Source organism: Methylobacterium sp. Leaf456, from assembly GCF_001425465.1.
Lineage (GTDB): Bacteria > Pseudomonadota > Alphaproteobacteria > Rhizobiales > Beijerinckiaceae > Methylobacterium.
Genome location: NZ_LMQV01000002.1, coordinates 392,081 through 447,829, shown reverse-complemented (window position 1 = coordinate 447,829; position 55,749 = coordinate 392,081). Strand labels below are relative to the sequence as shown.

General features: G+C 69.2%; 53 protein-coding genes and 1 tRNA gene (2 of these 54 only partly in view). 16 read left to right on the top strand and 38 right to left on the bottom strand.

Annotated elements, in window-relative coordinates; translation table 11 throughout:
- Positions 1 to 538, bottom strand: partial view of an SDR family NAD(P)-dependent oxidoreductase gene (locus ASG52_RS04195; RefSeq protein WP_056239384.1) — the 5' portion only. The gene continues 197 nt to the left of window position 1, outside the view; 538 of the gene's 735 nt are visible here — the first part of the coding sequence; the start codon lies at positions 536 to 538; its stop codon lies beyond the left edge, outside the window.
- 135 nt (positions 539 to 673) lie between these two features.
- On the opposite strand from ASG52_RS04195, the gene ASG52_RS04190 reads away from it, so the two are divergent.
- Together ASG52_RS04190 and ASG52_RS25915 are read left to right on the top strand one after the other, a co-directional pair.
- Positions 674 to 1,540 carry a formyltransferase family protein gene (locus ASG52_RS04190; RefSeq protein ID WP_056239383.1) on the top strand — a complete coding sequence of 289 codons (867 nt, stop codon included), beginning with the start codon at positions 674 to 676 and terminating at the stop codon, positions 1,538 to 1,540.
- 16 nt (positions 1,541 to 1,556) lie between these two features.
- Entirely contained in the window at positions 1,557 to 1,724 is a 168-nt protein-coding gene (locus ASG52_RS25915; RefSeq protein WP_200945564.1) for a DUF2256 domain-containing protein, read from the top strand.
- 39 nt (positions 1,725 to 1,763) lie between these two features.
- Here the strand turns inward: ASG52_RS25915 and infA are convergent, their stop codons facing one another.
- Together infA and ASG52_RS04180 are read right to left on the bottom strand one after the other, a co-directional pair.
- Positions 1,764 to 2,045 carry a translation initiation factor IF-1 gene (gene infA / locus ASG52_RS04185; protein WP_056239380.1) on the bottom strand — a complete coding sequence of 94 codons (282 nt, stop codon included), beginning with the start codon at positions 2,043 to 2,045 and terminating at the stop codon, positions 1,764 to 1,766.
- 320 nt (positions 2,046 to 2,365) lie between these two features.
- Positions 2,366 to 3,475 carry a branched-chain amino acid ABC transporter substrate-binding protein gene (locus ASG52_RS04180; protein WP_056239543.1) on the bottom strand — a complete coding sequence of 370 codons (1,110 nt, stop codon included), beginning with the start codon at positions 3,473 to 3,475 and terminating at the stop codon, positions 2,366 to 2,368.
- A 189-nt stretch (positions 3,476 to 3,664) separates the two neighbouring features.
- On the opposite strand from ASG52_RS04180, the gene ASG52_RS04175 reads away from it, so the two are divergent.
- The 4 genes from ASG52_RS04175 to ASG52_RS04160 are packed head-to-tail and all read left to right on the top strand — an operon-like array spanning position 3,665 to position 6,299.
- On the top strand, positions 3,665 to 3,988 hold the full coding sequence (locus ASG52_RS04175) for an XdhC family protein (RefSeq protein WP_056239377.1): 324 nt from the start codon (positions 3,665 to 3,667) through the stop codon (positions 3,986 to 3,988).
- A gap of 8 nt (positions 3,989 to 3,996) precedes the next feature.
- A complete protein-coding gene (locus ASG52_RS04170; protein WP_056239374.1) occupies positions 3,997 to 4,701 on the top strand; it encodes an XdhC family protein in 705 nt (234 codons plus the stop codon).
- A 4-nt stretch (positions 4,702 to 4,705) separates the two neighbouring features.
- On the top strand, positions 4,706 to 5,713 hold the full coding sequence (locus tag ASG52_RS04165; RefSeq protein WP_056239372.1) for a molybdopterin-binding protein: 1,008 nt from the start codon (positions 4,706 to 4,708) through the stop codon (positions 5,711 to 5,713).
- On the top strand, positions 5,706 to 6,299 hold the full coding sequence (locus ASG52_RS04160; protein ID WP_056239370.1) for a nucleotidyltransferase family protein: 594 nt from the start codon (positions 5,706 to 5,708) through the stop codon (positions 6,297 to 6,299). Before ASG52_RS04165 ends, ASG52_RS04160 begins: the two co-directional genes overlap by 8 nt.
- A gap of 3 nt (positions 6,300 to 6,302) precedes the next feature.
- Here ASG52_RS04160 and ASG52_RS04155 read toward each other — a convergent pair whose 3' ends face one another.
- The 6 genes from ASG52_RS04155 to recO form a co-directional block, all read right to left on the bottom strand.
- Positions 6,303 to 6,851 carry a TadE/TadG family type IV pilus assembly protein gene (locus ASG52_RS04155; RefSeq protein WP_056239367.1) on the bottom strand — a complete coding sequence of 183 codons (549 nt, stop codon included), beginning with the start codon at positions 6,849 to 6,851 and terminating at the stop codon, positions 6,303 to 6,305.
- 1 nt (position 6,852) lies between these two features.
- Complete coding sequence (locus ASG52_RS04150) at positions 6,853 to 7,323, bottom strand: TadE/TadG family type IV pilus assembly protein (protein ID WP_056239366.1); 471 nt, start codon at positions 7,321 to 7,323, stop codon at positions 6,853 to 6,855.
- Positions 7,324 to 7,326: 3 nt separating this feature from the next.
- Positions 7,327 to 8,421: a TadE/TadG family type IV pilus assembly protein gene (locus ASG52_RS04145; RefSeq protein WP_056239363.1), complete on the bottom strand. Its 1,095-nt coding sequence runs from the start codon at positions 8,419 to 8,421 to the stop codon at positions 7,327 to 7,329.
- A gap of 140 nt (positions 8,422 to 8,561) precedes the next feature.
- Entirely contained in the window at positions 8,562 to 9,593 is a 1,032-nt protein-coding gene (locus ASG52_RS04140; RefSeq protein WP_156383771.1) for a glycoside hydrolase family 19 protein, read from the bottom strand.
- Between the two features lie 396 nt (positions 9,594 to 9,989).
- Entirely contained in the window at positions 9,990 to 12,236 is a 2,247-nt protein-coding gene (parC, locus tag ASG52_RS04135; RefSeq protein WP_056239358.1) for a DNA topoisomerase IV subunit A, read from the bottom strand.
- Positions 12,237 to 12,387: 151 nt separating this feature from the next.
- A complete protein-coding gene (recO, locus tag ASG52_RS04130) occupies positions 12,388 to 13,128 on the bottom strand; it encodes a DNA repair protein RecO (RefSeq protein ID WP_056239355.1) in 741 nt (246 codons plus the stop codon).
- A 240-nt stretch (positions 13,129 to 13,368) separates the two neighbouring features.
- Here recO and ASG52_RS04125 point away from each other — a divergent pair, with 240 nt between their 5' ends.
- The gene (locus ASG52_RS04125) at positions 13,369 to 13,755 is read left to right on the top strand and encodes a hypothetical protein (protein WP_056239352.1); all 387 of its coding nucleotides are present in this window, start codon (positions 13,369 to 13,371) and stop codon (positions 13,753 to 13,755) included.
- Positions 13,756 to 13,950: 195 nt separating this feature from the next.
- A complete protein-coding gene (locus ASG52_RS04120) occupies positions 13,951 to 14,655 on the top strand; it encodes a gamma-glutamylcyclotransferase (RefSeq protein ID WP_056239540.1) in 705 nt (234 codons plus the stop codon).
- A 4-nt stretch (positions 14,656 to 14,659) separates the two neighbouring features.
- Here ASG52_RS04120 and ASG52_RS04115 read toward each other — a convergent pair whose 3' ends face one another.
- Complete coding sequence (locus tag ASG52_RS04115) at positions 14,660 to 15,445, bottom strand: lytic murein transglycosylase (protein ID WP_056239349.1); 786 nt, start codon at positions 15,443 to 15,445, stop codon at positions 14,660 to 14,662.
- Between the two features lie 328 nt (positions 15,446 to 15,773).
- On the opposite strand from ASG52_RS04115, the gene ASG52_RS04110 reads away from it, so the two are divergent.
- Together ASG52_RS04110 and ASG52_RS04105 are read left to right on the top strand one after the other, a co-directional pair.
- Positions 15,774 to 16,061: a BrnT family toxin gene (locus ASG52_RS04110; protein WP_056239347.1), complete on the top strand. Its 288-nt coding sequence runs from the start codon at positions 15,774 to 15,776 to the stop codon at positions 16,059 to 16,061.
- Positions 16,036 to 16,350, top strand: a complete 315-nt coding sequence (locus ASG52_RS04105) for a BrnA antitoxin family protein (protein ID WP_200945563.1) — start codon at positions 16,036 to 16,038, stop codon at positions 16,348 to 16,350. Before ASG52_RS04110 ends, ASG52_RS04105 begins: the two co-directional genes overlap by 26 nt.
- Before the next feature lie 156 nt (positions 16,351 to 16,506).
- On the opposite strand, the gene dnaE is transcribed toward ASG52_RS04105, so the two are convergent.
- From dnaE to ASG52_RS03970, 27 genes are all read right to left on the bottom strand, one after another.
- Positions 16,507 to 20,028, bottom strand: coding sequence for a DNA polymerase III subunit alpha (dnaE, locus tag ASG52_RS04100; protein WP_056239537.1), 3,522 nt, complete (start codon positions 20,026 to 20,028; stop codon positions 16,507 to 16,509).
- A 529-nt stretch (positions 20,029 to 20,557) separates the two neighbouring features.
- Complete coding sequence (locus ASG52_RS04095) at positions 20,558 to 21,274, bottom strand: sulfotransferase family 2 domain-containing protein (RefSeq protein ID WP_056239340.1); 717 nt, start codon at positions 21,272 to 21,274, stop codon at positions 20,558 to 20,560.
- A gap of 162 nt (positions 21,275 to 21,436) precedes the next feature.
- Positions 21,437 to 22,276, bottom strand: a complete 840-nt coding sequence (locus ASG52_RS04090; protein ID WP_056239338.1) for a glycosyltransferase family 2 protein — start codon at positions 22,274 to 22,276, stop codon at positions 21,437 to 21,439.
- Between the two features lie 64 nt (positions 22,277 to 22,340).
- Entirely contained in the window at positions 22,341 to 23,213 is an 873-nt protein-coding gene (locus ASG52_RS04085) for a sulfotransferase family protein (RefSeq protein WP_056239335.1), read from the bottom strand.
- A gap of 26 nt (positions 23,214 to 23,239) precedes the next feature.
- Complete coding sequence (locus ASG52_RS04080; RefSeq protein ID WP_056239332.1) at positions 23,240 to 23,950, bottom strand: ABC transporter ATP-binding protein; 711 nt, start codon at positions 23,948 to 23,950, stop codon at positions 23,240 to 23,242.
- A 22-nt stretch (positions 23,951 to 23,972) separates the two neighbouring features.
- Positions 23,973 to 25,280: a lipoprotein-releasing ABC transporter permease subunit gene (locus ASG52_RS04075; RefSeq protein WP_056239330.1), complete on the bottom strand. Its 1,308-nt coding sequence runs from the start codon at positions 25,278 to 25,280 to the stop codon at positions 23,973 to 23,975.
- 11 nt (positions 25,281 to 25,291) lie between these two features.
- A complete protein-coding gene (proS, locus tag ASG52_RS04070; RefSeq protein ID WP_056239329.1) occupies positions 25,292 to 26,617 on the bottom strand; it encodes a proline--tRNA ligase in 1,326 nt (441 codons plus the stop codon).
- Positions 26,618 to 27,205: 588 nt separating this feature from the next.
- The gene (locus tag ASG52_RS04065; protein WP_082552328.1) at positions 27,206 to 28,495 is read right to left on the bottom strand and encodes a sugar MFS transporter; all 1,290 of its coding nucleotides are present in this window, start codon (positions 28,493 to 28,495) and stop codon (positions 27,206 to 27,208) included.
- A gap of 221 nt (positions 28,496 to 28,716) precedes the next feature.
- On the bottom strand, positions 28,717 to 29,307 hold the full coding sequence (locus tag ASG52_RS04060) for an acyltransferase (RefSeq protein ID WP_056239327.1): 591 nt from the start codon (positions 29,305 to 29,307) through the stop codon (positions 28,717 to 28,719).
- Positions 29,308 to 29,362: 55 nt separating this feature from the next.
- Positions 29,363 to 29,695 (bottom strand): DUF1467 family protein, encoded by a 333-nt coding sequence (locus ASG52_RS04055; RefSeq protein WP_056239319.1) that lies wholly within the window; start codon positions 29,693 to 29,695, stop codon positions 29,363 to 29,365.
- 76 nt (positions 29,696 to 29,771) lie between these two features.
- On the bottom strand, positions 29,772 to 30,176 hold the full coding sequence (mce, locus tag ASG52_RS04050) for a methylmalonyl-CoA epimerase (RefSeq protein ID WP_056239317.1): 405 nt from the start codon (positions 30,174 to 30,176) through the stop codon (positions 29,772 to 29,774).
- A gap of 169 nt (positions 30,177 to 30,345) precedes the next feature.
- Entirely contained in the window at positions 30,346 to 32,019 is a 1,674-nt protein-coding gene (locus tag ASG52_RS04045; RefSeq protein WP_056239315.1) for a ribonuclease J, read from the bottom strand.
- 18 nt (positions 32,020 to 32,037) lie between these two features.
- Positions 32,038 to 33,009 carry a biotin--[acetyl-CoA-carboxylase] ligase gene (locus ASG52_RS04040; protein ID WP_056239313.1) on the bottom strand — a complete coding sequence of 324 codons (972 nt, stop codon included), beginning with the start codon at positions 33,007 to 33,009 and terminating at the stop codon, positions 32,038 to 32,040.
- 5 nt (positions 33,010 to 33,014) lie between these two features.
- Positions 33,015 to 34,460, bottom strand: coding sequence for an NADH-quinone oxidoreductase subunit NuoN (nuoN, locus tag ASG52_RS04035; RefSeq protein ID WP_056239312.1), 1,446 nt, complete (start codon positions 34,458 to 34,460; stop codon positions 33,015 to 33,017).
- Complete coding sequence (locus tag ASG52_RS04030; protein ID WP_056239307.1) at positions 34,457 to 36,037, bottom strand: NADH-quinone oxidoreductase subunit M; 1,581 nt, start codon at positions 36,035 to 36,037, stop codon at positions 34,457 to 34,459. The genes nuoN and ASG52_RS04030 overlap by 4 nt, the downstream gene beginning before the upstream one ends.
- Positions 36,037 to 38,148, bottom strand: a complete 2,112-nt coding sequence (gene nuoL / locus ASG52_RS04025) for an NADH-quinone oxidoreductase subunit L (RefSeq protein WP_056239304.1) — start codon at positions 38,146 to 38,148, stop codon at positions 36,037 to 36,039. The genes ASG52_RS04030 and nuoL overlap by 1 nt, the downstream gene beginning before the upstream one ends.
- Positions 38,149 to 38,202: 54 nt before the next feature.
- On the bottom strand, positions 38,203 to 38,508 hold the full coding sequence (gene nuoK / locus ASG52_RS04020; RefSeq protein WP_003598182.1) for an NADH-quinone oxidoreductase subunit NuoK: 306 nt from the start codon (positions 38,506 to 38,508) through the stop codon (positions 38,203 to 38,205).
- 2 nt (positions 38,509 to 38,510) lie between these two features.
- Positions 38,511 to 39,131: an NADH-quinone oxidoreductase subunit J gene (locus ASG52_RS04015; protein ID WP_056239302.1), complete on the bottom strand. Its 621-nt coding sequence runs from the start codon at positions 39,129 to 39,131 to the stop codon at positions 38,511 to 38,513.
- A 151-nt stretch (positions 39,132 to 39,282) separates the two neighbouring features.
- A complete protein-coding gene (gene nuoI / locus ASG52_RS04010; RefSeq protein WP_056239299.1) occupies positions 39,283 to 39,771 on the bottom strand; it encodes an NADH-quinone oxidoreductase subunit NuoI in 489 nt (162 codons plus the stop codon).
- Positions 39,772 to 39,784: 13 nt separating this feature from the next.
- A complete protein-coding gene (gene nuoH, locus ASG52_RS04005; protein ID WP_056239296.1) occupies positions 39,785 to 40,807 on the bottom strand; it encodes an NADH-quinone oxidoreductase subunit NuoH in 1,023 nt (340 codons plus the stop codon).
- Positions 40,808 to 40,818: 11 nt separating this feature from the next.
- Complete coding sequence (gene nuoG, locus ASG52_RS04000) at positions 40,819 to 42,885, bottom strand: NADH-quinone oxidoreductase subunit NuoG (protein ID WP_056239293.1); 2,067 nt, start codon at positions 42,883 to 42,885, stop codon at positions 40,819 to 40,821.
- A 34-nt stretch (positions 42,886 to 42,919) separates the two neighbouring features.
- Complete coding sequence (gene nuoF, locus ASG52_RS03995) at positions 42,920 to 44,221, bottom strand: NADH-quinone oxidoreductase subunit NuoF (RefSeq protein ID WP_056239290.1); 1,302 nt, start codon at positions 44,219 to 44,221, stop codon at positions 42,920 to 42,922.
- A gap of 10 nt (positions 44,222 to 44,231) precedes the next feature.
- A complete protein-coding gene (nuoE, locus tag ASG52_RS03990) occupies positions 44,232 to 45,560 on the bottom strand; it encodes an NADH-quinone oxidoreductase subunit NuoE (RefSeq protein ID WP_056239287.1) in 1,329 nt (442 codons plus the stop codon).
- Between the two features lie 18 nt (positions 45,561 to 45,578).
- Entirely contained in the window at positions 45,579 to 46,769 is a 1,191-nt protein-coding gene (locus ASG52_RS03985) for an NADH-quinone oxidoreductase subunit D (protein ID WP_056239284.1), read from the bottom strand.
- An 11-nt stretch (positions 46,770 to 46,780) separates the two neighbouring features.
- Positions 46,781 to 47,452, bottom strand: coding sequence for an NADH-quinone oxidoreductase subunit C (locus ASG52_RS03980; protein ID WP_502691021.1), 672 nt, complete (start codon positions 47,450 to 47,452; stop codon positions 46,781 to 46,783).
- A gap of 10 nt (positions 47,453 to 47,462) precedes the next feature.
- On the bottom strand, positions 47,463 to 48,050 hold the full coding sequence (locus ASG52_RS03975) for a NuoB/complex I 20 kDa subunit family protein (RefSeq protein ID WP_056239281.1): 588 nt from the start codon (positions 48,048 to 48,050) through the stop codon (positions 47,463 to 47,465).
- A gap of 43 nt (positions 48,051 to 48,093) precedes the next feature.
- The gene (locus tag ASG52_RS03970) at positions 48,094 to 48,459 is read right to left on the bottom strand and encodes an NADH-quinone oxidoreductase subunit A (RefSeq protein WP_056239279.1); all 366 of its coding nucleotides are present in this window, start codon (positions 48,457 to 48,459) and stop codon (positions 48,094 to 48,096) included.
- A 436-nt stretch (positions 48,460 to 48,895) separates the two neighbouring features.
- On the opposite strand from ASG52_RS03970, the gene ASG52_RS03965 reads away from it, so the two are divergent.
- Together ASG52_RS03965 and ASG52_RS03960 are read left to right on the top strand one after the other, a co-directional pair.
- A tRNA-Asp gene (locus tag ASG52_RS03965) sits at positions 48,896 to 48,972 on the top strand.
- 172 nt (positions 48,973 to 49,144) lie between these two features.
- Positions 49,145 to 49,633, top strand: a complete 489-nt coding sequence (locus ASG52_RS03960; protein ID WP_056239275.1) for a CAP domain-containing protein — start codon at positions 49,145 to 49,147, stop codon at positions 49,631 to 49,633.
- A gap of 28 nt (positions 49,634 to 49,661) precedes the next feature.
- Here ASG52_RS03960 and ASG52_RS03955 read toward each other — a convergent pair whose 3' ends face one another.
- Complete coding sequence (locus ASG52_RS03955) at positions 49,662 to 50,105, bottom strand: pseudoazurin (RefSeq protein ID WP_056239273.1); 444 nt, start codon at positions 50,103 to 50,105, stop codon at positions 49,662 to 49,664.
- A 343-nt stretch (positions 50,106 to 50,448) separates the two neighbouring features.
- Here ASG52_RS03955 and carB point away from each other — a divergent pair, with 343 nt between their 5' ends.
- From carB to ASG52_RS03935, 4 genes are all read left to right on the top strand, one after another.
- The gene (gene carB / locus ASG52_RS03950; protein WP_056239268.1) at positions 50,449 to 53,922 is read left to right on the top strand and encodes a carbamoyl-phosphate synthase large subunit; all 3,474 of its coding nucleotides are present in this window, start codon (positions 50,449 to 50,451) and stop codon (positions 53,920 to 53,922) included.
- A gap of 127 nt (positions 53,923 to 54,049) precedes the next feature.
- The gene (gene greA, locus ASG52_RS03945; RefSeq protein ID WP_200945567.1) at positions 54,050 to 54,526 is read left to right on the top strand and encodes a transcription elongation factor GreA; all 477 of its coding nucleotides are present in this window, start codon (positions 54,050 to 54,052) and stop codon (positions 54,524 to 54,526) included.
- Between the two features lie 5 nt (positions 54,527 to 54,531).
- On the top strand, positions 54,532 to 55,023 hold the full coding sequence (locus ASG52_RS03940) for a hypothetical protein (RefSeq protein WP_056239525.1): 492 nt from the start codon (positions 54,532 to 54,534) through the stop codon (positions 55,021 to 55,023).
- Positions 55,024 to 55,054: 31 nt separating this feature from the next.
- Positions 55,055 to 55,749, top strand: partial view of a mitochondrial fission ELM1 family protein gene (locus ASG52_RS03935; protein WP_200945566.1) — the 5' portion only. 367 nt of this gene lie beyond the right edge of the window; 695 of the gene's 1,062 nt are visible here — the first part of the coding sequence; it begins with the start codon at positions 55,055 to 55,057; its stop codon lies off the right edge, out of view.

Here is a 55,749-nt window from a genome sequence, read left to right as displayed (position 1 = left end):
TGCGGGTGAGCGAGGGCGCGACCACATTGACCCGGATCGCGGGCGCGAGTTCGGCGGCGAGCGACAGGGCCAACCCCTCGACGGCGCCCTTCGCCATGGCGACGGACGCGTGGTTGGCAAACCCCTGCGCGACCGCGACCGTCGAGAACAGCACGACGCCCGAAGTCCCTTCCCCGGCCCCGGCCTTGAGCGCTTTTACCGAGGACTGCACCGCCAGGAAGGCGCCGAGCGCGTTGATGCGGAAATCGGCCTCGATCCGCTCGGGATTCAGTTTGGCCAGCGGCGCGAGTTGGATCGTGCCCACCGCGTAGACGAGGCCGCCGAGGCGATCCCCCGCCGCCTCGGCGACGCGGGCGAACAGGCCCGGATCGGTCACGTCGCCCGCGGTGAAGCCGGTCTCGCCGAGTTCGGAGGCCATCTGCTCCAGGCGCCCGGCATCGCGGCCGACAAGGTGGAGCGGCACGCCGCGCGCCCGCAACAGCCGGGCCGTGGCGCCGCCGATGCCGCCCGCCCCTCCATAGATCACGACGCGATCCATCTTGAGCCCACCTTTCCGGCTTCACCTCTGTCCCGGATCGGCTAGCTAAGGTCCGGCGGCCCGCCGTGGAGCTGGACGGGGCGGTTCGTCCCCGGCACGTAAGGTCGCAGGCGAACGAAACAGGCAGGGTCCGAGATGAAATTCGCGTTCGCCGGCATCGACTTCCTCGGCTCCGTCTTCGACGGTCTGGTCGAGGCGGGCTGGACGCCGGTCAAGCTGTTCACGCGGCCCTGCGACGCGGTCTACGACCACAACGACGTCGTGGTGGCCCACGCCCGGCGCCACCGCATCCCGATCCAGCTCTCGCGCATGCTGCCGGACGACATCGAGGGGCTGGCCAAGGAGCACGGGCGCGACGTGGCGCTGGTGGTGGCGGGCTACCCTTGGCTGGTGCGCGGCTGGCACGGGCGGGTGCGCTACGCGCTCAACATCCATCCCTCGCCGTTGCCGACGGGGCGGGGGCCCTACCCGCTGTTCCGGGCGGTGACGGACCGCTACGAAAGCTGGGGCGTCACCGCCCACGTGCTGGCCGAGCGGGGCTTCGACACCGGCGACATCCTCGCCCAGGAGCTGTTTCCGACCGACCCGCGCGAGAGCCACGAGACCCTGCTGATCAAGTGCCAGATGGCGGCCCGCCGCCTCGCCGTGGGACCGATCGGCCGCGAACTCGCCGAGCGCTGGCGCCGGCCCGAGCCGCAGGGCGACGGCTCCTACTGGCCGCGGGTGAGCGACGCCGACCGCACCCTCGATTTCCGCCAGGACGTGGACGAGGTGCTGCGCCGCATCCGCGCCTTCGGGCGGATCGAGACCATCGCGAAGCTCGGCGACAACCGCGTCTTCGTGGCCGAGGCCGAGGGCTGGCGCGAAGCCCACCGCCACACGCCCGGGACGGTGACGCATCGCCACCGCCGCCAGGTCGTGATCGCCGCCCGCGACGGCTACGTGCTGCTCACCCGCTGGAGCCCGGTGCCGCTCGCGGAAGTGCCGCATCTCGGGCGCTGACGGCGAAGGATCACCGATGCCCCCCATGCGCCGGAAGGGCGATCTCCCGCAGAAGATCTGCGCGCAGTGCGGAAAGCCGTTCGCGTGGCGCAAGAAGTGGGAGCGGGACTGGGACGAGGTTCGCTACTGCTCCGACCGCTGCCGGGCAGAGGCGAAGCGCAAGCCCGCTTCGTCCGACCGTTAAGGCCGGCCGCTCTTCGTCAGGCGGGCGAGGGTCGTCGCGTCAGCGGCGACGGAACTGCTGGCCGCCGCGCTGGGGCGGGCGGGGGCCGGTCGGGCCACGCTCGTCCTTGTGGCGGAACACCAGACGGCCCTTTTCCAGGTCGTAGGGGGACATCTCGACGGTGACGCGGTCTCCGGCCAGGGTCTTGATGCGGTTCTTCTTCATCTTGCCGGCCGTGTAGGCCACGATCTCGTGGCCCTGGTCGAGCTGCACCCGGTAGCGCGCGTCCGGCAGGATTTCGACGACCAAGCCGTCGAACTGCATCAGTTCTTCTTTTGCCATACACTCGTCTCCGGCCGAGCCGCCTGCACGGGGCGCACCGGCCAATTTGAAAAATCTGTCGTGCAGAACGCGCAGGTCCACGGGTCCGATCCGCCGAGCGTCGGGCTCGGGGTGCGCGAGGCGCGGGCCGGGCGTCAGGTGCCGCTCGCGAAATTCCCGATGAGCCGAGCCATCGCCCCGGCACAAGCCAGGGCGGCGGGCGTTTCGCGAAAGGCACCAGCCCCGCGACTTAAGCGTCGAAGGGAGTTTGCGCAAGAATATGCGGCGCCGCACGCGGGTTTATCGTCAAGGGAAAGCTCGTCGCCGGCCGATTTCGCGGGCTACGGCACCGCCTCGGTGCCGGCGTAGTCGATCCGGCCGTCGGCAAGCTTGCGCCACGTCGCCACCGCGAAGGGCGGCCGGGCGAGGTCGCCGCGGGCATCGAACGCGATCTCGCCGATGAGCGTGCGCAGCTGCGCCCCGCCGTGGAGATGGGCCGCGACCCTGGCCGGATCGGTCGAGTGCGCGCCTTCCGCCCCCTGGCGGATGACCTCGATCGCGGCGTAGGCGGGCCCGGCGAACATCTCGGCTTCCGGCGCGCGCGGCGCGCGGGCGGCGCCCCGGACCTCGGGCAGCCGCGGGGGCGAGGGCACGAGCGTCATCACCGTCCCCTCCGCGGCGGGACCGGCCCCTTGCAAAAAATCTTTATCGAGGAGGCCGTCGCTGCCGATCAGCATCGTGCTCAGGCCGGCCTCGCGCATCGCCTTGACCAGCAGGGCGGCGGGCGCCTGGAGGCCGCCGAAATACACCGCCTCGATCCCGAGCGCCCTGAGCTTGGCCACCAACCCCGCCACCTCTCGGTCGTCGCGGGAGACGCCCTCGAACAGCCGCTCGCGACCGCCCCCGGCCTTCAGCGCGCGGGCGGCCTCGTCGGCGAGCGCGCGGCCGAAGCTGGTCTTGTCGTGGACGATTGCCACCGGCCGGTCGCGGAACCGCTGGGCCAGCAGCGTGCCGCCGAGCGCCCCCTGCTGCGCGTCGCTGCCGGCCAGCCGAAACAGCAGGTTCGCGCCGCGACGCGTGAGCGGCGCCCAGGTCGCGCCGGGCACGACCGAGACGATGCCGGCCTCCTCGTAGACCGAACTCGCCGCAGCCGCGGCCCCCGAATTGATGGGACCGACGACGAAGCGCACGCCGCTTGCCGCGAGCTTGCGGGCCGCGGCCACCGCCTGCTTCGGGTCGCCCGCATCGTCCTGCACCACAAGCTGGAGTTTTTGGCCAAGCACGCCGCCCGCGCGGTTGATCTCGGCCACCGCCTGCTCAGCCCCGAGCCGGGCGCCCTGGCCGAAGCCGGCATCCGCGCCCGAGAGCGGCAGGGCCAGCCCGATCCGCAGGGGCTCGGCCGCCTGCGCGGCGCCGCTGAGGAGCCACAGGGCGAGGGCCAAGCGCGCGATCCGTCCCGTCACAGCGATCGACCTTTCCCGAACGACGAGCCCTCCTTGATAAGGGCCGCCGCTTCCCGCGCAAGCGGCCTCTCGCGCCGCATTGCGGAACGGCACCGTGCGCCTACCTGTCGGGAAAGGGACGCTCGGACTCAAAGTCGACGTTGGGCCAGCGGACCGCGCGATCCGAGACTTGAAAAAATGCTCTCCACCGAGGACGACATCCTGCGCGCCGCCGAAGCGTGGCGGCGCGAGGGCCGCGCGGTCGCGCTCGCCACCGTGATCGAGACCTGGGGCTCGGCCCCGCGCCCGGTCGGCAGCCATCTGCTGATCGATGAGGCGGGCGGCTTCCTCGGCTCGGTCTCCGGCGGCTGCGTCGAGGGCGAGGTCATTACCGAGGCGCTCGACGTGATCGGCGACGGGCGGCCCCGCACCCTCGAATTCGGCGTGGCCGACGAGACCGCATGGCGGGCCGGGCTCTCCTGCGGCGGGCGCATCCGCGTCTTCGTCGAACGGGTGGATTGAGGGATACGATGCGCCTCGACACCCTGACCGCCCTCAACGCCGAGCGCGCCGCCCGCCGCCCGGCGCTCGTCGTCACCGATCCGGCCGACGGCCGCCAACGCCTCGTGCGGGAGCCTGAGATCGACGCCGATCCCCTGGCCGAGGTGCTGCGCAAACGGCTCGCCAGCGGCGCCAGCGGCCTCGTGGAGGATCGGCAAGGCCACCCGCTCTTCGTCGCCGTCCACGCCCCGCCGGTGCGGCTCGTCGCGGTCGGCGCGGTGCACATCACCCAGGCGCTGGCCCCGATGGCGCGACAGCTCGGCCTCGACCTCACCGTGATCGATCCGCGCACCGCCTTCGCCAGCCCTGAGCGCTTCCCCGGCGTCACGGTGATCGCCGAGTGGCCCGACACGGCTCTTCGAACGGTTGCGCTCGACGCCTACACCGCGCTCCTGGCGCTGACCCACGATCCCAAGATCGACGATCCGGCACTGAGCGCGGCGCTCAAGGCGGACTGCGCCTATGTCGGCGCGCTGGGTTCGCGCAAGACGCATGCGCGCCGCGTCGAGCGGCTGAAGGAAGCCGGCTTCGCGGACGAGCAGATTGCCCGCATCCACGCGCCGATCGGGCTCGATATCGGCGCCGTCTCCCCCGCCGAGATCGCGCTCGCCATCCTGGCCCAGGTCGTCGCGACCCTGCGGCGCGAGCGGATCGCCGCGCGGGCGGGGGCCTGATCCGATGCGGTTCGGACCGGTCGCGACGCGCGACAGCGCAGGCTTGATCGCGGCCCACACCGTGCGGGCGGAGGGCGCGACCTTGCGCAAGGGCCGGCCGATCCCGGCGGAGGAGGCGTTGCGGCTCGCCGAGTCCGGCCACGGCGAGATCGTGGCGGTGCGGCTCGATCCGGGCGATGTCGGCGAGGACGAGGCCGCCGCGACGTTGGCGCTGCATCTGGCCGGCGAGGGGCTGGCGCCGGAGCGGGCGTTCACCGGCCGCTGCAACCTCGTGGCGGGGGCCGCGGGCGTGCTGCTGGTCGAGCCCGCGGGGATCGATGCGGTCAACCTCGTGGACGAGGCGATCACGGTCGCGACCCTGCCGGCCTTCCGCCCGGTGGCGGCGGGCGAGATGGTCGCGACGATCAAGATCATCCCCTACGCGGTCGCCGGCCCCGCCCTGGAACGGGCGGTGGCCGTCGCACCCCGCCCGCCGCTGCGGCTCGCCCCCTACCGGCTGAGGCGGGTCGGCGTGGTCTCGACGCTGCTGCCCGGCCTGAAACCCGCGACGATCGCTAAAACGTTGCGGGCGCTGGGAGATCGGCTCGCGCCGACCGGCGCCGGGATCGTCACTGAGACCCGCGTGCCGCATGCCGCGGACGCGGTGGCCGAGGCCCTAGGCCGGATCGGGGCGGAAGGATGCGAGCTGGCCGTGGTGTTCGGCGCCTCGGCTATCGCCGACCGGCGCGACGTGATCCCGGCCGGGCTGGAGGCGGCGGGCGGCCGGGTCGAGCAGTTCGGCATGCCGGTCGATCCGGGCAACCTGCTGCTGTTGGGGCAACTCGGCACCATGCCGGTGATCGGCGCGCCGGGCTGCGCCCGCTCGCCCAAGGAGAACGGCTTCGATTTCGTCCTGCACCGGCTGCTCGCCGGCATTGCCGTGACGCGGGCCGACATCGTGCGGATGGGCGTCGGCGGGCTACTCAGCGAGATCCCCCAGCGCGGCCAGCCGCGGGCGGGCGAGGATGCCTGAGACCAAAATCGCGGCGGTGATCCTGGCCGCCGGGCTCGGGACCCGGTTCGGGGCGCAGCCGAAGATGCTGGCGAACTTCGCCGGCAAAGCGATGGTGCGCCATGCCGCGGAAGCCGCGCTGGCGTCCGAGGCGCGGCCGGTCGTGGTGGTGCTGGGCGCCCATGCCGGGCCGGTCGCGGCGGCGCTCGACGGGCTCGACCTGACGCTGGTCGAGAACCCCGACCATGCCGCCGGGCTCTCGACCTCGCTGCGGGCCGGGCTCGCCGCTTTGCCACCGGGAACGGGGGCCGCCCTGGTGCTGCTCGGCGACATGCCGCGGATCGGGTCGGCCCATCTCGACGGGCTGATCGCGGCCTACCGGGCGGCCGATCCTGCCCCGAGCGCCGTGGTTCCGGTTCGAGATCACCGCCGCGGCAACCCGATTCTGCTCGATTTGAACGTGCTGAAAGACGCTCTGAAAGCCCTTTCCGGCGACCGCGGCGCCGGTCCGCTGCTGAGCCGCCGGACCGACGTGCTGGAGGTGCCGGGCGACGCTGCAACCGGCTTCGACGTGGACCGGCCGGACGGGCTCGGGCCCCAGACCTGAGCGTCAGCAAACCTGGGCGTTGCTGGCCTGGACCGCGATGGTGAAGCCGCGCAGCGTCTTCGAGCCCGAGCCGACATAGAGCTTGGTCAGCACCGGCAGGAACGCCAGGTAGTTCATCGACATGACGACGACGATGGCGACGTCCTTGTCATCGAGCACGGCGAGCGCGCGGGTCTTGATGTCGGCGTCGAGATAGGTGCCGGTCCCGGCGCAGACCCGGATCGCGCCCGACACCTTGTTGATCTGCATGATCGACAGTTCCATCGTCGGGAACCGGATCAGCGTATTCGCCTTGCGGGCGGTGTAGTCCTTGATCGTATCCGTGGTGCAACTGACGTAGCCCGGCGTCGAGGACGGCGGGCACGAGGTGATCGCGGCGGCGATCTGCGTGGTCGAGCGCTCGATCTCGCGGTGGTAGCCGGCGATGTTGGCCAGATCGACGCCCGCGGCGGAGAACATCAGCAGCACGATGCTGAGGACGGCGAACTCGACCAGCACGCTGCCGTCCCGGTCGGCCAACCAATCCCGCGGGGTGCGAAGGCGCGCGCGCATGTCAGGGCCTGCGGAACACGACGGAAGCCTGGGCCGAGACCTTGGGCAGGGCCGGGAAGACCCGCAAAATCGGAACGGAGGCGCGCAGCACCAGCACGTTCATCGGCAGGCCGGAAGAGAAGACGGTGCCTTGAATGGCCTGCGCCGCGGTGGGGACGGCGGACAAAGGCGCCATCTCGACCAGGAGACTGGATTCGCAGGTCTTCGTCGTCATGAACGGCAGCTTGGCGCAGACGTCGCTTTTGTAGCCCGACTGGTTGCCCGCCAGCACCGAGACCTGCGGCGTGGCCGCGGTGTCGAACAGGGTGTTGCTCAACATCAGTACCGTATACTGGTGGATCGCCACTTGGCACGCCATCAGGATCAGCGCGACGAGCGGCCAGGCCAGGATCGCGAACTCGACGCTGGTCGCCCCGCTCCGGTCGCGCCCGAGGCGCCGGGCGGCAGCGCTGAAGGGAGCGGGGCGCCGCATGGCTCAGGCCGCCGGGCAGTAGTTGCGGCAGATGCGGATGTTGTCGATCAACCCGCCATAGGTATCCTCGCGGCCCGCGGCCCGCCAGGAAAAGCGATACTCGTCCCCGGTCGTGACCTTCACGTTGATGACGCGCTCGGTCCACTCGTTGGACATCACGCAGACATCGACGAGGTTAGCGAAATTGTAGTTGTAGTTGCCCTTCTTCTCGAAGAAAACCTCGATGCGGTTGGTCTGGCCGTCCTTGGTGTAGTACGAGACGTCGCCGTCCTTGGCGCCGCAGACGACGCGGCTGCCGACCGAGCCGTCCTGCTGGCGGGCGATGTACCAGTAGCGGATCTGGTAGGTGCCGGGCGTCAGGGTGGCGGTCCGCGCCATGGTCGAGTTCGACTTGCAGCTGCGGTTGCCGGTGTTGGCCGACGTGTTGCAGTCGCTGTCCAGCTCGGCGAAGTAGGAGCCGAACAGCACCTTGCTGACGGCGATGCTGCGCTGGCTGTCGATCTCGACGCCCGCGCCCTGCGTGGTCCAGCCGTTCCAGGCGTTGCTGTTGCGGTATCCGCCGACGACGCCCCAGCCGGTGCCGGTATCGGCCGAGATGGAGTGGCCGCCCTCGAACGATTCGCGGAAGACGACGGAGGGGCTGACCGTGTTGTTGTACCCCTCTGCGGTCGTGATGGTGCTGCAATCCTTCGCGACCGAGAAGCTCATCGTCTCCTTGCGCAGGACCTTGGCGAGGACCAGCGGCATCGTCGCGCTCGCCTCGACATGGACGTGCAGATCGTCGGGGTTCATGTTCTTGCCCCGAACCGCCGCCGACATGTTCTTCGCTTCGAAGTTCCGCGTCGCGATGGCCTCGACTTCGTTACTGCGCGACTTGAACACGGGCTTGCCGTCGACGAGGGTCGGCGTGTCCTTGGTCTTGCTGGCGTTGACGTAGAGCGCGCCCTGCTTGCACGACAGCTCGACGGCGCTCGCCAATTGCTGCCGGAAGCTCACCGCGCGCGAGGCTTCGATCGCCCCGCCGAGGCCGATCAGCAGAGCCGGAATGATCAGACTCACGACGACGATGACCGCCCCGCCTTCGTCTCTCCGGAACATGCGCCCCTGCCTTTCTGCTGGGGCGACAGCTTTAAATGTTAGATGCTAACGCAACTTAAAAGGCATTGCGGAGGACCGGTTAACATTTGCGTGTGAGTTCCGGGGCTCGCACCTCAGCGGGCGCCAGGCCGGGCCTGCCCCTACCCCCGAAGCCGCTCCAGCATCGCGTTCGAATAGGCGGTGCGCTGGGCAAGCCCGAGCATCCGGGGGCCGTTCACCAGCCGCGTCACCATGCGGATGTCCCAGGCGTCGGCGGGCGGCAGGCCGTGGCGCGCGGCGAGATACCAGCAGCCCGACATCGCGGCGCCCTCGGCCGTCTCGCAGAGATCGGAGGCCTGCTCCGGGGTCTGGCCGATGCTCCTGGCGAAATCGGCGTACTCGTCCTTGCCGGTGAGCTGGATCAGCCCCCGCCCGCGATAGCGGTAGCCGTCGCCGGAAGCCTCGTCGCCGTTGCCGAGGCGGTTGGCGTAGACCCGGTTGGCGAGCTTGCGCGGATCGCGCAGGAACTGCGCCGCCTCCGCCTCGCTGGCGAAGTGCGGTCCGAACGCCCGCATCACCGCCTCGACATGGGTGTAGTACAGGTCTTCCACGACCTCACTGAGCGCGTCGCCCGCCTCGACCAGAAACTGGCCGACGGCCGCCGCTTGCCTCCGGTCGGTGCCGAAATCGAACCTGGCGAAGGCGTCCTCGAGCGGGCGGCCCCACTTGCCGATATCGACTCGCGGGGCGACCGCATGGAGGGCTGCGGTGAAGCGGTCGGCCGCGGCGGGCGCGAGCGAGGGGACGGGCGGCGGCGGGGCCACGGGCGCGATTTCGGCCGGCGCCGGGCTCGGAGCCGGCGGCGGTGCCTGCGGCGCGGGGGCGCCCTTGGGCAACACCAGCGACATCGAGTTCTCGACGAAATCCGCGCCGACATAGCCGGAGGCCGCGATCGCCAGGAGTTTCTGCAGCGTCAGGCCGGTGGTGAACTGGTCGAGGCCCGTGACGAGGCCGGCCAGGATGCCGGCGATGGCGCCGATCATGAAGCTCAGCGCCAGATAGGCGGCGTCGAACGGCGATTGCGAATTGCCGCGGCTGCCGTCCAGCGAGCCGGCGTTCTTGAGGCCGACGATGGCGCGCACGCCCTGGCCCATCATCCCCATGATGCCGCACACCGCGAGCGCGACGAGCACTTGGCCTCCCGTCAGGGAAAACGGTTGATCCGGCATTGCATTCGCCCCCGCTTCGCGACGAGAAGCCTTACAACCTCACGGCAGGAATGCAATTTTTATTGCGTATGATTCCGGTGAGTTTTAAATCTCGAGTTGATCCGGCCCTGGCCGGAGCTTTCACGAGGGGCGGCGCGGGCTTCTCAAGGTGCGTCGGGGTTTTTCGACTTGGCTTCGAAGTTCGATCCGGCTCGATACTGTGCTTCATCCAACCCTAAACCCTCATCCTGAGGTGCTGCGAAGCAGCCTCGAAGGAGGGCTCCAGTGTATCGCGCGATCCCTGGAGCCCTCCTTCGAGGCTACGCTTTGCTCCGCCGCTCAGGATGAGGGGGTTGAAGGATGGGAGGGAAGCGGAGCCTCCTACTTCCCGAACCGCTCGAACTTCGGGAAACTCCGGCTCATCAGCTGGCCGGCTTCGGCGCGGTGGCCGATCCATTTTTCCAGCATGGCGGCGTTGGCGATTTTGGCTTGGCCCGAGCCGTCGCGCCAAGGCAGGCCCTCGCCGAGCGTGAACACGCAGGCGTCGGCGAGCTGGCTCATGCGGCAGCGTTGCAGCCGCATGCCCTTGCCGCGGGCGAGTTCGGTGAGTTCCGAGGCCGGGAAGACCAGCATCAGCTTGTCCGAGGAACAGACCGCGACGTGGTCGCCCTCGGCCGGCACGAGGAGGACGGCCTTGGCGCCCTCGTCGAGGCCGAGGATCGCCTTGCCCTTGCGGGTGTTGGCCACCAGCGCGTCGGAGGGGGCGATGAAGCCGCGCCCATCGGAGCCCGCGATCAGCAGCTTGCCGTCCGGCCGGTAGGGGAGCGCGGCGACGATCTCGGTGCCGTCGTCGAGATCGACCATCAGCCGCACCGGATCGCCGAAGCCGCGCCCGCCGGGCAGCTTCGCGGCTTCGATGGTGAAGACCTTGCCGTTCGAGGCGAGCAGCAGGAGCTTTTGCGTCGTCTCGCTCGGGAACGAGACTTTGAGCGTGTCGTCGCCCTTGAAGGCGACGCCCGACAGGTCGGCGACGTGGCCCTTGAGCGCGCGAATCCAGCCCTTCTCGGAGAGAAGCACCGTGATCGGCTCGCGCTCGACCATGGCCGAGGTGAAGTCGATGCCGGCGGTGTCCGGCGGGTTCTCCAGCGTGGTGCGGCGCTTGCCGAGCTTGGTGTCCGGCCCGAAGGTCTTCTTCACCGCGCGGATCTGCTTGGTGATCTCGGTCCACTGCAGCTTCTCGGAACCGAGCAGGGCCTCGATGCCGGCCTTCTCGGCGGTCAGCGCGTCGAACTCGCGCTTCAGCTCCATCTCTTCGAGCTTGCGCAGGGAGCGGAGACGCGTGTCGAGGATGGCGTTGGCCTGGATTTCGGTGAGCTCGAACCGGGCCATCAGCGCGGCCTTCGGCTCGTCCTCCTCGCGGATGATGCGGATCACCTCGTCGAGATCGAGATAGACGATGAGCAGGCCGCCGAGGATTTCGAGGCGCCGCTCGATCTGGCCGAGGCGGTAGGTCGAGCGCCGCTGCAGCACGACCCGGCGGTGATCGACCCATTCCCGCAGGCATTCGGCGAGCCCGATGACGCGGGGGACGAGGCCGCCCACCAGCACGTTGAGGTTGAGCGGGATCCGTGCCTCCAGCTCCGAGAGCCGGAACAGCGATTCCATCAGCATCACCGGATCGACCGAGCGCGAGCGCGGCTCCAGCACGACGCGCACGTCCTCGGCCGATTCGTCGCGCACGTCGGCGAGCAGCGGCAGCTTCTTCTCTTGGAGGAGATCGGCGAGCTTCTCGATGAGCCGGGCCTTCGGCACGCCGTAGGGAATCTCGGTGACGACGATGTTCCACGTGCCGCGGCCGAGATCCTCCTTGGCCCAGCGGGCGCGGACGCGAAAACCGCCGCGGCCGGTGCGGTAGGCCTCGCGGATGGTCTCCGGCGTATCGATCAGGATGCCGCCGGTGGGAAAGTCCGGCCCCTGCACGAAGGTGCAGAGCTGCTCGGAGGACGCCTCGCGGTTCTGGATCAGGTAGAGCGCCGCGTCGCAGAGTTCGGCGGCGTTGTGCGGCGGGATCGAGGTCGCCATGCCGACGGCGATGCCCTGCGAGCCGTTGGCCAAGAGGTTCGGAAAGGCCGCCGGCAGGACGACCGGCTCGTCCTTCTCGCCGTTGTAGGAGGGGCGGAAATCGACCGTCTCCTCGTCGATCCCGTCGAGCAGCAAGCGGGCGACCTCGGTGAGGCGCGCCTCGGTGTAGCGGTAGGCGGCGGGGCCGTCGCCGTCGATGTTGCCGAAGTTGCCCTGGCCGTCGACCAGCGGATAGCGCTGGGCGAAATCCTGGCTGAGGCGCACCAGCGCGTCGTAGATCGCCTGATCGCCGTGGGGGTGGAAGTCGCCCATCACGTCGCCGACGATCTTGGCGCACTTCTTGAACGCGGCGGTCGGGTTCAGCCGCAGCAGGTTCATGCCGTGCAGGATGCGCCGATGCACCGGCTTGAGGCCGTCGCGGGCGTCCGGCAGGGCGCGCTGCATGATCGTGGAGAGCGCGTAGGCGTAGTAGCGCTCCTCCAGCGCCGTCTTCAGCTCGACGCTCTCGATGCCGTCGCCCGGCGGCGGCAGGACGGGCTGGCCCATCGTTCACTCCAAGACAAACTGGAACGGACGACGATCCTTCGTCGTCCGCCCCCGCGACGGCGGGGCGGCGATTTTTTGCCGGGCGCAGCGCGGGCGGCCTCGGCCGTCCCCGCTGCACGAAAGAATCAGAAAGAACATAACACGAACGTCGTCACCCCTGGCCAGTGCCGTGTGCGACGAATCGTGCCCGCTCCTCCGGCGGCGCCAGCGCGCGGGGGCGCCAGACGTGCTGATCGAGGAAATACCCCGTCAAGGTAAACCCCTCCCGAACATCCTGGGCGTCGGGCGTGCGCCAGCCGCTGCCCGGCTGCGCGCGGTCGCGCAGGAACGGCGGCAGCGCCAGCAGGCGGTCGCGGTAGGGCTCGCCCGCCGAGGCGCTGACCGCGCGCCCGCTTTTGGGCGACACGTAGACCAGGGCGTCGTTGGCCCCCGTCGCCGCGCAATGGGCGAGATCGAGCCCGAAGCCGAGGCCGGCCAGCACCGCGAGTTCGAACCGCACCATCAGGGCCGGCGCGATCTCGGGTTCGTCGAGGTGTTCGATCAGGACGCGGGCCGCCTCGTAGAGGTCGGGATGGGGATCGCGCTCGGGCAGCAGCCGCAGCAGCGCGCAGAGATGGCCGAGCCCATAGAGCGCCAGCCCCGAGCCCATCAGCCGCGAGACCTCCGAGCGCAGCGGCTCGACCGTGTAGGCGCCGAGCGCCCCGTCGAGCCGGGCCCGCCACGTCGCCCGCACCCAGTTTCCCGGCTGGAGCACCGGCTGCATCCGCCGCGAGCGCCCGCCATGGACGAGCCCGAGATGGCGCCCGCGCTCCGGCGTCATCAGTTCGAGCACGACCGACGTCTCGCCGTGCCTGCGCAGGCCCAGCACGAGGCCCTCGTCGATCCATTGCATGGGGGGAAGATAGGGGTTTTTCGGGTTTGGGGGATGGAATGTGTGCACCGTCGTTCCGGGGCGCCGCAGGCGAACCCGGAATCCACAACTGGCCGCGGCGCATCACGCAGCCGCGCATATCGGGTGGATTCCGGGTTCTGCTACGCGGCCCCGGGATGACGGCGGATCGATTGCGCCGCCGGAGCCGTTTCACGCAGGGCTCGAAACGGCTACGCTTCTCGTGGGGCGGGAGATTCGGCGATGCGGAGCGGCGGCGGGGTGTGGGGCGCGGCGGGACTTGCCGTCTGGCTCGGCGCCTGCACCGCAACCGCACCGCCGCCCCGCGCCGCCCCCGGTACGCTCCGCGAGCGCATCGCCGCCCTGGCGCTCGGGCAGGTCGAGTTCGGCTCGGTCTCGCTGCTGCCCGTGCGGCTGGAGCACAGCCGGCTGGCCGGCCCGTTCGAGGATGGCGGGCGGCGGCTCTACTGCGTCAGGACGCGGATGTTCGGACGCACCTTCGGCAAGCCGGAGCGGCCCAAGCTCGTGGTGCGCGACGAGGGCGGCGCGCTCAGCGTGCTGCGCGACGAGGAGGATGTCTGCGAGGGGCACCGCAGCGAGCCGTTCCCGGAGTTGGATACGGCGGCGTAGGCGCCCAACGCCGCTCCCCCCTTCCCCCTCATCCTGAGGTGCTGGAGCGAAGCGGAAGCCTCGAAGGAGGGCTCCAGGGATCGCGCGGCGAGCTGGAGCCCTCCTTCGAGGCCGCTGACGCGGCACCTCAGGATGAGGGGGTAGCGTGGGAGCGAGGGTTGCGCTCACGCTCGGGGAGTGTTCCGCTGGAAGGCGATGCCTCCCCGTCCCCCCTCTCCTACCCTCTCCCTCGACCTCATCGCCCGCGCCCACCCCCAAAAGATCGCGGACGATCCGAGCGCCCTCGCGCTCCTCACCGACGCGGACATGGCGCCCGATCTCGCCGCGATGCTGGCCCGCCGCCTGTCACCCGAGGGGGGGCTGTGGGTGTTCGCCTACGGCTCGCTGCTGTGGAATCCGGAATTCGCGTTCTCGGAAAAACGCGTCGGCACGGTGCGGGGCTGGCACCGGCGGTTCTGCCTGTTGCAGCATCGCTTCCGCGGCACGCCGGAGCGGCCGGGGCTCGTGCTGGCGCTGGAGCGCGGCGGGCTGTGCCGGGGCGTCGCGTTCCGGCTCGACGAGGCCGACCCGCACGCGACGCTGATGCCGGTCTGGCGCCGCGAGATGAAGGGCAAGGGCTACGAGGCCCGCTGGCTCAGCGTCGCGACGGAGGAAGGCCCGCTGCCCGCGCTGACCTTCGTGGCGAACCGTTCGAGCGAGCGCTACACCGGCCGCCTGTCGGACGAGGCGCTCGCGGACAAGATCGCGGCGGCCTGCGGCCATCTCGGCCCGAGCGCCGAGTATCTGTTTCGCACGGTGGAGGCCTGCGCCGATCTCGGCATCCGCGACCGGCACCTGTGGACCCTGCAAACGCTCGTCGCCGAGCGGCTGGAACGGCGGGCCGCGGACGGCCCGCCGTAAGGGCTCACTGGCCGTCGATGCGCGCGCCGAGGATCGCGATGGCGCGCTGGTAGACGCCCGCCGCGTTCCAGCCCTGGATGGCGGCGAAGTTGGGGTCGCCGGGCTGGTAGCCCGCGCCGCGCTGCCAGCCGTGGCCCTTCAGGAAGTTCGCCGTCGAGTTCAGGGCGACGGGGGCGCTGTCGAGGCTGCCGCCGACGCCGTAGGTCAGGACGTTCTTCGGCAGGAACTGGGTGTGGCCGACCTCACCGTGGGCGGCGCCGCGGGTGGCAGAGTTGATGATGCCGCTGTCGACGAGCTTGAGCGCGGCGTAGAGCTGGTCGGTGAAGAACTCCGAGCGGCGGCAATCGTAGGCGAGCGTGGCCACCGCGGACAGCGTGTTGACGTTGCCCTTCACGGCGCCGAAGCCGGTCTCCATGCCCCAGATCGCGACCAGCGGGCCCGGCGGCACGCCGTAGCGCTGCTCGATCGAGGCGAAGAGCGCCGCGTTCTGCGCCTTGAGGGCGCGCCCGCGCGAGACGATGGTGTTGCCGCCGCGCTTGGCCAGGAACTGGTCGAGCGAGAGCTTGAAGCTCTTCTGGCCGCGGTCGGCCGAGATCGTCGCCGTGGAGTACGAGGTGCCGGCCAGCGCCTGCAGGCTCGCCGCGCTCGCCCGGCCGCGCGCTTCGGCGGCGAACTGGTCCTTCCAGGCCTCGAACCCGGCGGCGGTGTTGCCGCATTGCGCGGCCTGCGCCCCGCCGGCCAGGGCCGTCAGCCCGGCCGCCACGAGCATCCTGAACCCGCGTCTGGTCATCACCGTCAATCCTCCAGGCGGCGCCCTCTCGGCGCCGCGGCCACTTCGAACAACTCGGCCGCTTCATCGCTTCTAGCCGAAGTCGAAGCCATCATCCGATGTTTTGCCGAGAACCGGGCACCGGAGGACCACTGAGCTGTGGCGCCCGTAAGGCCGAACACGCTCGAAGCGTGGCCATGGTAAAAAAGTCCGAAGCTTTGAAAGGACAAGTCCTTTCGCGGGTCCAGGGCGGAGCCCGGGTTCGCAACGTCGAGATGCCTCTCGGACGGAGCGGCGGGGGCGGGAAGACCTGTTTGGCCCGCCCGGTTTTCGTGCTACAAAAACCTCTATGGCGATCCCCTACGATGAGCCGAAGCGAGCGCTGAACCTCCGAGAGCACGGTTTCGATTTTGCCGACTTCGCGACGCACTTCGACGCCAGCAACGCCGTGTTCGCCGAGACCGCGCCCAGTCGCACCGGCCGGGAGCGGTTCTTGGTCGTCGGGCTGTGGAGCGATGGCCGGATCGTCACCGCGATTCTGTCGCCGCTCGGCACGGAAGCGTGGTCGCTCGTCAGCCTGCGCACCGCCAGCGAGAAGGAGAGGCGCACCTATGCCCAGCACAACCCGCCCGAGTGACCAGCCGCCGGGCGCGATGCCCGAGGACGTCGACGACGTGATGGCGCCCGAGATGACGGAGGAAGAGGCGGCGCGAGCCCGCCCGATCGCCGAGGCGCCCGCGAGCCTGTTCGCGGCCCTGCCGAAGAACAAGGGCGGACGCCCACGCTCGGCCGCGCCCAAGGAACACGTTTCGCTGCGGGTCGATGCCGATGTGTTGTCCGCCTACAAGGCGACCGGCGAGGGCTGGCAGAGCCGGATGAACGAGGCGTTGCGTCAAGGAATGAGCCGGATACGCCAGACGACGTGAGCCGACACCCCGCCAATAACCCGAGCGGCTTGAATCCCAGGTTTCGAAAGGACTACGTCCTTTCGTGGGTCCAGGGCGAAGCCCTGGTTTGGGAGGGAAACCGGGGCTCTGCCCCGGTGCCCCGCCAAAGGACTCGTCCTTTGGGAACCCCTGACTTCAGTTCATCTCGACTTGGACCACGCCGGGCACGGCCCGGAGCGCGCCGGCGACCTGAGGCGTCGCCTGATATCGGCCCGGCAGCTTGACCTCGACCTCGCGGTCGCCGCCGTCGAGGATGAGGATCAGCGAGACCTCGCCCTCGCCGCGCAGCGACAGCTGCTTGTGCACCGAGCCGATCGGGCGGTCGTCGCGCAGGTAGATGCGCATGCCCTTCTGGTGGCGGGCGGCGGCCTGATCCAGCGGCTCGGCGGTGGTGATGCGGGCGCGCACGTCCTCGCCTTCGAGGTTGGCCTGAAGCGTCAGCACCAGCGGGCGGCCCGGTTCGAGGATGTCGCGGTACTGGTTGAGCCCCTCGGAGAAGATGATCGCCTCGAAATGGCCGGTCTGGTCCGAGAGCGTGACGATGCCGAGCTTGTTGCCGCTTTTGGTGCGCCGCTCCGAGCGGTCGAGCACCGAGGCCGCCACCCGGCCGACCTGGGCCGAGCCCGCCCGCACCGCCCGGCCGAAATCCGCCCAGGACTGCACCCTGAGCTTCTCGAGGATCTGGCCGTACTCGTCGAGCGGATGGCCCGAGAGGAAGAAGCCGATGGCGTCGCACTCGCGCTTGAGCTTGTCGGTGAGCGTCCAGAACTCGTGCGGCGGGATGCGCAAGGCCACGTCCACCGAGGCGACGCCGCCGAACATGTCGACGATGCCCGAAGTCTCGGCCTCGGCCGCCCCTTGCGCCATCTTCATCATCGGCTCGACCGCGGCCCAGGCCCGGGCCCGGTCCGGCTCGATGCAGTCGAGCGCGCCCGCCGCGATCAGGTTCTCCAACGTGCGCTTGTTGACGTGGCGCGGGTTGAGGCGCCGGGCGAAGCAGGCGAGGTCCTTGAACGGTGTGTCGCCCCGCGCGGCGACGATCGACTCGACCGCCGCGCGGCCGACGCCCTTGATCGCGGCGAGCGCGTAGAGGATGCGCCCCTGCTTCACGTCGAACACGACGCCGGAGGTGTTCACGGAGGGCGGCTCGACCGTGATCTTGAGGCGCTGCGCGTCCTGGCGGAATTCGGCGAGCTTGTCGGTGTTGTCGAGGTCGAGCGTCATGGCCGCGGCCAGGAACTCGACCGGATGGTTCGCCTTCAGATAGGCGGTCTGGTAGGTCACCAGCGCGTAGGCCGCCGCGTGGGACTTGTTGAAGCCGTAATCGGCGAACTTCGCCAGCAGGTCGAAGATCTCGTCGGCCTTCGCCTGAGCGATGCCGCTGTCCTGGCAGCCCTTCACGAAGCGGTCGCGCTGGGCGTCCATCTCCGCCTTGATCTTCTTGCCCATGGCGCGCCGGAGCATGTCGGCCTCGCCGAGCGAGTAACCGGCGAGCACCTTGGCGACTTCCATCACCTGCTCTTGGTAGACGATGATGCCGAAGGTCTCCCGCAGGATCGGCTCCAGCATCGGGTGCGGGTACCAGCTCGCCTCGTTGCCCGCGTCGCGCCCGAGCTTGCGCTCGCAATAGACCGGGATGTTGGCCATCGGGCCCGGCCGGTAGAGCGCCACCAGGGCGATGATGTCCTCCAGCCGGTCGGCCTGCATCTCGCAGAGCGCCTTGCGCATGCCGGCGGATTCCACCTGGAACACGCCGACCGTCTCGCCCCGGCCCATGGGCTTGTAGGTTTCCGGATCGTCGAGGGGGATTTTTGCCAGATCGACCTCGATGCCGCGCTGCAGGAGCAGGTCGGTGCAGCACCGGAGCATCGTGAGCGTCTTGAGGCCGAGGAAGTCGAACTTCACGAGGCCGGCCTGCTCGACCCACTTCATGTTGAACTGGGTCACCCGCATCCCGGTCTTCGGGTCGCGGTAGAGCGGCACCAGCTCTTCCAGCGGCCGGTCGCCGATCACCACGCCGGCCGCGTGGGTCGAGGCGTGGCGGTGCAGGCCCTCCAGCTTCTTGGAGATTTCCATCAGCCGGGCGACGATGGGTTCTTCCTCGATCGCCTGCTGGAGCTTCGGCTCGCCTTCGATCGCCTGCACCAGCGTCACCGGGTTCGCCGGATTCTGCGGCACGAGCTTGGTCAGCTTGTCGACCTGCCCGTATGGCATCTCCAGGACGCGGCCGACGTCGCGCAGCACGCCGCGGGCGAGGAGCGTACCGAAGGTGATGATCTGCCCGACCTGCCGCTCGCCGTAGCGCTGCTGCACGTAGCGGATCACCCGCTCGCGGCCCTCGACGCAGAAGTCGATGTCGAAATCCGGCATCGAGACGCGCTCGGGGTTGAGGAAGCGCTCGAACAGCAGGCCGAAGCGCAGCGGGTCGAGATCGGTGATGAGGAGCGACCACGCCACCAGCGAGCCCGCGCCCGAGCCGCGGCCCGGCCCCACCGGGATGTCGTGGTCCTTGGCCCACTTAATGAAGTCCGAGACGATGAGGAAGTAGCCTGGGAACTTCATCTTGACGATGACGTCCAGCTCGAACTTCAGGCGCGCCCGGTAATCGTCTTGCGTGAAGCCGGGGGCGGTGCCGTGCTGCTTCAGGCGCAGTTCGAGCCCGGCTTCGGCCTGGCGGCACAGCTCGGTCGGCTCGTCGGCGGCGACCGCCTGGACCGGGGCGTCGGCGGCTTCCGCCAGCACCTCGGCCATGGGCGCCGCCTCGCCCGCGGCCACCGCACCGAAATTCGGCAGGATCGGCTTGCGGGTGCGCACCCGGACGGCGCAGCGCATGGCGATCTCGACCGTCGCAGATAGCGCGTCCGGCAGATCGCGAAACAGCTCCAGCATCTGCGCGCGGGTGGTGAAGGCGTGGCGCGGGGTCAGCCTCCGGCGGCGTTCGTCGGAGACGAGGCGGCCGTCGGCGATGGCGAGCAGCGCGTCGTGGGCGCCGTAATCGTCGGGCTTGGCGAAGAACGGCTCGTTCGTCGCCACCAGCCCGAGGCCGTGCTTGTCGGCGAGCCGCAGCAGCTCGCGCTCCACCGCCCGCTCGTCGTCGAGGCCGTGGCGCTGAACCTCGACATAGAGCCGCTCCTCGCCGAAGGCACCCTTCAGCACTTCGAGACGCCGCGCCGCCTGATCGACGCGCCCCGCCCGCAGGCAGGTGTCGAGCGGCCCCGTGAGGCCGCCGGTCAAGCCGATCAGGCCATCGACGTTGCCCTCCAGAGCGGAGACCGCGACGTTGGGGGCGGCGCCGAGCGGCCCGTCGAAATAGGCCCGGCTCGCCAGCCGCAGCAGGTTGCCGTAGCCGGTCTCGTCCTGGGCGAGCAGGACGATGTTGGCACAGGCCGCCTGCGGCATGCGCGCCATCGGATCGGGCGCCTCGAAGCAGACCGTGAGCTGCAAGCCCGCGATCGGCTGGATGCCGGTGCCCGCGGCTTTTTCCGAGAATTCGAGCGCGCCGAACAGGTTGTTGGTGTCGGTGAGCGCCAGCGCCGGCTGCCGGTCGTAGGATGCCGCCTTCACGATGTCGGCGACCTTCACGCCGCCTTCGAGCAGCGAGTAGGACGAGTGGACGTGGAGATGGACGAAGCCGACTTCTTTGAGGGTGCGCACCAGCGAACTCTTTGTGGACCGACTCGGCGGGAGCGGCCCGCCTCGAAGCCCATCAGGATCGGAGCCTCGGCTTAAAGAGTCGACCATGCCGGCTCCGCTTGCCCGCGATATCCACCGGCCGTCGCCCCGGAGCATCACTCCTGCGGCGAGGAAGCGCCAGCTTGCGTCCCGTACCACGGTTTCCTGTGCGCAACCCGCCGGGCGCGGGAACAAACCGCGCCCGGACGCGAACGGTTAGTGAATCGGCGCCAAGGCTACCGCCCACAGCGCGACCGCGCCGAAGAGCATGCCGAAGGCGGTGAACTCGACGAGGTTGGTGAGGAACCCGCGCTTGGCCATCTGGTCGCTCCCTGGTGATGGAGCGAGTTTTGTTCTTGTTTTGTTCTTTGTAAAGCCCGAAAATCCGCCGGACGGCGGTAGGGTGAACGGAAGGTTGATGAAGGCTGGCGGGCGTGGCCGGGCGGACACATCGGGAAGCCGCTCCGCGCCCTCTCCCGCACGCAGGGAGAGGGGATGCGCGGGGCGATCGCAATCAGTCTGACGCGGCCTCGTCGCAGCCGGAGCTTGCCGCCGCCGCCTCGGCCTTCGGCCCCACCGGAGACGGGAGCGGGTAGCCGAAGCGTTCGTAGTCCTCGCGGTACAGCGCGGCGATATGGCGGCGGGCGGCGTCGCCGACGGTGACGGCCTCGTCCGCGGCACCCATCCAGTCGAGGCGGACCGACAGCACGTTGACCGGCTCGACCGAGTCCGGCAGCACGGCCTCGGGGGCGGCCAGCCCCCGGAGGTATTCGATCACCGCACCGAGGCCGCTCTCCAGGCGGAAGACGTGCGCGCCCTCGGGCACCAGCCGGTGCATCGGCAGGAGGTGGTTGTCCAAGGCGAAGCGGCGCCCGATCGTCGCGCGGTCGAGGCCGAGCGCCCAGGCGTCGAAGCTCGTATCAGACGGGATCAATCCCTCGACCAGCTTCTGGAACTTGTAGGCCGAGACGAGGCGCGACACCGGATCGCGTACGACCGCGAACACGTCGTCGAAGAAGTCCGCGGGGAACAGCCGTCCCAGGCTCTCGACATCGAGGTGCTGTGGCGAGCTGCGGGTCCAGCGGTCGGGCGCGTCCACGTCGTAGAACTGCTCGTCGGCGAAGGCGAGCGGCCCGAACTGCGCCCGCAGATAGGCCTCCATCGCCGTCCCGGCCGCCTTCGGCACGTGGCAGTAATAGACGAGGCGGCCGTTGATGCGAACGATCGGCATGAACTCGGGAAGGCTTCGTCGAGGGGCGAGAGGGGTCGGCCCCAGGGCGGGCCGTCGCCCGGCGCGCCTCGTGCGGCGAGGGGGCGTAAGGCTTCGACTCTCACGGCATCGCGGCAGGTTGGCAACCCCGGACGGGACCGAATCCGGGGCGCCGGCTCAACCTCAGGCTCGGGCGTCGGAGAGCGCGGCCAGCGCCTGCTTGAGGCGCTCGTCGCGGATCAAGTGCCCGTCGCGCAGGCCCGCCTCGATCCGGGCCGCGTCGTAGAGCTCGCCCTCGTAGACCGCGTCGAGCCCGTCGCGCCGGAGCGTGTCGTAGAGAATGCGCCACGTGCTGCCGATCCCCGGATCGAGGTCCGTGTTGCGGGCGTAGGCGGCGCCGCCCTTGGCGATCTTGTTGACGAGTTGCGCGCGGGTCCGCACCGGGAAATGCAGGATCAGGATCGGCGCAGGCGCGACCGAGGGGGGCTGCCCCGGCCGGGTGGCAACGTGGTTGCCCTGCGCCACCTCGATGTCGGCGTGGCCGCGATGGGCCACCTTGCCGGGCAGCGGTCGGCCGAGCGGGTTGAGGCTGACGCGGCAGCGCACGTCCATCCGCTGCCAGAACGGGCCGGTCTCGGGCGTGCGGGCGACGAAGTTGGTGCGCTCGGCGGACGCCGCGAGGGTGTCGGGCGGAATCGTCGCGAGGGCGTCCCGCAGCGAGCCCTGGAGCGGCCACCAGAACTCGTCGGCATCGTTGTTGATCACCCACTCGGCGCCGAACTCCGTGAAGGCGCGGCGCGCCATCGCGGTGACCCAGCGGCCTTGCGCGTAATCGTCCTCCGGCTGGTGCCAGTAGGTGAGCACGCCCCTTCGCGCGAAGTCGTGGGCGATCTCGGCGGTGCCGTCGACGGAGGCGTTGTCCATCAGGATGACGTGATCGACGCCCCGGTCGAGATGGAACGCGATGTTCTCCCGCAGGATGTCCTCCTCGTCGCGCACCAGCAGGGTCATCACGATCGTCATCGCATCTCCGCCACGGCTCTTTCCGATCGAACTTATGGGGATGCCCCGTCCGCCGCGAACCGCGTCAGCCGACGGCGGTCTCGTAACCGAGATCGGCCAGGAGTGGCCCGGCGATCCGCTCGTAGGCCTTCACCTCGGCCGGCGTCATCTCGGTCCGCCAGCGGCCGATGCGGCTGGCGTCGGGCTCCCGGCCGGTCAGGGCGTGGATCGAGAGGAAGCGCTCGATCGTCACCTCCTGCGTCGGCGGGACGCCGAAGGGCTGGACGAACTCGGCCATGCGTTCGGGCGCGTGCCGGTGATAGTCCAGCATCACCGGATCGAACGGGAGATCGAGGCGGGCGCAGAGCGCGGTCAGCACGCCGGCCGGATCGGTGACGAGGTCCTCGTAGCGGATCTCGACCGCGTTCGCCCCCTCGCAGAAGCGCCGGGTCCGCTCGATCTCGCTCACCCAGAACCGGGCCTGCTCCTCGACGTCGTCGCCGCGCCCGAACCACAGCCCGCGATAGGACAGGGCCACGTCCCGGCCGTCGCGGACGATGTGGACGAAGAAGGCCTCCGGCAGCGCGGCGGCGATGACCGAGACGAGGCCGCGATAGGGCGGGGTCTTGTCGCCCCAGCGCGTCTTGCCGCGCTGGCTCGCGTAGAGGCGGTAGAACGCCCGCGCGACCGAGGCCGGATTGGGCGAGGCTTCCGCGGCGACGGCCTCGGCGAGCGCGTCCGCCGTCATGCCCATGTTGGGCCAGGTCTCGCTGCCGGTGATGCGCGCGAGCAGGTCTGCGGGCGAGGCGCCGGGTTCAGTGGAGAGCAGCGCGCCGAGGAAATGCGTCTCGGTCGGGATCGCGAGATCGGGATGGGCGTCCAGCATCAGCCGGAGCAGCGTCGTGCCCGAGCGCCCGACGCCGATGACGAACGGTGCGGGGGGCGTATGCGTGCTCAATCGACTCTCCCTCCGGCAAGCGCCCCTCACCCCACCTGCTCGATCATCCCGTCGCGGATGGTCACGCGCCGGTCCATGCGGGCGGCCAAGTCCATGTTGTGGGTGGCGATGAGCGCGGCGAGCCCCGAGGCGCGCACGAGCTGGAGCAGGATGCTGAACACCCGGCCCGAGGTCTGTGGGTCGAGGTTGCCGGTGGGCTCGTCGGCCAAGAGCAGGCGCGGGCCGTTGGCGACCGCGCGGGCGATGGCGACGCGCTGCTGCTCGCCGCCGGACAGCTCCGCCGGGCGGTGCGGCAGGCGCTCCTTGAGGCCGAGGAAGCCCAGGAGTTCGGCCGCGCGGGCCTCGGCCTCCTTGCGGCCGAGTCCGCGGATGAGCTGGGGCAGCACCACGTTCTCCAGCGCCGAGAATTCCGGCAGCAGGTGGTGGAACTGGTAGACGAAGCCCATCTCCTCGCGCCGCAGCCGGGTGCGCTCGCCGTCGGACATCGAAGCCGTCGGCTGGCCGCCGATATAGACCTCGCCGCCGTCCGGCCGCTCCAGCAGGCCGGCAAGGTGGAGCAGCGTCGACTTGCCCGCACCCGAGGGCGCCACCAGCGCGACGAGTTCGCCCGGCCAGATGGCCAGATCGGTGCCGCGCAGGATCTCCAGCGCCCCGTCCCGTTGCGGGTAGCGGCGCTCGACGCCCGAGAAGAACAGGGCCGGCACCGGCTGCGCGGCGCCGGCTTGCGTCTGTGCCATGGGGTGTCCGTTACGGGTTTCGTCAGCCGTAGCGCAGGGCCTGCACCGGATCGAGCCGGGCGGCGCGCCAGGAGGGATAGAGGGTCGCGGCGAGCGACAGGAGAATCGAGGTGACGACGATGATCGTGACCTCGGTGGTGTTCATCTCGGCCGGGATCTCGGCGAGGAAGCGCACGGTCGGGTCCCAGGCGCCGGGAAACAGCGTGCGCTGGATCGGTTTGATGTTGAGGGTGAACAAGACCCCGCCGACCAGCCCGATCACCGTGCCGACGAGGCCGATCAGCGCGCCGTTGATGAGGAACACCCGCATGATCGTGCCGGGCGTCGCCCCCATCGTGCGCAGGATGGCGATGTCGGAGGACTTGTCGCGCACGAGCAGGATCAGGCCGGAGATGATGTTGAGCGTCGCCACGATGACGATGAGGTTGAGGATGAGGAACATCACGTTCCGCTCCACCTCCAGCGCGCCGAAGAAGGTGCGGTTGGTCTGGCGCCAGTCGGTCAGCAGGACCGGCCGCTCGGCGGCGAGTTCCAGCGGCTCGCGCATCTCGCCCACCGCGTCGGCGTCGTCGAGATAGATCTCGATCAGGCTGACGTCGCCGTCGCGGTTGAAGAAGGCCTGGGCCTCGGTGAGCGGCATGAAGGCCATGGTGGTGTCGAAATCGGTGACGCCGATCTCGAAGATCGCCTTCACGGTGTAGCTCTTGGAGCGCGGCGCGGTGCCGAACGGCGTGCTCGCGCCCTTCGGCGTCTGGAGCGTGACTTGATCGCCGGCCTGGAGCCCGAGGGAATCGGCGAGCCGCCGACCCAGCGCCAGCCCGGTGCCGTCGTCGAAGCCCTCCAGCGTGCCGCTCTTGATGGCCGAGGAGACGGCGGGAATCTTGGCGAGATCGGACTCGCGCACGCCGCGCACCAGCACGCCGGAGCCGCCATAGGGCGAGGAGGCGAAGGCCTGCCCCTGCACCATCGGCACCACGGCGCGCACGCCCGCGACCTTCTCCAAGCGCTCGGAGAGATCGACGTAGTCGGTGAACAGCTTGTCGATCGGCGCGGCGAAGACGTGGCCGTTGAGGCCGATGATCTTCGAGCGCAACTCGGTGCGGAAGCCGTTCATCACCGAGAGCACGATGATGAGGGTGGCGACCCCCACCGCGATGCCGAGCACCGAGAACAGGGCCACCACCGAGACGCCGCCGCCGCGACGCCGGGCGCGGAGATAGCGGCCGGCGATGATCCACTCGAAGCCCGCGAAGGGCCGCGTCGAGGCGCTTGCCCGCGCCTTGCGCAATCGGGCGAGCGCGCCCTTCCAGTCGCCGAGCGCGAGCGCCATCCGCGTCCGCCTCAGATGCGCCGCAGCCGGGCCGGCAGATCGACCGGGTCGAGCGTCTCGCGCTCGCCGGTGGCGCGGCGCTTCAGCTCGATCTTGCCGTCCGCCAGCCCCTTCGGGCCGACGATGACCTGCCAGGGCAGGCCGATCAGGTCGGCGGTGGCGAACTTGGCGCCGGGCCGGTCGTCGCGGTCGTCGTAGAGCACCGAGAGGCCCGCGGTCTCGAGCGCGGCCTGGATCTCGGCGCAGGCGGTGTCGCAGGCGTTGTCGCCGACCTTGAGGTTGATCAGCGCCACGTCGAACGGGGCGATGGCGTCCGGCCAGATGATGCCGGCTTCGTCGTGGCTCGCCTCGATGGTCGCGGCGACCAGCCGGCTCGGGCCGATGCCGTAGGAGCCCATGTGGACCGGCCGCTCCTGCCCGTCCGGGCCGGTGACGACGGCCTTCATCGGCGTCGAGTACTTGGTGCCGAAATAGAAGATGTGGCCGACCTCGATGCCGCGGGCGGAGAGGCGGTTGGCCTCCGGCACCTCGGCGAAGGCCGCCGTGTCGTGCATCTCGTCGGTCGCCGCGTAATGCGAGGTCCAGGCATCGACCACGCCCTGAAGGCCGGCCACGTCGTCGAAATCGACCGACGGCGGCGGCACCGGCATGTCGAGATAGGCGCGGTCGCAGAAGACTTCGCTCTCGCCGGTGTTGGCCAGGATGATGAATTCGTGGCTGAGGTCGCCGCCGATCGGGCCGGTGTCGGCGCGCATCGGGATCGCCCGCAGGCCCAGCGTCTCGAAGGTGCGCAGGTAGGAGACGAACACCTTGTTGTAGGAGTGGCGCGCCGCCGCCTGATCGAGATCGAACGAGTAGCCGTCCTTCATCAGGAACTCGCGCGAGCGCATGGTGCCGAAGCGCGGGCGCACCTCGTCGCGGAACTTCCACGAGATCTGGTAGAGATTTTTCGGCACGTCCTTGTACGACCGCGCGCTGGCGCGGAAAATCTCGGTGACGACCTCTTCCGCCGTGGGCCCGTAGAGCAGGTCGCGCTCGTGCCGGTCCTTCAGGCGCAGCATCTCCTTGCCGTAGGCCTCGTAGCGGCCGGACTCGCGCCACAGGTCGGCGGCCTGGATCGTCGGCATCAGGATCTCGACGGCGCCCGCGCGATCCTGCTCGGTGCGGATCACCTTGCAGACCTTGTCGAGCACGCGCAGGCCCAGCGGCAGCCACGCGTAGATGCCCGCGGCCTCCTGGCGGATCATGCCGGCGCGCAGCATCAGCCGGTGCGAGACGATCTCGGCTTCCTTCGGCGTCTCGCGCAGGATCGGCAGGAAGTAGCGGGAGAGACGCATCTTTCGACCTTGAAACGACTGGCGTGCCCGGCGGCAGGAGACGGGCCGGCGCGCGAGGCACACAACACATTGCGTCCCTAAAACACAAGCGGCAGCTTCGCTGCCTTTCTTTGTGGGGCCTCAGGCGCCGGCGGCCGCGTCCGCGGCCTTAGGCTATCGCTCCGCTCGACGCCTCGGCTGACGCCGAGGCCGCTCAAGCGCGGCGCTCTTCGCGCCGGGCATACAGGCCGTGCCTCCTGCCAGCGCGCACACTCCTACCCCCCACATCAGGATGAGGGGATTGGGTGGGAGGAGCCCCCATGAAATCACTTTCGCGTCGGCGCCCGGAGGGCAGTTTGCCGCAAGGTCGGCAAAAAAGCGCTGCGAACCGTCTCCCGCCTGATGACAAAGGGAAATCTTCTTCCTATAAGCACCCCGCGATGGTCGCCGCCCAACGAGGTGGCGCACGGTCCGAGTCTCGGGAGGAACAAGCAGCCGCCGCGCCGTAAGCAATGCGCGAGATAAAGCTAGGCTGCAAAACACTCGATTGTTTCAAAGCAAGGCCTCGTGCCTTGCTTTTTGTTTTTCGGGCCCTGCCGTAAGATTTCGTTAGTCGGCCGAGCGGCCCAGGGCGTCGCGGGCGTGGGCCAGGGCGAAGCCGGCGATGCAGAGATAGCAGAGGACCGGGGCGGCCAGCGCCGTCGCGAGGCCGAAGCCGTCGGCCAGCGCCCCGGTCGCCACCGGCACGATCGCGCCGCCGACGATCGCCACGCAGACGATGCCGGCCCCCTGCGCCGTGCGCTCGCCCAGGCCCTCGATCGCCAGCGCGAAGATCGTCGGGAACTGGATCGCGTTGGCGAGCCCCACCGCGATCAGCGCCCAGCCCGCCAGCGTGCCCGTGCTGGAGGCCGCGAGCACCGTGAGCCCGGCCGCCGTGAGCGCGACCGCGCCGAGCGCCGCCCCCGGCCGGACCACCCGCAGCACGAACGAGCCGACGATCCGCCCAGCCAGCGCCCCGCCCCAGTAGAAGCTCAGCAGATGGCCGGCGGTCTCAGGCGTCGCGCCGAGCACCCGCGGCTGCTCCAGCCAACTCACCATCAGCGTGCCGATGGCGACCTCGGCGCCGACATAGAGGAAGATCGCCGCCGCCCCGAGCGCGAGGCGGGGCTGCCTCAACAGATCGAGCCCGAGCCCGGACGGGCCGGCGGTCTCGGCCGCGCGCTCCTCCCGCACCCGGCGGCGCAGGAACCAGAACAGGATCGCCAGCGCACAGAGCCCCGCAGCGATGACGAGGAAGGGCGTGCGGACGACATCGGCTTCGGCCTGCCGCGCGGCGGCGAGCGCGGCCGGATCGGTGCCCGCGGGGGTGACGGTGTGGGCCAGGATCGTCCAGGCGCCGATGACCGGGCCGACGGTGGTGCCGAGCGCGTTGAAGGTCTGGGCCAGCGTCAGCCGGCTCGACGCCTGCGCCGGATCGCCGAGGCGCGCCACCAGGGGGTTGGCCGCCACCTGCAGCACGGCGATGCCCGACGCCATCACGAACAGGGCGAGCAGGAACATCGGAAACAGCCCGATCCGGGCGGCCGGCGCGAACAGCAGGCAGCCCGCCGCCATCACCACGAGGCCGACGACGAGGCCGCGCATGGCGCCGATGCGCGTCACCATCGCGCCCGCGGGCAGCGAGATCAGGGCGTAGGCGGCGAAGAAGCAGAACTGGGTGAGCGTCGCCTCGGTGTAGCTCAGGTCGAACAGGCTCTTGAGCTTCGGCGTGACGATGTCGACGAGGACGGTGGCGAGCCCCCAGGCGAAGAACAGCGCCAGCATGAACGGCAGGAGCCACGTGTTGCCGCCGCCCTCGCCGTCGGCGGGCGGGCGCGGCCCCGGCATCGTCGCGGCCATGGCGTCTCTCCCTTGCGGGCCGCCTCTGCGGCGGGCGGCCTTCCCTCAAGGTGTCGAAGCCGGAGCCGTGCCTGTCAATTGACGATTGCGTCGGTGCTCTAGGCTGTTGTGCCGCATCGACTTTTTCCGAAAGCCGGTTCCCACCTTTCGGGCCGATGCTCTAGGTTGTTCTGCCGCATCGGCTTTTTCCGAAAGCCGGTTCCCACCTTTCGGGCCGATGCTCAGCGCGACCAGAGGATGCCGCGCCGGGCGACACGCGCGGGCGTGCCGACGAGGACGCAGTCCGGCTCGTCGAAGCCGTGCATCACGGTCGAGCGGAAGCCGACGACGCAGCCGTTGGGCACGCGCGCGCCCTTCATCAGCGCGGCCTCCGCCGCGATCCAGACCCGGTCTCCGACGATCACCGGCTCGGGCGGATTGAGGCGCAGACCGGTCGCGCGCTCCACGATGGCGTGCAGGTCGCCGCTGCGCAGGCGCACGCCGCTGGCGATCAGGCAATCGGCTCCGATCCGCACATCGGCCCCGCCCGCGACGATGCGGGTGGTCTTGGCGTCGGTGCGGTCGCCGATGCGGACGGTGATGCCCTCGCCACGCAGGCCGATCCGACCGGAAAAGCGCACGTCGTCGCCGATCTCGATGCGGTTGCCCTCGCCCCGCACCGCGATCACCAGCCCGCGGGTGCGAAAGCCCCGCCCGATCCGTACGAGGTTTCCGCGGGCGCCGTCGTGGAAGAAGGTGGTCAGCCGGGTCAGGCCGGCACCGAGGCCGCGCCCCTCGAAGCGGTTGTCACGGTCGAGCCAAGCGGGCCGCATCCGCCGCGGCGTTTTTCGGAGTGCGGGGGACTGGGCGGGGCTCATGCGGCTGAAGTTAAAGCCGCGCCAGCGGAAAGATCAGGATCGCGGCCATGAAGGCGGCGCCGGCCAAGAGCGTCGTCAGCAGCGCCTTTTCGCGCAGGCGCGGGGCCGCCGGCGCGCCGGGGTCCTGGCCCGGCACCAGCCGCTGCGGATCGGCCTCCGCCGCGTTGCCGAGCGGCAGGATCGCGAAGAGGAAGGTCCACCACAGCACGAAGTAGAGGGCGAGCGCGCCGAAGATCGTCAGCGCGAACCCTTTGACGGCCACCGCCACCAGCACGGCGACGAGCGCGGCCACCGTGAGGAGGGTCAGCGGCGTCGAGGCGGCGAGGGTGCGAAGCGGGGTCATCGAACTCGAACTTTCAGGCGCCGCGAGCGCCGTGCGACTTCCCTCCCCCGCGGAGGGGGGAGGGTTTCCGAAGCGGTCAGACCTGCTCCAGCTCCACCAGCGTCCCCAAGAAGTCCTTGGGATGCAAAAAAATCACCGGCTTGCCGTGCGCGCCGATCTTCGGCTCGCCGGTGCCCAGCACCCGCGCCCCGGCCGCCTTCATCTGGTCGCGGGCGGCGAGGATGTCGTCCACCTCGTAGCAGACGTGGTGGATGCCGCCGGACGGGTTCTTGTCGACGAAGCCCTGGATGGTCGAGTTCTCGCCGAGCGGCGACATCAGCTCGACCTTGCTGTTGGGCAGTTCCACGAAGACGACGGTGACGCCGTGCTCCGGCTGCGGCAACGGCTCCGTCACCTTGGCGCCGAGCGTGTCGCGGTAGACCGCGGTCGCCGCGTCGAGATCCTTCACCGCGATGGCGACGTGATTGAGCCGTCCGATCATCTTTTTGCTCCTCCCTGCCCGAACCAATCTCGTCATTGCGAGGCGGAGCCGAAGCAATCCAGAGCGCGACTCATAAGAAGAGGTCGCGCCGCTGGATTGCTTCGCTCACGCTCGCAATGACGATGCGGCGCCATCTAGAGCGCCGCACGAGACTGTCACACTTCGACTGTCAAACCTCGACCACCTGCACGTGGCAGGCGGGCTTCTTGCCCCAGGCCTCGTTGACGGCGGAGCGGATGGCGCGGTCCACCGCGTTCTCGACCGCTTCCGAGTCCTTCATCTTGCCGCGCGGCAGGTTGCCGAGGGTACGGTTGACGGTGTCCACCACGGTGTCGAGCAGGGGCTCGTTGCCGCGGCCGCGGTTGGGCAGGCCCATGATGTCCACCGCCGGCTCGCCGACCACCATGCCGCGGTCGTCGATGGCGATGGCGACCGAGACGATGCCGGTCTGGGACAGCTTGCGCCGCTCGGGGATCGCCCGGTCCTTGTGGTCGATCAGGACGTTGCCGTCCTTGTAGAGGCGTCCGGCGCGGACGTGCTCGACCACCTCGGGCTTGCCCGGAGCGAGCCGCACGACGGCGCCGTTGCGGGCCTTCACCACCGTCTCGACGCCTTGGCTGCGTGCGAAGCGGGCGTGCTCGTCGAGGTGCAAAGCCTCGCCGTGGACCGGGACGACGGCCTTGGGCCGGGTCCAGCTGTACATCGCCACCATCTCCTCGCGCCGGGGATGGCCCGAGACGTGGACGAGTTCGGTGCGGTCGGTGATGACCTCGACGCCGGACTCGATCAGGTCGTTGATGATGGCGCCGACATCGCGCTCGTTGCCCGGAATCGCGCGCGACGAGAAGATGACACGGTCGCCCGCGGTCAGCGAGATCGCCGGATGGTCGTCGCGCGAGACCCGCGACATCGCCGCCCGCGGCTCACCCTGCGAGCCGGTGAGCAGGCAGACCAGCTTGTCGCGCGGGATGTGGCCATAGGATTCGGCGCCGCGGAACTCCGGCAGGCCGTCGAGGTAGCCGCATTCGCGGGCGACATCGATGACCCGGTCCATGGCGCGGCCGACCGCGATCACCTCGCGACCGCAGGCCTGGGCGGCCTCGGCGACCGCGCGGATGCGGGCCACGTTCGAGGCGAAGGTCGTCACCGCCACGCGATGGGGCGATTCCTGGATGATGCGCCGGAGCGTGGCCGACACCTCGGACTCGCTCGGCGAGCGGCCCTCGCGCAGGACGTTGGTGGAATCGCAGATCAGCGCCAGGATGCCCTCGTCGCCGAGCGCCTTGAAGGCCTCCGGCGAGGTGGTGTCGCCGGCCACCGGTGTGTCGTCGAGCTTCCAGTCGCCGGTATGGACCACGAGACCGAACTCGGTGCGGATCGCCACCGCGTTCGATTCCGGGATCGAGTGGGCCACCGGCACGAACTCGATGTCGAACGGGCCGACGACGACGCGCTTGCCCGGCTTGATCTCGCGCAGATCGACCTTGGGCGCGCCGGGCTCGGAGAGGCGGCGGGTTTCCAGGAGCTGCTTGGCGAAACGCGTGGCGTAGACCGGCACCTTCAGGCGCGGCCACAGCTCGGAGATCGCGCCGATATGGTCCTCGTGCGCGTGGGTGATGAAGATGCCGAGGAGATCCTTCTTGCGCTCCTCGATGAAGGTGAGATCGGGGAACATCAGGTCGACGCCCGGTAGCCCCTCCTCACCGGCGAAGCCCATGCCGCAATCGACCATGATCCATTTGCGCGCCCGCTCGGGTCCGATCCCGTAGAGGCCCGCGTTCATGCCGATCTCGCCCACGCCGCCGAGCGGCACGAAGACGAGCTCGTCCTGCCGTGTCGTCATCTTGTCGTCTATCCAGTCTCAGGCCGCCGTCGCGGCACGTCCGAAATGCACCTCGCCCGCCGTCACGGTTCGTCGTGTTCCGTCCGGGGCGAGGATCACGAGCCGCCCCCCCTCGTCGATCGTGTCAAACGTGCCCGACAGCACCGTCTCGGCGGTTCGCACCGACACGGGGGCCCCGACCCCCGCCGCGCGCTCCAGCCAGAGCTGCCGGATGTTTTGGAATCCGCGCCCCTTGTTCCAGATCCGGGCCGCTTCGACAAATCGTTCCGTCAAGGATTCGAACAGAATGGGCGCATCGACCGCATGCGCGGGGCGAAGGGCCGCGGCTGGGTAGGGCAAATCGTCGGGCGCGGCGGCGACGTTGACGCCGAAGCCGATGACGACCGCGCGCCGCCCACCGGGGAGTTGCTCGGCTTCCAGCAGGATGCCGGCGAGTTTTTGGCCGTCCATCAGGATGTCGTTTGGCCATTTCAGGCGGAAGGCAGCCGCAGCATCCCCTCTCCCCGCACGCGGGGAGAGGGCTCTGCCGACCTCGTCGTCGGCAGAGCGAGCCGGCAGGCGATGGTGAGGGGGGGTCGAAGGCGGAGGCTCACCCGGAAAAGCCCCCTCACCGTCGCTACCGCTCGCCGCGCCGACGACGGGGTCGTCGCGGCCCTCTCCCCGCGTGCGGGGAGAGGGGTTGCCTCGGCACACATTCCGAATCGCATCGACCAGAGCCACGCCAGCCACGAACCCCAGGGTCGCGACCATCTCCGGCGCCACGCCGGCCACCGGCCAGAGCAGACTCGCGAACAGATTGCCCTCGGGCGATTGCCAGACGTTGCCGCGCCGACCCCGGCCCGCCTCCTGGACGCGGGTCGCGATCCAGAGCGGGCCGGTCTCGCCGTCGCGGGCGCGGGCCAGGGCCTCGGTGTTGGTCGAGCCGAGGCGGTCGTGGCTGTGCAGGCGGTGGCCGTCCGCGCGGGCCGCCGGGCTGAGCCGGAAGGTCATGCGCCTCAGAACAGGGATTTCGCAGCGCTGCCCGCCGCCGCCACCAGCGGGGCCGGGATCAGGAAGAACAGCACCACGACGACGCTGGACGCCGCCAAGACGATGGCCGAGCCCGGCGGGATGCGCTCGTAGGCGGCCTGGGGCTCGTCGAAGTACATGACCTTGACGAGGCGCAGGTAGTAGAACGCGCCGACCACCGAGGTCACCACGCCGATTACCGCCAGCGCCACGAGGTCCGCCTTGATGGCGGCGGCGAAGACGTAGAACTTGGCGAAGAACCCGGCGAGCGGCGGGATGCCGGCGAGCGAGAACATCATCGCGGCAAGGCTGAAGGCCAGCCACGGATGGGTGCGCGAGAGCCCCGACAGGTCGTCGATGGTCTCGAACATCTTGTCCTTGCGCCGCAGGCTGAGCAGCACCGCGAAGGCCCCGAGCGTCATGGCGAGGTAGATCACCATGTAGATCACCACGCCGCGGATGCCCTCCTCGGAGCCGGCGGCGAGGCCGATCAGGGCGTAGCCGACATTGCCGATGGAGGAATAGGCCATCAGGCGCTTGAGGTTGCGCTGGCCGATCGCCGCGAAGGAGCCGAGCGCCATGGAGGCGATCGAGACGAAGACGATGATCTGCTGCCAGACCGCGGTCACGTCCGGGAAGGCGCCGATGAACACGCGGACCGTCATCGCCATGGCGGCCATCTTCGGCGCGGAGGCGAAGAAGGCGGTCACCGGCGTCGGCGAGCCCTCGTAGACGTCGGGCGTCCACATGTGGAACGGCACGGCGGCGAGCTTGAAGGCGACGCCGGCGGCCACGAACACGATGCCGAGCACGAGGCCGAAGCTCGCCGGCCCCCCGTCCCCGAGCGCGGTGACGATGCCGGGGAACGAGACCGTGCCGGTGAAGCCGTAGACCAGCGAGGCGCCGTAGAGCAGCATGCCGGACGAGAGTGCGCCGAGCACGAAGTACTTGAGGCCGGCTTCCGTGGACTTCACGTCGTCGCGGTGGAAGGCGGCGATGACGTAGGCCGCGAGCGATTGCAGCTCCAGGCCGAGATAGAGCGAGATCAGGTCGTTGGCCGAGGCCATCACCATCATGCCGATGGTGCAGAGCACGATCAGGATCGGGTACTCGAACCGGTCGATGCGCTCGCGCTGGAAGTAGTCGCGCGACAGCAGGATCGTGGCGGACGAACCGATCAGGATCAGGGCCTTCATCACCCGGGCGAACGGATCGGCGATAAAGGCGCCGTTGAGCGTCGTCACCGTGCCGGTCTGCGAGACCACGAGGAAGAAGGTGAAGATCAGGAGCCCCAGCGCCCCGAGGTTGGTGCTCTCGGCCGAGCGCTCGCCGCGCCACGCGCCCCAGAGCACCAGCAGCAGCGCGCCGACGCTCAGGACGATCTCCGGCAGGACCGGCGTGATCGACGGCAGGACGGACTGGATCGGGGTCATCGCGCGGCGGCCTCGATTTTTTGGGACGTCTCGGGGGCGGTCTTCTCCGCCGCCGCGAGCTTGGCGGCCTTGGCGGCGGCCTCCGCATTCTGCGTGTTGGCGAGCGCCGTGCGCATGTTCTGCATCAGCGCCTCGGTCGAGGGCGCGAAGGTGTCGAGCACGGGGGCCGGGTGGACGCCGTACCAGATCGTCAGCGCGACGAGCGGCGCGATGATGATCTTTTCACGCAGATCGAGATCGAGAATGCCCTGGAGGTTGGGCTTCTCCAGCTTCCCGTAGATCACCCGCGCGTAGAGCCAGAGCGCGTAGCCGGCCGAGAGGATGATGCCGAAGACCGAGAAGAAGGCGACCGTCGGGTTGGCCTTGAACGCGCCCATCATCGCCAGGAACTCGCCGACGAAGCCGGACGTGCCCGGCAGTCCCACGTTCGCCATGGTGAACACCATCATGGCGGCGGCGTAGAGCGGCATCCGCCGCACGAGGCCGCCATAGGCGGCGATCTCGCGGGTGTGCATCCGGTCGTAGACGACGCCGACGCAGAGGAAGAGCGCGCCCGAGACGATGCCGTGCGAGATCATCAGGAACAGCGCGCCCTGGATGCCCTGCTCGTTCAGGGTGAACAGGCCGAGCGTCACGAAGCCCATATGGGCGACCGAGGAATAGGCGATCAGCTTCTTGATGTCGGTCTGCATCATCGCGGTGAGCGAGGTGAAGATGATCGCGATCACCGAGAGGGCAAAGACGAGGGGGGCGAACTCGGCGCTCGCATCCGGCAGCATCGGCAGCGAGATGCGGATGAAGCCGTAGCCGCCCATCTTCAGCAGGATGCCGGCCAGGATCACCGAGCCCGCGGTCGGCGCCTCGACGTGGGCGTCGGGGAGCCAGGTGTGGACCGGCCACATCGGCATCTTCACCGCGAAGGAGGCGAAGAAGGCCAGCCATAGCCACCACTGCATGCCGACGGGGAAGCGATGGCTAAGCAACGTCGGGATGTCGGTGGTGCCGGCCTCCCAGTACATTGCCATGATGGCGAGCAGCATCAGCACCGAGCCGAGCAGGGTGTAGAGGAAGAACTTGAAGCTCGCGTAGATGCGCCGCTTGCCGCCCCAGATGCCGATGATGAGGAACATCGGGATCAGGCCGGCCTCGAAGAACAGGTAGAACAGCACGAGGTCGAGGGCGCAGAACACGCCGATCATCGTGGTTTCCAGCACGAGGAAGGCGACGAAGTACTCCTTGACCCGGTTCTCGACCGACAGCCACGAGGCGCCGATGCAGAACGGCATCAGGAACGTGGTCAGCAGGATCAGCGGCATCGAGAAGCCGTCGACGCCGAGCTTGAACCGGATGGTCTCGGCCAGCCACGCGTGACTCTCGACGAGCTGGAAGCTGGGGGACGCGATGTCGTAGCGGGCCCAGGCCGCGAGCGAGAGCAGGAAGGTGACGACCGTGGTGATCAGCGCCGCCCAGCGGGCGTTGCGCTTCACGGCCTCCGTCTCCTCGCCCAGCGTCAGGATGAAGGCGGCGCCCGCGAGCGGGACGATCAGGAGCCCGGAGAGAATGCCGAGGCCGACCATCAGTGTGCTCCTCCGACCGCCGGCACGCCGGAGACGAGGTACCACGTGATCAGGCCGGCGACCCCGACGAGCATCACGAAGGCGTAGTGGTAGACGTAGCCGGTCTGGAGACGGACCACGCCGCGGGTCACGTCGACCACGCGGGCCGAGATGCCGTCGGGGCCGAAGCCGTCGATGACGCGCCCGTCGCTCTCCTTCCACAGGAACAGGCCGAAGTTCTTGGCCGGGCGGACGAAGAGCCGATCGTAGATCTCGTCGAAGTACCACTTGTTGAGCAGGAAGCGGTACAGGATCGGCTGCGAGGTCGCGAGACGGTTCGGCAGGTCGGGCCGGCGCAGATACATCCAGAAGGCCAGGACGAAGCCGAGCACCAGCATCACGAACGGCGCGTTGGCGACCCAGCCCGGCGCGTCGTGGATCTTGTGCATGATGTCGTTGCCGGAGTGGTGCGGCAGCGCCGAGCCCCAGAACTTGTCCATGTCGTGCCCGATGAACCGCTCCTTGAAGATCAGGCCGGCGAACAGGGCGCCGAAGGCCAGGACCGCCAGCGGGATCGTCATCACCAGCGGACTCTCGTGCGGCTTGTGGGCGCCGTGATCGTCGTGGTGCTCGATCGCGCTGTGCGAGGCGGGCTCGACGTCGTGGCCCTTGTCGTCATGCGCCACACCCTCGTGATGGCCGGGCTTGCCGTCGGCGTCATGGGCATGCGCCGCGTGGGCATCGGCATGCGCGTGATCGTCGTGGCCGTGCGCCCCGTGGGCGACCCAGCGCTGCGGGCCCTCGAAGGTGAGGAAGAACAGGCGCCAGGAATAGAACGAGGTCATCAGCGCGGCGATCACCGTGGCGAGGAACGCCAGCACGTGGCCGGGGCGGTCGGACATGTAGGCCGCCTCGATGATCGCGTCCTTGGAGTAGTAGCCGGCGGTGAAGGGGAAGCCGATCAGTGCGAGGGTGCCGATCGTCATCATCGCGGTCGTGAAGGGGATGTATTGGCGCAGGCCCCCCATGTTCCGCATGTCCTGCTCGTGGTGCATCGCGTGGATGACCGAGCCGGCGCCGAGGAACAGCAGCGCCTTGAAGAAGGCGTGGGTGAAGAGGTGAAATACGCCGGTGGCGTAGGCGCCGACGCCGAGGCCGACGAACATGTAGCCGAGCTGCGAGCAGGTCGAGTAGGCGATGACCCGCTTGATGTCGTTCTGCACGAGGCCGATGGTCGCCGCGAAGAAGGCGGTGATGCCGCCGATGACGGTGACGACGGTGAGCGCGGTCGGCGCCAGCTCGAACAGCGGCGACAGGCGGGCGACCATGAACACGCCGGCCGTCACCATGGTGGCGGCGTGGATCAGCGCCGAGACCGGGGTCGGGCCCTCCATCGCGTCCGGCAGCCAGGTGTGCAGCAGGAACTGCGCCGACTTGCCCATGGCGCCCATGAACAGCAGCAGGCAGGCGAACGTCAGGGCGTGCCAGTCAGCCCCGAGGAAGTGGAAGGTCGCGTCCTTCAGCTCCGGCGCCTTGGCGAAGATGGCGTCGAAGCCCACGGACCCGGTCAGGACGAAGACGAGGAAGATACCGAGCGAGAAGCCGAAATCGCCGACGCGGTTGACGATGAAGGCCTTCATCGCCGCGGCGTTGGCCGAGGGCTTCTCGTACCAGAAGCCGATCAGCAGGTAGGAGGCCAGACCGACGCCTTCCCAGCCGAAGAACATCTGCACGAGGTTGTCGGCCGTCACCAGCATCAGCATGGCGAAGGTGAACAGCGACAGGTAGGCGAAGAAGCGCGGCCGGTGCGGATCCTCGTGCATGTAGCCGATGGAGTAGAGGTGCACGAGGGTCGAGACCGAGGTGACGACGACGAGCATGACCGCCGTCAGCGTGTCGACCTTGAAGGCCCAGTCGACCACGAGGTCGCCCGCCGTGAACCACTGGGCGACGTGGACCGTCTCGGCGCGGCCGTCTCCGGTGACGAGGAAGAAGGCGCCCCAGGCGAGCAGGCAGGCGAAGGCGAGGCAGCCCGTGGTGACGAGCTCGCTCATCCGCGCGCCGATGGTGCGGCCGAACAGGCCGGCGATCAGCGCGCCGATCAGCGGGAAGAAGACGATGGCGTGATACATGGGGGATCGTGCCTCGCAGCAGGCGGACGAAGGGGTGGTCTCGCGTGCGCGACCTCAGCCCTTCATCATGCTCACGTCTTCGACGGCGATGGAGCCGCGGTTGCGGAAGAACACCACCAGGATGGCCAGACCGATGGCGGCCTCGGCGGCGGCCACGGTCAGCACGAACAGGGCGAAGACCTGACCGGTGATGTCGTTGAGATGGGTCGAGAACGCCACGAGGTTGATGTTGACCGCGAGCAGGATCAGCTCGACCGACATCAGGATGACGATGACGTTCTTGCGGTTGATGAAGATGCCGAGCACGCCGAGCGTGAACAGGATCGCGGCGACCGTCAGGTAGTGGCTCAGGCCGATCATGTTCAGACCTCCACGCCCTGCCGGGAGGGCACCTTGATCGTATCCACCGCCATGCCTTGCGTGCGGGCGTTCTGGACCGAGATGTTCTGGCGCTTGACGCCGGCGCGGTCGCGCAGCGTCAGGACGATGGCGCCGATCATCGCGACCAGCAGGATCAGGCCGGCGATCTGGAAGAAGTAGACGTAGTCCGTGTAGAGCACCCGGCCGAGCGCCTGGGTGTTGGTGAGACTCTCGCCGTGGGCGGCGCGCCCGAGCGGCGCCTGGACGAGGCCCGGATCGATGGTCCAGGTGCCGACGACCAGCAGCAGCTCGATTAGGAACACCGCGCCGATCAACCCGCCGATCGGCAGGTAGCGCTGAAAGCCCTGGCGGAGGGCTGCGAAGTCCACGTCGAGCATCATCACGACGAAGAGGAACAGCACCGCCACCGCGCCGACGTAGACGACGATGAGGATCATCGCCAGGAACTCGGCGCCCATCAGGACGAAGAGGCCCGCGGCGTTCACGAAGGCGAGGATCAGGAACAGCACCGAGGTGACGGGGTTCCTGGCGGCGATCACCATGAAGCCCGAGGCCACGGCGAAGCCCGCGAAGAGATAGAAGAAGGCGGCGGCTGCGGTCATGCGGTTTTCAGCATCGGCCGCCCTCGCGGGCGGCTCCCTTCTGCCTCGGTGGACCCTCGGCCGCAGGCGGCGGCCCGTCTATAGAACCCGGCCTCGCGGCGCACAACACTTCGCCGCTTCGCGGCGGCGAATGGGGAATGGCGCTCAGCCTTTAGCGGTAGGGCGCGTCGGTGGCGATGTTGCGGGCGATCTCGCGCTCCCAGCGATCACCGTTCGCGAGCAGCTTCTCCTTGTCGTAGAGCAGCTCCTCGCGGGTCTCGACCGAGAATTCGAGGTTCGGCCCCTCGACGATGGCGTCCACCGGGCAGGCCTCCTGGCACATGCCGCAATAGATGCACTTCACCATGTCGATGTCGTAGCGCGTGGTGCGCCGCGTGCCGTCGTTGCGGCGGGGCCCCGCCTCGATGGTGATGGCCTGGGCCGGGCAGATCGCCTCGCAGAGCTTGCACGCGATGCAGCGCTCTTCCCCGTTGGGATAGCGGCGCAACGCGTGCTCGCCGCGAAAGCGCGGTCCGCGGTGGCCCATCTCGAAGGGGTAGTTGATCGTGGCCTTCGGCTTGAAGAAGTATTTCATGGCGAGGACGAACCCCGACACGAATTCCTTCAGGAGAAGGCTTCTGGCGACCTGATCGAGCTTCACGGCGCGATCCTTCTCAAGCGCCCGGCGCGAGACCGGTGAGTTTCAGGACGAAGGCGACGACGACGACCGAGATCAGCGAAAGGGGCAGGAACACCTTCCAGCCGAGCCGCATGAGCTGGTCGTAGCGGTAGCGCGGCACCATGGCCTTCACCATGGCGATCATGAAGAACAGGAAGCTCGCCTTGAGCGTGAACCAGATCACGCCGGGCACCCAGGTGAAGGGCGCGAACGGGATCGGCGACAGCCAGCCGCCGAGGAACAGCACCGTGCCGAGCGCGCACATGGTCATGATCGCCACGTACTCGCCGAGCATGAACAGCAGGTACGGCGTTGAGGAATACTCGACCATGTAGCCGGCCACGAGTTCGGATTCGGCCTCCGGCAGGTCGAAGGGCGGGCGGTTGGTCTCGGCGAGCGCCGAGACGAAGAATACGCCGAACATCGGAAACAGCCACAGCCAGTACCAGCCGAAGATGCCGAGCGCCGTGTCCTGCGCCATGACGATGCGCGAGAGGTTGAGCGAGCCGGCGCAGAGCAGCACGCAGATGATGACGAAGCCGAGCGAGACTTCGTAGGAGATCATCTGCGCCGCCGAGCGGAGCGCGCCGAGGAAGGCGTATTTCGAGTTCGAGGCCCAACCGCCCATGATGACGCCGTAGACGCCCAGACTCGAAATCGCGAAAATGTAGGTGATGCCGACATTGATGTCGGCGATGGCCCAGCCGTCCGCGATCGGGATCACCGCCCAGGACGCCAAGGCCAGCATCGCGAAGACCAGCGGCGCCAGCAAAAAGATCGCCTTGTTGGCGCCCGCCGGGATTACCGGCTCCTTCAGGACGAACTTCAACAGGTCGGCGAAGGATTGGAACAGGCCCCAGGGCCCGACGACGTTGGGGCCGCGGCGGAGCTGCACCGCCGCCCAGATCTTGCGGTCGGCCAAGAGTGCGTAGGCGATGAAGACCAAGAGTGCTGCGAGCAGCACGAAGCTCTTCAGAGCCAGCAGGAGGACGGTGCCGAGCACCTCGAGGAAGGTCATCGAGGCGCCCCTTATTCCGCGGCTTCGAGCGCGCGGCCCCGGGCGAGCCCGGAGCACTCGGCGAGCACCCGCGAGGCGCGGGCGATCGGGTTGGTGAGGTAGAAGTCGGCCACCGGCGACGAGAACGCCGCTTTTTCGGAGCCCGCCGGCAGCGCCGCGAGCGTGTCGAGGGTCGCCACCGCATCCGACGCTTCGACTGCGCCGACCGCCGCGAGGTGCGGATGCGCGGCGTACATCGCCTTGCGCAGGGCACCCAGCGAATCGTAGGCCAGGCGTTGGCCCAGCACGTCGGAGAGCGCGCGGAGGATCGCCCAGTCCTCGCGGGCATCGCCCGGCGGGAAGCCGGCGCGGTTGGTCATCTGCACCCGGCCTTCCAAGTTGACGTAGGTCGCGCTCTTCTCGGTGTAGGCCGCGCCCGGCAGGATCACGTCGGCGCGCGACGCCCCGGCGTCGCCGTGGGTGCCCTGGTAGATCACGAAGGCGCCGGGCGGGATCGCCCGCTCGTCGGCGCCGAGGTTGAACACCACGTCCAGCGCCCCCGGCTCCAGCATCTGCGAGAAGGTCAGCCCCCCCTCCCCCGGTACGAAGCCGAGATCGAGCGCGCCGACGCGAGCGGCTGCCGTGTGCAGCACACCGAGGCCGTTCCACTCGGCCGTGACCGCGCCGATGTCCTTGGCCAGCGCCGCCGCCGCGCCGAGCGAACCGAGCGCGCCCTCGCCGACGATGATCAGCGGGCGCTCGGCTTGTCTCAGGATGTCGAGGAAGCTGTGCTCGCCCTTGGCGAGCGCGCCGAGCGTGTCGGGGCCGGCACCGAGATAGGTGTAGGGGTAGGTGAGGTCCGGCTGCTCGTCGAGGATCAGGCCGACGGCGAGCGGGGCCATGCGCCAGCGCTTGCGGATGCGCACGTTGAGCAGCGAGGCCTCGGTGCGCGGGTTGGTGCCGACCAAGAGGATCGCGTCCGCCGCCTCGATGCCGGGGATCGTCGGCCCGAAGGTGTAGGCGGCCCGGCCCCAGGCCGGATCGATGGCCTCGCCGGTCTGGCGGCAATCGAGGTTCGTGACGCCGAGCGCGACCATCAGGGCCTTGAGCGCAAAGATTTCTTCGGCGCCCGCGAGGTCACCGACCAGCGCGCCGACGCGCTTGGGGTCGGCGCCCTTCAGCTTGGCGGCGATGGCCGAGAACGCCTCGCCCCAGGAGGCCGGGCGCAGGCGCCCGTTCTCGCGCAGGAACGGCCGGTCGAGCCGTTGCAGGCGCAGGCCGTCGACCACGTGGCGGGTCTTATCGGAGATCCACTCCTCGTTGATCTCCTCGCTGACCCGCGGCTCGATCTGCATCACCTCGCGGCCGCGGGCATCGACGCGGATCGCGGAACCCACCGCATCCATCACATCGACGGATTCGGTCTTGTGCAGCTCCCACGGGCGCACGTTGTAGCTCTGCGGCTTGTGGACCAGCGCGCCGACCGGGCAGAGGTCGGCGACGTTGCCCTGAAGCTCCGAGCCCATCGCCTGTTCGAGGTAGCTCGTGATCTCCATGTCCTCGCCGCGGCCGATGGCGCCGAGGTCCGGCACGCCGGCCACCTCCGCCAGGAAGCGGACGCAACGGGTGCAGTGGATGCAGCGGTTCATCGCCGTGCGCACCAGCGGGCCGATATACTTCTCTTCGACCGCGCGCTTGTTCTCGTGATAGCGCGTCGAGTCGACGCCGTAGGCCATCGCCTGATCCTGAAGATCGCAATGGCCGCCCTGGTCGCAGATCGGGCAATCGAGCGGGTGGTTGATGAGGAGGAACTCCATCACCCCCTCACGGGCCTTCTTCGTCAGGCCCGAGCGCGTCAGCACCTCCGGCGGCTCGCCGTTCGGGCCGGGCCGGCAATCCTTCACCGCGTAGGCGCAGGACGCCACGGGCTTCGGGGCGCCCTTCAGCTCGACCAGGCACATGCGGCAATTGCCGGCGATCGACAGCCGCTCGTGGAAGCAGAAGCGCGGAATCTCCGCGCCCGCGATCTCGCAGGCCTGGAGCAGGGTGTAGTCGGCCGGGACATCGACCTCGGTGCCGTCGACGAGGATTTTGGTCATCGTTGAATCTCGACGTTGAGCATCGGAGCGGCGGTCACTCCGCCGCCATCGGCACGGCATCGGAATGCGGGTTGGCGCTGTACTGGTCGATCCGCTTCTCGATCTCCGGCCGGAAGTGCCGGATGAGCCCCTGGATCGGCCACGCGGCGGCGTCGCCCAGCGCGCAGATGGTGTGGCCCTCGACCTGCTTGGTGACTTCGAGCAGCATGTCGATCTCGCGCTTCTGCGCGCGGCCCTGTGCCATGCGGGTGAGCACGCGCCACATCCAGCCGGTGCCCTCGCGGCAGGGCGTGCACTGGCCGCAGCTCTCGTGCTTGTAGAAGTACGAGATGCGCGCGATGGCCCCGACGATGTCGGTCGACTTGTCGAGCACGATCACGGCCGCGGTGCCCAGCCCCGAGCCGAGGTTGCGCAGGGTGTCGAAGTCCATCTTGGCATCGATGATCTGCTCGGCCGGCACCAGCGGCACCGAGGAGCCGCCGGGGATCGAGCACAAGAGATTGTCCCAGCCGCCGCGCATGCCGCCGCAATGCTTGTCGATCAGCTCGCGGAAGGTGACGCCGAGCTCTTCCTCGACGTTGCAGGGCTTGTTGACGTGGCCCGAGACGCAGAACAGCTTGGTGCCGGTGTTGTTCTTGCCGCCCAAGCCGGCGAACCACGCGCCGCCGCGGCGCAGGATCGTGCCGGCCACCGCGATCGACTCGACGTTGTTGACCGTCGTGGGGCAGCCGTAGAGGCCCATATTGGCCGGGAACGGCGGCTTCAGCCGCGGCATCCCCTTCTTGCCCTCGAGACTCTCGATGAGAGCCGTCTCCTCGCCGCAGATATAGGCGCCCGCGCCATGGTGGACGTAGATGTCGAACGGGTAGTCGTGGACGTTCGACTGGCCCACGAGCCGGGCCGCGTAGGCCTCGTCCACGGCGCGCTGCAGCGCGAACTTCTCCGCCACGTACTCGCCGCGCAGATAGACGTAGCAGGCATGCGCGCCCATGGCGAAGGAGGCCAGCATGCAGCCTTCGATCAGGAGATGCGGATCGTGCCGCATGATCTCCCGGTCCTTGCAGGTGCCCGGCTCCGACTCGTCGGCGTTGACGACGAGGTAGTGCGGGCGCCCGTCGGACTTCTTGGGCATGAACGACCATTTCAGCCCGGTCGGGAAGCCGGCGCCGCCGCGGCCGCGCAGGCCGGAGCCCTTCATCTCGTCGATGATCCAGTCCCGGCCCTGGTCGAGCAGGAACTTGGTGCCGTCCCACGCGCCGCGCTTCTTCGCCGCTTCGAGATCGGGCGAATGCAGGCCGTAGAGGTTGGTGAAGATGCGATCCTGATCGGCGAGCATGGTTTGCTCCTCAGCCCTTCGTTCCGGCGAGGTCGGCCGCCTGACTCACCCAGTTCTCGCGGTCGATGCGACCGGGGAACGCGAGGTAGGCGCCGACCCAGGCGACCTCCCGCGGGGTCCAGGCGGCGATCTGATCGTAGTGCCAGATGCCGAGTGCGTTGAGCCGGGTCTGGTTGACCGGGCCGACGCCCTTGATCTTCGTGAGATCGTCCGGTCGGTTGTCGCGGGCGGCCTCGAGCCCCTCGGGGCGCTGGCCGACGGCGTCGGCGCGGGCCTCCGGGTTCTCCGGCTGGGGCACGCCGTCGTCGGCGCCGGCCGCCGCCGGGTGCTGCGGCGGCTCGGTGCGCAGAGCCGCGTCCTCGGCGAGCGCGCGGGTCTCGGCGTCGGGCGTGTCGGTCTTGGCCGGGGGCTCGCCCGCGGCGGCGCGCTCGGCCGGCGAGTCGAGCGCCGGGCTGTCGCCGGGGCGGGCCGCGCCGGTCTTGGCCTGCGAGGTGCCGCGCTCGGCGGCCTCCGCCTTGTCGGACTCGCGAACCGGATTCTGCCCCGCGGCGACGCGCTGGGCCGGGCCGTCGGCGTTGCCCTGCTCGACCGGGCGACCGGCCTGGGGATGGGCGGGCTTCGCCTCGGTCGCTGCACGCGCCTCGGTCGAGGCGGCCTCTTCCTGCTTGATCGCTTCCTCGTCCTTCGTCGCCTCGAAGCGCTTGCGCCACGCGCCGACGCGGGAGCCGTCGAACAGGGTCGGGTCGGTCAGCGTGTTGACCGCATCCTTCGGCTCGGACGAGACCCGGCCGACCTGCGAGCCGACCTTGACCGGGCGCCCGGCGGCGAGGTCGTCCATGAGCTTGTTGAGGCTCTCAGGGCTGAGGTCCTCGTAGTAGTCTTGATTGATCTGCACCATCGGCGCATTGCAGCAGGCGCCCAGGCACTCGACTTCGAGCCAGGAGAAGTTGCCGTCCGCCGAGACGTGGCCGGGCGGCCCGAGGCGCGCCTGGAGCGCGGCCTTCAGTTCCTTGGCCCCGCAGCAATCGCACGGCACGGTGCCGCAGAGCTGAATCCAGAAGCGCCCGACCGGCTCCAACGCGAACATCGTGTAGAAGGTCGCGACCTCCAGCACCCGGATATGCGGCATGCCGAGCTGATCGGCGACCGCCTCGATCGCCTTCTGCGGCAGCCAGCCGCCGTTCTGCTCCTGCGCCTTCCACAGGAGCGGGATCACGGCGGAGGCCTGACGCCCCTCCGGATATTTTTCGATCTGGCCGCGGGCCCACTCGGCGTTCTCGGGGGAGAACGCGAAGTGCTGGGGCTGCTCGGCGGCGGGGGCTAATCTGCGGTTGGCCATGACGTCCGACGCGTTCCCTCAGCGGTCCACTTCACCGAACACGATGTCCAGCGTGCCGAGCACGCAGGACACGTCGGCCAGCAGGTGGCCGCGGCACATCCAATCCATCGCCTGGAGATGCGCAAAACCCGGCGCGCGGATCTTGCAGCGGTACGGCTTGTTGGTGCCGTCCGAGACTAGATAGACGCCGAACTCGCCCTTGGGCGCCTCGACGGCCGCGTAGACCTCGCCCTCGGGCACGTGAAAACCTTCAGTGTAGAGCTTGAAGTGGTGGATGAGCGCTTCCATCGAGCGCTTCATCTCCCGGCGCGGCGGCGGGGCGAACTTGCCGTCAGTGGAGGCGATCGGGCCCTGGCCGGCAGGCTCGCGCAGCTTGGCGCAGCACTGCCGCATGATCTTCACCGATTCCCGCATCTCTTCCATGCGGATGACCTGCCGGTCGTAGGTGTCGCCGTTCTTGCCGACCGGGATGTCGAAATCCATCTCCTCGTAGCACTCGTAGGGCTGCGACTTGCGCAGGTCCCACGGGATGCCCGAACCGCGCACCATCACGCCGGAGAAGCCCCAGGCCATGGCCTCGTCCTGGGTGACGATGCCGATGTCGACGTTGCGCTGCTTGAAGATGCGGTTGGCCATGACGAGGTCATCGAGGTCCTGCACCACCTGAAGGAAGGGGTCGCAGAACGCGTCGATGTCTTCGATCAAAGCGGGCGGCAGGTCCTGATGGACGCCGCCGGGGCGGAAGTAGTTGGCGTGAAGCCGCGCACCGCTCGCGCGCTCATAAAAAATCATCAGCTTCTCGCGCTCCTCGAAGCCCCAGAGCGGGGGCGTGAGCGCGCCGACATCCATCGCCTGGGTCGTCACGTTGAGGAGGTGGGAGAGCAGTCGCCCGATCTCGCAGAACAGGGTACGGATGAGCTGAGCCCGGCGCGGCACCGCGATGCCCGCGAGCTTCTCGATCGCGAGGCAGAAGGCGTGCTCCTGATTCATCGGCGAGACGTAGTCGAGCCGGTCGAAATAGGGCGTCGCCTGGAGGTAGGTCTTGTGCTCGATCAGCTTCTCGGTGCCGCGATGGAGCAGGCCGATATGCGGATCGACCCGCTCGACCACCTCGCCGTCGAGTTCGAGCACGAGGCGCAGCACGCCGTGCGCCGCCGGGTGCTGCGGCCCGAAATTGATCGAGAAGTTGCGGATGTTGTGTTCGGACATGCCCGCGACCTTCAGCTCGACTTCTTCTCGTCGCCCGGCAGCACGTAATCCGTGCCCTCCCACGGCGAGAGGAAGTCGAAGTTCCGGAACTCTTGCGTCAGCTTCACCGGCTCGTAGACGACGCGCGCCTCGTCCTGATCGTAGCGGACCTCGACGAAGCCGGTCAGCGGGAAGTCCTTGCGCAGCGGATGGCCCTCGAAGCCGTAATCGGTGAGCAGGCGGCGCAGGTCGGGATGACCCGAGAACAGGATGCCGTAGAGGTCGTAGGTCTCGCGCTCGTACCAGTTGGCGGCGGGAAACACCGTGATCGCCGAGGGCACCGGGGTCGCCGCATCGGTCTGCACCTTCACGCGGACGCGCGCGTTATGGCGGAGCGACAGCAGGTGGTAGACGACGTCGAACCGGCGGGCGCGCTGGGGATAGTCGGCGCCGCAGATGTCGATGAAGCAGCGGAAGGCGCAGGCCGGCTCGTCGCGCAGGTACGTCAGCGCGTAGACGATGTCGCTGCCCTGGACCGTGAGGGTCAGCTCGCCGAAGGCGATCCCCCAGTCGGTGACCGCGGGGCCCAGCGCCCCGGCGATGCGCTCGCCCATGGCGCGCAGGGCCTCGTCGCCCTGGGCCGCCGCGACGGTGCCGCGCAGGACGATGCCGTTGGTGGTGACGGCCGGAATGGTCTCGCTCATCGCCAGCCCCTCAGCGCTCGATCGTGCCGATGCGGCGGATCTTCCGCTGCAGCAGCAGGACGCCGTAGAGCAGCGCCTCGGCGGAAGGCGGGCAGCCCGGCACGTAGATGTCGACCGGCACGACCCGGTCGCAGCCGCGCACCACCGAGTACGAATAGTGGTAGTAGCCGCCGCCGTTGGCGCAGGAGCCCATCGAGATGACGTAGCGCGGCTCCGGCATCTGGTCGTAGACCTTGCGGAGCGCCGGGGCCATCTTGTTGGTCAGCGTGCCGGCGACGATCATCACGTCGGACTGGCGGGGCGACCCGCGCGGGGCGAAGCCGAAGCGCTCGCAATCGTAGCGCGGCATCGACATCTGCATCATCTCGACGGCGCAGCAGGCGAGCCCGAAGGTCATCCACATCAGCGAGCCGGTGCGGGCCCAGTTGATGAGCTCGTCCGCGCTCGTGACGAGGAAACCGCGGTCGGCCAGCTCGTCGTTGATCGACAGGAACATCGGATCGGTGGCGCCGATGGGCCGGCCGGTCGCGGGATCGAGGATCCCCTTCGGCTGGGGCGCGATCTCGGGCGCGCGGGACAGGGTCGGGTTCAGGGCCATCTCTGCCTCTGAGCGAGGAAACGAAGGGCGGCTTAGGCGAGGCCTAGTCCCACTCGAGGGCGCCCTTGCGCCACTCGTAGACGAAGCCGACGGTGAGGACGCCGAGGAAGGCCATCATCGACCAGAAGCCGAACCAGCCGAGTTCCCCGAACGTGATCGCCCAGGGGAACAGGAACGCGACTTCGAGATCGAAGATGATGAACAGGATCGCAACGAGGTAAAAGCGCACGTCGAACTTCATGCGCGCGTCGTCGAAGGCGTTGAAGCCGCACTCGTAGGCCGAGAGCTTTTCGGGATCGGGGCTCGAATAGGCCACGATGAACGGCGCGACGAGGAGCGCCACCGCGATGAACAGCGAGACGCCGAGGAACACGATGAGCGGAAGATAGTCCGCCAGCAGGCCGGTCATGCCGAACCCCTCGTTTCGTTGCGCGGGAGGATCATGGAGGTGCCCTCGCGTCGACGCCTGGCCGCGGAGAAGAATCCTCCCGATGGAATTCCTCCAATGCCAGACTGGGCGCCGGGCGAGGCTTAGACGAGCCCCCCGAGAGAGACAAGGGCATTGCGCGTCGCACAATCACCCCATGCGGTGACAGACGGCGAAGCTGGTATACCAGCGCATGGGCCGTCCCCGCCGCACGCATGAAGGGCCGCGGCAGAGCGGACGGAAAAGCAGCGCAAGCGCGTACGCGAGACTCCAAAACATCAGCCCTCGAACCGCTCGGAAGCCGGCTGCGGACCAAAATCGCGAAACGGCGATTCCGTTGCTTGACAGCTCGGGGCGCCCCACCTAAACCCCGCCTCGTCGCCGGCAGCGAGGCCAGCCCCTCCGGCAGACACCAAGCGCGGGCGTAGCTCAGTTGGTTAGAGTGCCGGCCTGTCACGCCGGAGGTCGCGGGTTCGAGCCCCGTCGCCCGCGCCACTTCCTCTCCCTTCCATCGCCGTTCGATGATGCGACAGGCTCTCAGTGGGCCCTGTTGCGTGTGCGCCACCCTGCGGCGGCAGCCGAGCGACCCTTTCCGGTTTCGCCGCGGTTTCGCCGCATCGGCCGATGAAGGGCCGTGCGCCGTCCTTCATCACCCGCGAACCCGTCGATGCCGCTCCTGCGTCCCGCCTCCGCCGCGATCCTCCTCGCGCTCGTCCTTTCCGGCTGCGGCGGCTCGCCCGTGCTGGAGGCGAACCTGCCGACGGTGCCGGTCATCCTCGATGAAGGCGCGGCGGCCGAGGCGATCTCGCGCTACCGGGCGCAACACGGCCTCGGGCCGGTCGCCATCGATTCGCGACTGATCCGCGCCGCCTCGCTCCAGGCCGGGGCCAACGCGCGGGCGGGCCGCCTCAGCCACGAGGTCGCCGGCACCTTCGACAGCCGCATGGCGAGCGCGGGCTTCGGCAAGCGCTACGCCAGCGAGAACCTCAGCGCGGGCGCCGAGACCTTCGACGGGGTGCTCGCCCGCTGGAAGGCCTCGCCCGAGCACAACCGCAACATGCTGATGCCGCAGTTGCGCCGCGTCGGGATCGCCCGCGTCGATGCGCCGGGCACCCGCTACAAGCGCTTCTGGGCGCTGGTGATGGCGGCCGACTGAGCGGCCGCCGCTTTTCAGCGGGTCGCGCTCACTGCGCCTGGGCGAAGAGCGGATCGAACCGCTTCTGCGCGAGCTTGCCGTGGGTGACGCCCTTGGCCGCCTCCAGGTTGTCGCGCTTGTCGCCGACGACCACGAGGGCGACCATGCCCATCAGGTAATGCGGCGAGCACTTGAAGCCGTAGACGCCCTCCTTGTCGAACTTCACCACGGCCTCCTGGCCGACCGTCGTCTTCACGTATTCCGCGCCGTCGGGCGCCATGCCCTTGATGGTCTCGACGTTGTGGCCCTTGTCGGTCGGCACGAACTTGATGCTGTCGCCGGGCTTCACCTTCACGAAGGCCGGATCGAACACCATCGACCCGCCCGGCCCGCTGTTGAGGGTCTTGACCGTGATCTCGTCGGCGGCGGCCGGCAGCGCCGACGCGAGGCCGGAGACCAAGCCCACCACGGCAAGAACATTCTTCACTGACATCGTTCGCTTCCTCGGAATTATTCTCATGATGATCGTCACGCTTGCCGATCATCGTCCGGTAGCGAGTCGTTTTTAAAACATCAATCTCAGCTTTAACTTTGATAAATCGAATAATTACACTTCGAGGATATGATCCCTCCGACGATCGGCCGGCGCCTCCGGGCCCACGATGGCGTGCACCGCAGCAGTTGGGGGCATTCCGGCACCGCCCTTTCAAACCCGTGCGGCCGGGTGTAAACGCGGGGCTTAACGATCATCCATGACGCCCGATCCCCTCGGGCGCCCCTCGAAGGAGGCGGCGCGCGGGGGTGCGAGCGCGCGCGAAAGGCTAAAAAGGCGCTCCATGCCGAAACGCACCGACATCTCCTCCATCCTCATCATCGGTGCGGGGCCGATCATCATCGGGCAGGCCTGCGAGTTCGACTATTCCGGCACCCAGGCCTGCAAGGCGCTCCGCGAGGAGGGCTACCGGATCGTCCTGGTGAACTCGAACCCGGCGACGATCATGACCGACCCGGACATGGCCGACGCCACCTATGTCGAGCCGATCACCCCGGAGATCGTCGCCAAGATCATCGAGAAGGAGCGGCCCGACGCCCTCCTGCCGACCATGGGCGGCCAGACCGCGCTGAACTGCGCCCTCTCGCTCAAGCGCATGGGCGTGCTCGAAAAGTTCGGCGTGCAGATGATCGGTGCCACGGCGGAGGCCATCGACAAGGCCGAGGACCGCAACCTCTTCCGCGACGCGATGACCAAGATCGGCCTGGAGACGCCGAAATCGGAACTCGCCAACGCATCCGCCGCCAAGAAGGCCGACCGCGAGAAGTATCTGGCCGAGAAGGCCCGCATCGAGGCCGCCAACGCCGAGCCGGCGGCCCGCGAGGCCGCGCTCGCCGAGTTCGAGCGCGCCTGGGCCGGGGCCGAGGGCGACCGCCGCCGCCGCTACATCGAGCACGCGCTGGGTCAGGCCCTGATCGCGCTCGCCGAAGTCGGCCTGCCGGCGATCATCCGCCCGAGCTTCACCATGGGCGGCACCGGCGGCGGCATCGCCTACAACCGCGAGGAATTCCTGGAGATCGTCGAGCGCGGCATCGACGCCTCGCCGACCAACGAGGTGCTGATCGAGGAGAGCGTGCTCGGCTGGAAGGAGTACGAGATGGAGGTCGTCCGCGACAAGGCGGACAACTGCATCATCGTCTGCTCCATCGAGAACATCGATCCGATGGGCGTCCACACCGGCGATTCGATCACGGTGGCGCCCGCGCTGACGCTGACGGACAAAGAATATCAGGTGATGCGCGACGCCTCGCTGGCGGTGCTGCGCGAGATCGGCGTCGAGACCGGCGGCTCGAACGTGCAGTTCGCCATCGACCCGGCCACCGGCCGCATGATCGTCATCGAGATGAACCCGCGCGTCTCGCGCTCGTCGGCGCTCGCGTCGAAGGCCACCGGCTTCCCGATCGCCAAGGTCGCGGCCAAGCTCGCCGTCGGCTACACCCTGGACGAGATCGCCAACGACATCACGGGCGGGGCGACCCCGGCCTCGTTCGAGCCGACGATCGACTACGTCGTCACCAAGATTCCCCGCTTCGCCTTCGAGAAGTTCCCCGGCGCCGAGCCGACGCTGACCACCGCGATGAAGTCGGTCGGCGAGGCCATGGCCATCGGCCGCTGCTTCGCGGAATCGCTGCAGAAGGCCCTGCGCTCGCTGGAGACGGGGCTGACCGGCCTCGACGAGATCGAGATCGAGGGCCTCGGCAACGGCGACGACCACAACGCGATCAAGGCCGCGCTCGGCACGCCGACGCCCGACCGGCTGCTCAAGGTCGCCCAGGCGATGCGCCTCGGGATCAGCCACGAGGAGATCCACGCCTCCTGCAAGATCGATCCGTGGTTCCTCGAACAGCTCCAGGCCATCGTCGATCTGGAGAACCGGGTGAAGGCCCACGGCCTGCCGACGACGCCCGGCGCCTTCCGCCAGCTCAAGGCCGCGGGCTTCTCCGATGCGCGGCTCGCCGTGCTCGCGAACACCGAAGAGGACGCGGTGCGAACTTCGCGCCGGTCCTTGAGCGTGCGCCCGGTCTTCAAGCGGATCGACACCTGCGCCGCCGAGTTCAAGGCGCCGACCGCCTACATGTACTCGACCTACGTCGCCCCCTTCGCCGGGACGGTGGCCGACGAGGCGTACCCCTCGGACAAGAAGAAGGTCATCATCCTCGGCGGCGGCCCGAACCGGATCGGCCAGGGCATCGAGTTCGACTATTGCTGCTGCCACGCCTGCTTCGCGCTGACGGAAGCCGGCTACGAGACCATCATGGTCAACTGCAACCCGGAGACGGTCTCGACCGACTACGACACCTCCGACCGGCTCTATTTCGAGCCGCTGACCGCGGAGGACGTGCTGGAGATCATCGAGACCGAGCGGCAGGCGGGCACGCTTCACGGCGTGATCGTGCAGTTCGGCGGCCAGACCCCGCTCAAGCTCGCCCGTGCGCTCGAAGCCGCGGGCGTGCCGATCCTCGGCACCTCGCCCGACGCCATCGACCTCGCCGAGGACCGCGACCAGTTCAAGCGGCTCCTCGACAAGCTCGGCCTCAAGCAGCCCAAGAACGGCATCGCCTACTCGGTCGAGCAGAGCCGGCTGGTGGCCGCCGAGCTGGGGCTCCCCTTCGTGGTACGACCCTCCTACGTGCTGGGTGGCCGCGCCATGGCGATCATCCGCGACGAGACGCAGTTCGCCGAGTACCTGCTCGGCACGCTGCCGAGCCTGATCCCGTCCGACATCAAGGCGCGCTACCCCAACGACAAGACGGGGCAGATCAACACCGTGCTGGGCAAGAACCCGCTGCTGTTCGACCGCTACCTGTCGGACGCGACCGAGGTCGACGTGGACGCGGTCTGCGACGGCTCGAGCGTGTTCATCGCCGGCATCATGGAGCACATCGAGGAGGCGGGCATCCATTCGGGCGACTCGGCCTGCTCGCTGCCGCCGCGCACGCTCTCGCCGGAGGTTCTCGCCGAGCTGGAGCGCCAGACGAAGGCCATGGCGCTGGCGCTGAAGGTCGGCGGCCTGATGAACGTGCAATACGCGATCAAGGACGGCGCGATCTACGTGCTGGAGGTGAACCCGCGCGCCTCGCGCACGGTGCCGTTCGTCGCCAAGGTGATCGGCGAGCCCATCGCCAAGATCGCCGCGCGGATCATGGCGGGCGAACGCCTGGACACCTTCGGCCTCAAGCCGAAGAAGCTCGACCACATCGCGGTCAAGGAGGCGGTGTTCCCCTTCGCCCGCTTCCCCGGCGTCGACGTGCTGCTCGGGCCGGAGATGCGCTCGACCGGGGAGGTGATCGGGTTGGATGCCGGCTTCGGCGTGGCGTTTGCCAAGAGCCAGCTCGGCTCGGGGACCGCGGTGCCGCGTTCCGGCACGGTGTTCATCTCGGTGCGCGACGACGACAAGCCGCGGGTGCTGCCCACCATCCGGCTGCTGTCGGAACTCGGCTTCACCATCCTGGCGACCGGTGGCACGCAGCGGTATCTGGCCGACGAGGGCATCCCCACGGGCCGCATCAACAAGGTGCTGGAGGGCCGGCCCCACATCGTCGATGCGATCAAGAACGGCGAGATCGCCCTCGTCATCAACACCACCGAGGGGGCGGGTGCCTTGTCCGACTCGCGCTCGCTCCGGCGGGCGGCCCTCTTGCATAAAGTGCCGTACTACACCACTCTGGCCGGCGCGATGGCGGCCGCCGAGGGGATCAGCGCCTATCTCGAAGGCGATCTTCGGGTGCGGGCCTTGCAGGAATACTTCGCGGCCTAAATACCTCCGGCGCGCGAGGTGCCCGGCGGAGAGGGCGCCTCGCAGCCAGAACTGCCAGCCGATTTCCGGCCCGGAAGGAGTTCATCGCTCCCGCCGGGCCTCTTCATTGTGGCGCGAGACCATGAGCATCGACAAGGTTCCGATCACGATCCGGGGCTACGCAGCTCTCGAGGAAGAGCTGAAGCATCGCCAGCAGGTGGAGCGGCAGCGCATCATCCAGGCGATCTCCGAGGCGCGGGCTCTGGGCGACCTGTCCGAGAACGCCGAGTATCATGCCGCCAAGGAGGCCCAGTCCCACAACGAGGGCCGGGTGCTCGAACTGGAGAGCATGATCGCGCGGGCCGAGATCATCGACACCTCGAAGCTGTCGGGCGCCAAGATCAAGTTCGGCGCGCGCGTCAAGCTCCTCGACGAGGACACCGAGGAGGAGAAGACCTACCAGATCGTCGGCGAGCCCGAGGCGGACGTGCGCGAGGGCCGCGTCTCGATCTCCTCGCCGATCGCCCGCGCCCTGATCGGCAAGGGCGTCGGCGACACCGTCGAGGTGACGACGCCGGGTGGCGGCAAGTCCTACGAGGTCGTCGCCGTCGAGTGGGGCGCCTGAGCCTGATGCGCATCCCCGGTCTCGCGGCTGTGATGGGCCTCGCCCTCATCGCGGGGCCGGCCTTCGCGCAGGATTTCGGGCGGCTGGGCGGCGTCTCCGTCGATGTGCGCCCGCTCGCCGCCCAAGGCGGCGGGTTGCAGGCGGAGGCGCTGCGCGCCGACCTGACCGCGGCGCTCCGCCAAGCCTTCGGCGACCGGATCGTGCGCGGGGCCCCGACCCTGGTGGTGCGGGTGAGCGGCCTCTCGCTCAACCCCTATGCCGGGTCGCAGGGCGCGAGCCGCGGCAGCTTCGGTGGCGGCGGCGTGACCGACTATCTCGACGGCGAGGCGCTGCTGGTCGGCCGCGACGGCGCGGTCCTGGCCCGCCATCCCCAGCTCTCGGCCCTGCCGGCGAGTTCGGGCGGCGCATGGTACGATCCGGCCTCGGAGCGGCGCCGCGTCGCGGCGCTCGCCGAGCATTACGCGGCGTGGCTGCGCCGCCAGCTCCCGGCCCGGTAGGGTCCGGAAAGATCTCAGGGACGTGCGTGGCGTGAGCGGCAGCGTGGCGGGGGACGGCGGCGTACCGCCCGAGATCGGGCGCGCCCGCGCCTGGATCGTGACCGACGGCAAGGCCGGCGACGAGAACCAGTGCATCGGCATCGCTCAGGCGCTCGGCCTCGATGTCGAGACCCGGCGCATCCCCCGCGGCCGCCCCCTGACCTGGACCGCCCCCTGGGGGCCGATCGACCCGCGCGACGCGCCGGGTCGGGCCGGCGGCCTGCTCGAAGGGTCGCTGCCCGACATCCTGATCGCCTCGGGCCGGCGCGCCGTGCCCTATCTGCGGGCGGTGCGGCGCGCCTCGAAGGGGCGCACCTTCACGGCCTTCCTCAAGGACCCGCGCACGGGGCACGACACCGCCGACTTCATCTGGGTGCCGGATTACGACGATCTGCGCGGCCCCAACGTCTTCACCACGCTGACCGCGCCGCACCCGGTCTCCCGCGCTCGGCTCGATGCCGCCCGCACGCAGCCCGACCCGCGGCTCGCCGTGCTGCCCTGGCCGCGCATCGCCGTGCTGATCGGCGGCGACAGCCGGCACCTGAGCTACCGCAAGTCCGACACCCGCCGCCTCGTGCGCGACCTCACCAAGCTCGCCGACGGCGGCTGCACCCTGATGATGACGGTCTCGCGCCGCACGCCGCCGGAGCTGAGCGCGGCGCTCGCCGACCTGATCCGCCGCAAGGG

Bases quoted from the DNA above. Each gene is read 5' to 3' on its own strand.
- ASG52_RS04190 (WP_056239383.1), top strand. From the start codon at position 674: ATGAAATTCGCGTTCGCCGGCATCGACTTCCTCGGCTCCGTCTTCGAC.
- ASG52_RS25915 (WP_200945564.1), top strand. From the start codon at position 1,557: ATGCCCCCCATGCGCCGGAAGGGCGATCTCCCGCAGAAGATCTGCGCG.
- infA (WP_056239380.1), bottom strand. From the start codon at position 2,045: ATGGCAAAAGAAGAACTGATGCAGTTCGACGGCTTGGTCGTCGAAATC.
- ASG52_RS04175 (WP_056239377.1), top strand. From the start codon at position 3,665: ATGCTCTCCACCGAGGACGACATCCTGCGCGCCGCCGAAGCGTGGCGG.
- ASG52_RS04170 (WP_056239374.1), top strand. From the start codon at position 3,997: ATGCGCCTCGACACCCTGACCGCCCTCAACGCCGAGCGCGCCGCCCGC.
- ASG52_RS04165 (WP_056239372.1), top strand. From the start codon at position 4,706: ATGCGGTTCGGACCGGTCGCGACGCGCGACAGCGCAGGCTTGATCGCG.
- ASG52_RS04160 (WP_056239370.1), top strand. From the start codon at position 5,706: ATGCCTGAGACCAAAATCGCGGCGGTGATCCTGGCCGCCGGGCTCGGG.
- ASG52_RS04155 (WP_056239367.1), bottom strand. From the start codon at position 6,851: ATGCGCGCGCGCCTTCGCACCCCGCGGGATTGGTTGGCCGACCGGGAC.
- ASG52_RS04150 (WP_056239366.1), bottom strand. From the start codon at position 7,323: ATGCGGCGCCCCGCTCCCTTCAGCGCTGCCGCCCGGCGCCTCGGGCGC.
- ASG52_RS04145 (WP_056239363.1), bottom strand. From the start codon at position 8,421: ATGTTCCGGAGAGACGAAGGCGGGGCGGTCATCGTCGTCGTGAGTCTG.
- parC (WP_056239358.1), bottom strand. From the start codon at position 12,236: ATGGGCCAGCCCGTCCTGCCGCCGCCGGGCGACGGCATCGAGAGCGTC.
- recO (WP_056239355.1), bottom strand. From the start codon at position 13,128: ATGCAATGGATCGACGAGGGCCTCGTGCTGGGCCTGCGCAGGCACGGC.
- ASG52_RS04125 (WP_056239352.1), top strand. From the start codon at position 13,369: ATGCGGAGCGGCGGCGGGGTGTGGGGCGCGGCGGGACTTGCCGTCTGG.
- ASG52_RS04120 (WP_056239540.1), top strand. From the start codon at position 13,951: ATGCCTCCCCGTCCCCCCTCTCCTACCCTCTCCCTCGACCTCATCGCC.
- ASG52_RS04115 (WP_056239349.1), bottom strand. From the start codon at position 15,445: ATGACCAGACGCGGGTTCAGGATGCTCGTGGCGGCCGGGCTGACGGCC.
- ASG52_RS04110 (WP_056239347.1), top strand. From the start codon at position 15,774: ATGGCGATCCCCTACGATGAGCCGAAGCGAGCGCTGAACCTCCGAGAG.
- ASG52_RS04105 (WP_200945563.1), top strand. From the start codon at position 16,036: ATGCCCAGCACAACCCGCCCGAGTGACCAGCCGCCGGGCGCGATGCCC.
- ASG52_RS04095 (WP_056239340.1), bottom strand. From the start codon at position 21,274: ATGCCGATCGTTCGCATCAACGGCCGCCTCGTCTATTACTGCCACGTG.
- ASG52_RS04090 (WP_056239338.1), bottom strand. From the start codon at position 22,276: ATGACGATCGTGATGACCCTGCTGGTGCGCGACGAGGAGGACATCCTG.
- ASG52_RS04080 (WP_056239332.1), bottom strand. From the start codon at position 23,950: ATGGCACAGACGCAAGCCGGCGCCGCGCAGCCGGTGCCGGCCCTGTTC.
- ASG52_RS04075 (WP_056239330.1), bottom strand. From the start codon at position 25,280: ATGGCGCTCGCGCTCGGCGACTGGAAGGGCGCGCTCGCCCGATTGCGC.
- proS (WP_056239329.1), bottom strand. From the start codon at position 26,617: ATGCGTCTCTCCCGCTACTTCCTGCCGATCCTGCGCGAGACGCCGAAG.
- ASG52_RS04065 (WP_082552328.1), bottom strand. From the start codon at position 28,495: ATGGCCGCGACGATGCCGGGGCCGCGCCCGCCCGCCGACGGCGAGGGC.
- ASG52_RS04060 (WP_056239327.1), bottom strand. From the start codon at position 29,307: ATGCGGCCCGCTTGGCTCGACCGTGACAACCGCTTCGAGGGGCGCGGC.
- ASG52_RS04055 (WP_056239319.1), bottom strand. From the start codon at position 29,695: ATGACCCCGCTTCGCACCCTCGCCGCCTCGACGCCGCTGACCCTCCTC.
- mce (WP_056239317.1), bottom strand. From the start codon at position 30,176: ATGATCGGACGGCTCAATCACGTCGCCATCGCGGTGAAGGATCTCGAC.
- ASG52_RS04045 (WP_056239315.1), bottom strand. From the start codon at position 32,019: ATGACGACACGGCAGGACGAGCTCGTCTTCGTGCCGCTCGGCGGCGTG.
- ASG52_RS04040 (WP_056239313.1), bottom strand. From the start codon at position 33,009: ATGACCTTCCGGCTCAGCCCGGCGGCCCGCGCGGACGGCCACCGCCTG.
- nuoN (WP_056239312.1), bottom strand. From the start codon at position 34,460: ATGACCCCGATCCAGTCCGTCCTGCCGTCGATCACGCCGGTCCTGCCG.
- ASG52_RS04030 (WP_056239307.1), bottom strand. From the start codon at position 36,037: ATGGTCGGCCTCGGCATTCTCTCCGGGCTCCTGATCGTCCCGCTCGCG.
- nuoL (WP_056239304.1), bottom strand. From the start codon at position 38,148: ATGTATCACGCCATCGTCTTCTTCCCGCTGATCGGCGCGCTGATCGCC.
- nuoK (WP_003598182.1), bottom strand. From the start codon at position 38,508: ATGATCGGCCTGAGCCACTACCTGACGGTCGCCGCGATCCTGTTCACG.
- ASG52_RS04015 (WP_056239302.1), bottom strand. From the start codon at position 39,131: ATGACCGCAGCCGCCGCCTTCTTCTATCTCTTCGCGGGCTTCGCCGTG.
- nuoH (WP_056239296.1), bottom strand. From the start codon at position 40,807: ATGACCTTCCTCGAGGTGCTCGGCACCGTCCTCCTGCTGGCTCTGAAG.
- nuoG (WP_056239293.1), bottom strand. From the start codon at position 42,885: ATGACCAAAATCCTCGTCGACGGCACCGAGGTCGATGTCCCGGCCGAC.
- nuoF (WP_056239290.1), bottom strand. From the start codon at position 44,221: ATGCTCGCCGATCAGGATCGCATCTTCACCAACCTCTACGGCCTGCAT.
- nuoE (WP_056239287.1), bottom strand. From the start codon at position 45,560: ATGGCCAACCGCAGATTAGCCCCCGCCGCCGAGCAGCCCCAGCACTTC.
- ASG52_RS03985 (WP_056239284.1), bottom strand. From the start codon at position 46,769: ATGTCCGAACACAACATCCGCAACTTCTCGATCAATTTCGGGCCGCAG.
- ASG52_RS03980 (WP_502691021.1), bottom strand. From the start codon at position 47,452: ATGAGCGAGACCATTCCGGCCGTCACCACCAACGGCATCGTCCTGCGC.
- ASG52_RS03975 (WP_056239281.1), bottom strand. From the start codon at position 48,050: ATGGCCCTGAACCCGACCCTGTCCCGCGCGCCCGAGATCGCGCCCCAG.
- ASG52_RS03970 (WP_056239279.1), bottom strand. From the start codon at position 48,459: ATGACCGGCCTGCTGGCGGACTATCTTCCGCTCATCGTGTTCCTCGGC.
- ASG52_RS03960 (WP_056239275.1), top strand. From the start codon at position 49,145: ATGCCGCTCCTGCGTCCCGCCTCCGCCGCGATCCTCCTCGCGCTCGTC.
- ASG52_RS03955 (WP_056239273.1), bottom strand. From the start codon at position 50,105: ATGTCAGTGAAGAATGTTCTTGCCGTGGTGGGCTTGGTCTCCGGCCTC.
- carB (WP_056239268.1), top strand. From the start codon at position 50,449: ATGCCGAAACGCACCGACATCTCCTCCATCCTCATCATCGGTGCGGGG.
- ASG52_RS03940 (WP_056239525.1), top strand. From the start codon at position 54,532: ATGCGCATCCCCGGTCTCGCGGCTGTGATGGGCCTCGCCCTCATCGCG.